This window comes from Streptomyces sp. NPDC002138 (genome assembly GCF_040296485.1).
Lineage (GTDB): Bacteria > Actinomycetota > Actinomycetes > Streptomycetales > Streptomycetaceae > Streptomyces.
In genome coordinates, this window is record NZ_JBEOXE010000012.1 from 1 (window position 1) to 57,199 (window position 57,199).

A 57,199-nucleotide genomic window follows, 5' to 3' on the forward strand; every position below is an offset into this window, starting at 1 on the left:
GGGGGGGGGGGGGCCGGGCGCGGGGGGCGGCCCCCCGGGGGGGGGGCGGGGGGGGGGGCACGGGGGGGGGCGCCCCCCGGGCGCCCCCACGACGCGCAGAGCCAGGACGATGCGGGCGATCTCCTGCGCGCCGGGGAGAGCACGCTGCCGGGACGCCGGACCGTCCCGGGCCTGCTCACCCTGGAGGCCTTCGGCGCCGCGATGCCGCAGGTCGTGGAGGACGCCTACCGGGAACACCTGCCCCACACGCGCACCGTCCCCCCACCGGGAGAGCGCCCGCGCCTGCGCGGGCCCCTGCGCACGGAGGAGCCGGAGTAGCGCCCTCTCCCCCGGCGCCGCGCCCCCGCCTCCCTGGCGTCCGGGACCGGCCGGCTGATCGTGACGTGTACTGACAGGCGCGTAGGTTTTCTCCATGACGAACGAAGACTGGCGAACGGACCGGATCGCAAGCGCGCTGCGCGGGGAGAACCCCGCGGTGCTACGGCGGTTGACGGCGGGGTTCGCGGTGATCGGGGACGTGCAGTTCCTGCCGGGCTACTCCGTGCTCCTGGTGGACGACCCCCGGGTGCAGCGGCTGTCCGAGCTGCCGAAGGCGAAGAGGCTGGCGTTCCTCTCCGACATGGACGTGCTCGGTGAAGCCGTGGAGCACGCCTGCCGACGCCTGGACCCGGCCTTCCGCCGGGTGAACCTGGAGATCCTCGGCAACACGGACGGCTTCCTGCACGCCCATGTGTGGCCGCGCTTCGACTGGGAACCGGCCGACCTGGTGCACATGCCGGTCTGGCTCTATCCCCGCGAGAGCTGGACGGACGAGCGGCATGCCCTCGCCGCCCGTCATCAGGCCGTACGGGACGGCATCAGCGGGGAACTGGACCGGCTGACCGCGGCGGCCTGAGGTACGGGCGTACGGGTCCTCCTCGGCCACCCTCGCGCGGCACGCGGACGCGGGCCGAGGCGACGCGGGGCGGGGCGGGGCGGGGCGGGCCGACGCGGGGCGGGCCGACGCGGGCCGAGGCGACGCGGGGCGGGGCGGGGCACCTCAGTCGGTCGGGCCCGCGCCCGTGATCAGGTCGATGAGCCCCGGCAACCCGCCGTCCGCCACGGCGCGGCGCTGGCGGTCCGCGGGGGTGCCCTCCCGCAGCAGCCGGTGCGCGAGGGCGCTCACCTCGCGGAAATCACCGGCCTCCTCCAGGGCGGGGGTGATGTGACGCAGCAGGGCGCACACCACGTCGCCGCTGCTGCGGGGCCGCCCGTCCGGATCCACCAGGGTCGTGCTCAGCCCGTACCGGGCCGCGTGCCAGTTCCCGGCCGCCACCATCTCGGGCGCGGACACGGGGGCGGGCCGCACGCCCTCCTTCTCCTCCGCGATCGCCGTGGCGACCAGCGCGCGGACGACACCGGCGAGCATCACCGCGTCGTCGGCCCGGAGCTGCACGTCCAGGCACCGGACCTCGACGGTGGGGTAGCGGCCGGACAGCCTCGCCTGCCAGTAGACCTGCCCCCGGTCGGCGATCACCCCGGAGGTCAGCAGGGCGTCCAGGCGGCGTTCGTAATCGGCGAGTCCCTCGAAGTACGGCGGCGGTCCGCTGACGGGCCAGCGCCCGAAGACGATCGTGCGCCAGCTCGCGAACCCGGTGTCGCGCCCTCCCCACCAGGGAGAGTTCGAGGACAGCGCCAGCAGCGTCGGCAGCCAGCCCCGGATCCGGTTCAGCACCGCGACCCCCGTCTCCGCGTCGGGGATCCCGACGTGGACGTGCATCCCGCAGATCAGCTGCTCGTCCACCAGCTGCCGGGCCTCGCCCTCCATCCTCAGGTACCGCGGATTCCGGGTCACGGGGACGGGCCGGGTCCCGTGCAGGGGCGCCGCACCGGTCGCGGCGATCCGGCAGCCGTTGGCCTCGGCGGCCGAGGCCAGCGCGTGGCGCAGCCGGAGCAGGTGGCCACCGACCTCGTCGAGGGTCCAGCACACCGGAGTGGCCACCTCGATCTGGGCCTGGAGCAGCTCGTCCTGGACCTCGTCCGCTTCCGCGAGGGGCCCGAGACCGGCCGTGCGGCGGACCTCTTCCACGAGTGGGGCGGGTACCCCCGAAGCCGGGTCGACCAGCAGATATTCTTCTTCGACTCCCAAGGTGATCACTACATGCGACTACCCGGGCACGCCATGATCACGCCCATGAGCGGCCGTCCGGCGGGCGCGGACCAGCCGCGACTCGCCCGGCCTAGCAGTGGACCGCCTACGCCGCTAGCCTCCACCCGGGTGACAACGGTGGCCCGGGGAGCCCGCGGGCGGCCGGCAGCCCCCCGCCCTGGCGCCGAGAGCGGTGCGGGGACGGCCCCGGCCTGGGGCGCAGGCGTACCGGAGGGCTCGGCGACAGGTGCGCAAAGGTGACCTCAGAGGCCTTGACGGCGCAGTTGTGAGCGTTAACACTCATGTCACGCCAGGCCGGTACAGCGCGGCCGGGCGTGCACCCCCAGCGGCCGGCGGCGGCCCGCCGCCCGGGGACCCGCCGGGGCCGCGTCAGGGCGGTCCGGGCCCCTCACCGCGCCGGATCACGGCGCACCACTGGAGGAAAAGTGCGAAGGATCTCGACAGGTGTCGTCGTGGCCGTGCTCGGCCTGGCGCTGGCGGCCTGCGGCCAGAGTTCGAACGGCGTCGGGAGCGCGGCGGACGCGGGCGACGCCAAGGGGGGCCTGGTCGGAATCGCCATGCCGACCAAGTCCTCCGAGCGCTGGATCAACGACGGCGCCAACATGGTCAAGCAGTTCCAGGCCAAGGGCTACAAGACGGACCTCCAGTACGGCGACAACGTCGTCGAGAACCAGGTCGCCCAGATCGAGAACATGATCACCAAGGGCGCCAAACTGCTGGTGATCGCCCCCATCGACGGCTCCTCGCTCAGCGATGTGCTCCAGAAGGCGGCCGACGCGAAGATCCGCGTCATCTCCTACGACCGGCTGATCCGCGGCACCACGAACGTCGACTACTACGCCACCTTCGACAACTACAAGGTCGGCGTCATGCAGGCGTCCTACATCACCGACCGGCTCGGTCTCAAGGACGGCAAGGGCCCCTTCAACATCGAGCTCTTCGCGGGTTCGCCGGACGACAACAACGCCGGCTTCTTCTACAAGGGCGCCATGAGCGTCCTGAAGCCCTACATCGACGGCAAGCAGCTCGTCGTCAAGAGCGGTCAGACCGAATTCACCCAGGTCGCCACCCTGCGCTGGGACGGCGGCGTGGCCCAGTCCCGGATGGACAACCTGCTCAGCAAGGCCTACACGTCCGCCACCGTCGACGCGGTGCTCTCGCCCTACGACGGCATCTCGATCGGCATCGTCTCGTCCCTCAAGGGCGTCGGCTACGGCGGCGCGAACAAGCCGCTGCCCGTCGTCACCGGCCAGGACGCCGAGCTCGCCTCCGTGAAGTCCATCATCGCCGGCGAACAGACGCAGACCGTATACAAGGACACCCGCGAACTCGCCAAGGTGGCCGTGCAGATGGGTGACGCCGTACTCAACGGCCACCAGCCCGAGGTCAACGACACCAAGCAGTACGACAACGGCACGAAGGTCGTGCCCGCCTACCTGCTGCAGCCGGTGAGCGTCGACAAGGGGAACTACCAGAAGCTGCTCGTCGAATCCGGGCAGTACTCCGCCGACCAGCTGAAGTAGCCGCCCCCGGGCCCATCCCCGGGGCCGAAGAACCGGTGGTGCGACGCGGTCCCCCGCCGACCGCCGCACCACCCCAGTCGAACGGACCCACCACCATGGCCGAACCCGTCCTCGAGATGCGTTCGATCAGCAAGTCCTTCCCCGGCGTCAAGGCACTGTCCGACGTCAATCTGACCGTCGCCCCCGGCGAGGTCCACGCCATCTGCGGCGAGAACGGGGCGGGCAAGTCCACCCTGATGAAGGTGCTCAGCGGCGTCCACCCGCACGGCTCGTACGACGGCGAGATCCGCTTCCAGGGCGAACCCTGCGCCTTCGGCGACATCCGGGCCAGCGAGCGCCGGGGCATCGTGATCATCCATCAGGAACTGGCCCTGATCCCCTACTTGTCCATCGCGGAGAACATCTTCCTCGGCAACGAGCACGCCTCGCGCGGATTCATCAGCTGGCACCGGACGCTCACCCACGCGCGCACCCTGCTCGAACGCGTCGGCCTGCCGGACCACCCGCAGACCCGGGTCGCGGACATCGGCGTGGGCAAGCAGCAGCTCGTCGAGATCGCCAAGGCCCTCGCCAAGGAGGTCAAGCTGCTGATCCTGGACGAGCCGACGGCCGCGCTCAACGACGAGGACAGCCGCAAGCTGCTGGACCTCATCCTCGAGCTCAAGGCCCAGGGCATCGCCTGCATCCTCATCTCCCACAAGCTCAACGAGATCGCCCGCGTCGCCGACTCCGTCACCATCCTGCGCGACGGCCGGACCATCGAGACGCTCTCGGTCGGAGCCGAGGGAGTGTCCGAGGACCGCATCATCCGCGGCATGGTCGGCCGCGACGTGGAGCACCGCTACCCCGAGCGCACCCCGGACATCGGCGAGGTCGCGCTGGCGGTCGAGGACTGGACCGTCCTGCACCCGATCGACGTACACCGCAAGGTGGTCGACGGTGCGTCGCTCACGGTCCGGCGGGGCGAGATCGTCGGCATGGCGGGCCTGATGGGCGCGGGCCGGACCGAGCTCGCGATGAGCGTCTTCGGGCGCTCCTACGGGCGCCACACCGGCGGCCGGGTCCTGCTCGACGGCGAGGAGATCCGCACGCGCACGGTCCCCGAGGCGATCGCCCACGGTCTCGCCTACGTGACCGAGGACCGCAAGCACCTCGGGCTCAACCTCGCGGAGGACATCCGCCGCAACATCTCGCTGAGCGCGCTCGGCAAGGTCTCCCGTCGGGGCTGGGTGAACCAGCACGAGGAGACCCGGGTCGCCGAGCGGTACCGCGGGACCATGAACATCAAGGCGCCTTCGGTGTTCGTGGAGACCGGCAAGCTCAGCGGCGGCAACCAGCAGAAGGTCGTCCTCAGCAAATGGATCTTCTCCGAGCCCGAGGTCCTCATCCTCGACGAACCCACCCGGGGCATCGACGTCGGTGCGAAGGCCGAGATCTACGCGGTGATCGCCGACCTCGCGGCACAGGGCAAGGCCGTCCTGGTGATCTCCTCCGAACTGCCGGAGCTGCTCGGCCTGTGCGACCGCATCTACACCATGGCCGAAGGCCGCATCACCGGTGAAACGGACCGGGCGGACGCGACCCAGGAATCCCTCATGCGCCTCATGACCGTGGGCGCGGCAACCCAGAACGAACAGGTGTGAGCATGACCTCGATCCAGAGCCCCGCCCTCCCCGCCGAGGGCGCCGCCCCCGGCGGGGGGAAGGGCGACCGGGCGCCCGAAGGCGCACGCACCCTCCTCGTACAGCTCCTGCGCGGCAACATGCGGCAGTACGGCATGCTGGCAGCCCTGGCGTTGATCATCGTGCTGTTCCAGGTCTGGACCGACGGAACGCTGCTCAAACCGCTCAACGTCACCAATCTGATCCAGCAGAACGGCTACATCCTCATCCTGGCCATCGGGATGATGATCGTCATCATCGCCGGCCACATCGACCTGTCGGTGGGCTCCCTGGCGGCCTTCGTCGGAGCCGCGGCCGCGGTGATGATGGTGCGCCACGACATCCCGTGGCCCGTGGCCGCCGCCGTCGCGCTCCTGATAGGCGCCGCGGCCGGAGCGTGGCAGGGCTTCTGGATCGCCTACGTGGGCATCCCGTCGTTCATCGTGACCCTCGCGGGCATGCTGCTCTTCCGGGGCGGGACACAGATCCTGCTCCAGGGCCAGTCGGTGGCCCCCTTCCCGCAGGGCTTCCGCCAGATCAGCAGCGGTTTCCTGCCGGAGGCGGGCCCGCAGACGAACTACCACAACCTCACCCTGCTGCTCGGCTTCGGCGTGCTCGCGCTGGCCGTCGTACAGGAGGTGCGCGGCCGCCGTCAGGCCGCCTCCTACGGGCTGCGGCTGCTGCCGATGGGCCTGTTCCTCGTCAAGCTGGCGGCGATCGCCGTCGCGGTGACGGTCTTCACCCTGCTGCTGGCCAGCTACCACGGCTTCCCGATCGTGCTGCTCATCCTGGGCGTGCTCCTGGTCGCCTTCGGTTACGTGATGCGCAACTCCGTGCTCGGCCGTCACACGTACGCCATCGGGGGGAACGAGCCCGCCGCCCGGCTGTCCGGGGTCAAGAGCAAGCGGATCGTCTTCCTCGCCTTCGTCAACATGGGCGTCCTGGCGGCACTGGCCGGGCTGGTCTTCGCGGCCCGGCTCAACGCGGGCACGCCGCAGGCGGGCATCAACTTCGAGCTGGAGGCGATCGCGGCGGCCTTCATCGGCGGCGCTTCGGCGTCCGGCGGCGTCGGCACGGTCCTCGGGGCGATCATCGGCGGTCTCGTGCTGGGCGTCCTGAACAACGGGATGTCGCTCGTCGGCATCGGCACGGACTACCAGCAGGTCATCAAGGGTCTCGTGCTGCTGGCGGCGGTCGGCTTCGACGTGTGGAACAAGCGCAAGGCCGGCTCCTGAGGGACGCGCACGACGACGGGCGCGCGACGACGGGCGCGTGCGAGGCGGCGCCACCGCCGCGCACGCGCCGCGCGCGCGGTGTTCAATGAGATCAGGAGCGCCGTCGATCCTGCCGGAGTGAGAAACCAGTGAGCGATTACGGCCCGGGAGAACCCTTCGCGGCAGCGGAATTCCCGACGGCCGTTCTGGTACTCGACGCCGTCGGCAGGATCCTGACCGGCACCCGGGCGGCGGCCGCCCTCCTGGGCGCGCCCGAGGGTGGTCCCGCAGGCGGTCCCGAGAGTGGTCCTGATGCCGACCGGCTCGGCGCGGACGCGCTCTTCGAGGACGCCGACCTGTGGGCCCGGCTCGTCGTCGGAGCGGTCGGAGGCACCCGCAGCCGGGCCCGCGCGCGGCTGCGGCGGCCGGACGGCGGCCGGCTGGAGGCCGACGTCGACATCATCACCCTGATGGAGGGCTCGTCGGCGCGGTTCCTGATGCGCCTGCGGCCCGCGGATCCGGGCTCCGGACCGGCCGAGGGCGCCGATGACGTCCGCCGGGCGCTCCCCGTGCCCCCGGCCGACCAGCGCTCCGCCGAACGGCAGGCGCTGGTCAACGCGGCCGCCGCGGGGATCGGCAGCTCCCTGGACATGGTGCACGACGCCGAGCAGCTGACGGACGTGCTCATCCCGGCGTTCGCCGACCTCGCCGCCGTCGACCTCATCGAACCCGTACTGCTCGGCGAGGAGCCGGGCGAGCTGGTCACCGGAGCGCCGATGCGGCGCGTCGCCGTGCGGGCCGCCGACGGGCGGTGGCCGGCCGAGAGCCACCCCGTGGGCGACACCATCCGGCTCGGGAACGTCGAGACCGCCCACCTGCGCGGGCGCTCGGCCGTCTTCCTCCCCGACCTGACCGTGCTGCGGACGGTGCTCGCCGGGGAGGAGGAGCGCGTACGGCTGATGCTTCCGCCGCGGGCCGCCTCCCTCATGCTGGTCCCCCTGCGGGCGCAGGGCGCGGTGCTCGGCGCCCTGGTCCTGTGGCGCACCGCCGGGCGCCGCCCTTTCGACGAGGAGGACGCGGGCCTCGCCGAGGAGATCGGCTCCCGGGCCTCGCTCAGCATGGAGAACGCCCGCCGGTACACCCGGGAGCGCCGTACCGCGGAAGCCCTGCAGCGCAGTCTCCTGCCCCGGCCGGTCATGGACGTCACCGGCGCCGAGACCGCCGGTGTCCACCTGCCCGCCGCCACGACCGCGGCCGTCGGCGGCAGTTGGTCCGATGTCATCCAACTCCCGTCGACACGGCTCGCGTTCGTCATGGGCTCGGTGGCCGGCCGCGGCCTCGACGCCACGGCCGCGATGGGGCGCCTGCGGTCGGCGGTCCAGACCCTGGCCGATCTCGACCTCAGTCCGGACGAACTGCTGGCCCACCTCGACGACCTCGTCGTGCGGTTCATCGAGGACGACGACCGCCAGGAGCCGGCCACGGGCGCGCCGAGCGCGCTGACCGGCGCGACCTGCCTCTACGCCACCTACGATCCGGTGTCCCGCACCTGCGTGCTCGCGGGCGCCGGCCACGCTCCGCCGGTGCTGGCCGCGCGGGGAGGCGCCGGGAGCGGCGCGGTGACGTACAGCCCGGGGCCCGTCCTGGGCACCGGCGGGCAGCCGTTCGAACCGGTGGAACTGCGCCTGGAACCCGGCGACGTGCTCGTCTTCCGCGGGGACGCGCTCGCCGAGGAAACCGAGCGCTCCGAGCGGCAGCTGGCGATGCTGGGGGCGCGGGCGCGGGAGGGCGCCGACAGCGGGCTGACGGTCACCGAGATCGGGCGCGGCATCCTCGGCGCCCTCGTGAGCGAGCCGCCGGAGGGTGACCTCGCGCTGCTCGTGGTGCGGGTCAGGGAGGTACCTGCGGAGGCCACCGCCGCCTGGGAGCTGGCCGCGGATCCCTCCCTCGTCGGGCGGGCCCGTACGCTCGTCGCGGAGCAGCTGACCGCGTGGGGGCTGGAGGATCTCGTGTTCACCACGGAGCTGATCGTCAGCGAGCTGGTCACGAACGCCATCCGGTACGCCGGCGGCCCGGTCGGCCTGCGGCTGATCAAGGACCGGGTGCTGATCTGCGAGGTCTCCGACCCGAGCCTGACCCAGCCGCACCTGCGCCGGGCCCAGCTCACCGACGAGGGCGGCCGCGGCCTGTTCCTCATCGCGCAGCTCACCCACCGCTGGGGCAGCCGGTACACGGTGGCCGGCAAGACCATCTGGACGGAACAGCCCCTGGACGGCGGCGGGTGACGTGGGACGGATCCAGGCGATGTGACGACCGCTCAGGGACTCATTGTTAACGCTCACAATCGGTCGTGGCAAAGGCCGGGACCTTCACAGGTCCACAGCGTTACCCCACCTTGACCCGGCGGCCGCCGTCTCACGGCGACGGCCGACGCGGCTCAGCGCGGTGCGCGGCCCGAGCTGCGGCGCAGCACGATCTCCGTGGGCACCAGGACGTGCTGGTCCGCGGACTCCGGCGATCCGGCCCGCTCCCGGCCCGCCGCACCCGTCGCGCGGTTGCTCCGGGTGACCTCGTCGACGAGCAGCTCCAGCGCCCGCCTGCCCAGCTCGCCGAAGTCCTGGCGGACCGTCGTCAGCGGGGGCGCGAAGTACGCGGCTTCGGACACGTCGTCGAACCCGACCACGCTGACGTCCCCCGGGATGGCCCGGCCCGCCTCGTGCAGCGCGCGCAGCAGCCCCAGCGCCAGCTGGTCGTTCGCACAGAACACCGCCGTGACGTCGGCGTCCGCGGCCAGCCGGATGCCGGCCTCGTAACCGGCGCGGGCGCTCCAGTCGCCGGGGTGCGCCTCGGGCACCGGGGCACCGACCGCCTCCAGGGCCTTGCGCCACCCGGCCTGCCGCGTCACGGTCTCCAGCCAGCCCGGCGGGCCGGCGATGTGGTGGACCGTGGCGTGCCCGAGGTCCAGCAGGTGCCGCGTGATGGCGCGGGCGCCCGCCTCGTTGTCGACCGAGACCGTGGGTACGGGCGAACCGCCGCCCGCGCCCACCGCGACGACGGGCACCGCCGTGGACAGCTGGGCGACCGCGCTCACCGCCGATGTCTGCGGTGCGATCACCACGATGCCTTCGACCCCCTGGTCCCGGAGCCGGTCCACGGCCTCCTGCACCGAGCGCGTGTCGAGGGACCGCAGGCTCGCCACGCTGACGAAATAGCCCGCGCTGCGCGCGGCCTGCTCGATGCCGTCCAGCATGGAGGCCGGTCCGTACAGGGCGCTGCCGAAACTGACCACGCCCAGCGTCTGCGACCGACGGGTGACCAGGGCTCGCGCCGCGACGTTGGGCCGGTAGTCCAGCTCGCGAATGGCCGCGAGCACCCGGTCCCGCGTGCCGGGGCGGACATGGGGCGCGCCGTTGAGCACCCGTGACACCGTCTGGTGCGACACCCCGGCGACGCGCGCGACATCGGCCATCACAGGCTGGCGTGGCTCGGACTGTTCCGTACTTCCCGTTCCCACTGAGAGCCCTCTCGTCGACAAAGCCCGCGGCGGCGGCGCCCACCGGTGCCACGACGGCGCCCGCACGCGGGCGCCGTCGAGGGTGAGTGTAATTGTTCACGATCACAGAGCGCCGGGCCCAGGTCCTGTCGGGCGACCCCGGGCTACGGAGAGTCGGGAGTGTACTTGTAGCCGACGCGGCGCACCGTGGAGATGCGGCCCCGGTGGACGGGGCCGAGCTTGCGGCGCAGCCGGGCCACGTGGACATCGACGGTACGGCCGTCGCCGATGTGCCCGTAGCCCCAGATGCTCGAGATGAGGGCCTCGCGCGTGTGCACCGTGTACGGGTGTGCCACGAAATGAGCCAGCAGGTCGAACTCCAGGTAGGTGAGCTCGAGTTCGCATCCGTCGACCTCGGCCAGCCGACGGGCGCGATCGACCCGGATGGCGTCCTCGGAGGGGGCGGGGTCGAGGTGGAGGTGGGGAGCCGCTTCGGGGACCTCCCGTCGCACGCCGTGCGCCGTCATCACCGCCACCGGGTCGACGTCCGCCGGCAGGAACACGAGGTATCCGACGCGACCGCCGTCGGTTCCTTGGACTGGGCCGACGGAACCGACGGCGCCGACGGGCTGCAGGTCACCGACCAGCTGGAGGCGTGGGGCGGGGGTGGCGCGGCGGGTGGTGGGTACGGGAATCGCGGTGGTCACGATGAGCCCCTTCTGCTGCTCGGAGTGAAGTACGGGTGCCGGGTGTCCGGCCACGACAAGGCGGGGCGGGGGCAGGGCGGGGCAGGGGTCCCCGTGCCGGATCCGGCCGGGAGCGCCGATGCCGCACGCGGGGCGGACCCGTACGGCTCGGAGGGCCGGGGTCAACCACCGGAAAACCGGAGCGCGTCGGGGAAATGCCCTGGCGAAGAAGCCCGAGGGACGGCCTAGAAGGGTCGGCAGGCGGCGCTGGCGACGCGACGGAAGTCAACGTGCCTGCGGCGTACGAGCAACGGCTGCGACGGGGACATGGCCACATCGTGAGGTGCGCGACGGGCACGCGTCAACACTTCCCTACCGATTGCATAGGAAATACCCCCTCAGACCAGCCGTTGGACCTGCGCAATCTCTCATTCCGAGATCGAATGGTCCATCATTCGGTCACACCCTTGCCGGGAAGGCCGCTTCGGGCGAGCATCCCTATCAATCCGATGGGAAAGGTGGGGATTCGGTGACGCGCGGTCTCACCGCGACCGGCCGACGCCCCCAACAACGTTCCGGAGTAGCCGACATGACCACCGCCACCCCCCATGGCACCGCCATCCACCCGGCCCCCGCGCCCCGCACCGGCACCCGGGCCTGCCGGTGACCTCCGTGCCGACCACACCGAGCACCAACGGCCACCGGCCCTCCGACGCACAGCGCCGCGCACTGCTGCGCACCGCCCGCGATGTGGCGGACGACTTCGCCGCGGACGCCATAGTCCGCGACCAGGCGGGCAAGCCGCCGACCGACGAGACGGCCCGGCTCCGCGAGGCCGGCCTGCCGACGTCCCTCACCCCACCCGGGCCCGGCCGCGGGACGGACTGGCGTACCGGATGCGCCGTCATCCGGGAGATCGCCGCGGCGGACAGCTCCGTCGGTGACCTGCTCGCCCGCCACTACGTCCACGCCTGGAGCGGCCGCTTCTACGCGAGTCACCATCAGGCGGCGGCCCTCGAAGAGGAGTCGGTGCGTGAGCAGTGGCTGTGGACCGGCGCGGTCCACGCGCCCGGCCCCGACGACGACTCCGACGTACCGGACCTCTCGCTGAGGCCGCGCGCCAACGGCTACGTACTGAACGGGCGCCGGTCCGTGGACACGGCGGTGGCCGCCGCCGACCAGATCGTGGTCGACGCCGTCTGCGCCACGACCGGTGACGTCCTGGTCGTACGGATCCCCTCCGGCGCGCGGGGCGTGTCCGTCGAGCCCGCCCACGACCGCCTCGGGCAGCGCGTCGCCGGCGCGGGCGAGATCGTCCTCGACCGGGTCGCGGTCACACCCGGGCAGGTGCTGGGCCGCCGCCCGCACGACGAGGAGTCGACCGCACCCTTCACCGCGCTCGCCGAGCCCGCGCTCCGGCTCGCCCTGTGCCACGTCGCCCTCGGCACCGCCGAGGGCGCCCTCACCGAAGCGCGCGACCTCAGCAGGGGCGGCCGCGCGCACCGGCTGCCCGGGGAGGACCCCGACCTCTTCCTGACCTACGGGGAACTCGCCTCCGCCGCCCAGACCGCCAACGCCGTGGTCGACCGGGCCACGGACGTGATGGCACAGGCCCTCGACACGGGGGCGCACCTCGATCCGGAGGGTGCCGCGGCCGTCGCCGCTCTGGTGGCCACGGCCGAGACGGTGACGTCCAAGGCCGCTCTGCGCATCACCGCCCGTGTGCTCGAACTCGCCGACGCCCCCGGCCTGGACCGGTTCTGGCGCAACGCCCGGGTCCTGACGGCCCACCGCCCGGCCGCACACCGGCTGCGTTCCATCGGCGAGCACTACCTCAACGGTTCCCACCGCGCGGTGGCGGCCTTTCGCTGACGCGGGGCGCCGCAGGGCGCCACGCGGCACGCGGGACGCGGGACGCGGGACGCGGGACGCGGGACGCGGGACGCGGGACGCGGGACGCTGCGCGGCCGGGGCACGCGGGCCGGGGCCATGCAAGATAATGCCCGTATGCGGATCTCAGCCAGAGCGGACTATGCGGTACGTGCCGCGCTGCAACTTGCCGCGTCACAGGACGACGGGCCGGTGAAGGCGGAAGCCATCGCCGACGCGCAGGACATCCCGCACAAGTTCCTCGAGGGCATCCTGAACGACATGCGCCGAGGCGGCCTCGTGCTCAGCCAGCGGGGCGGCAACGGCGGCTACCGGCTGGCCAAGCCCGCCGGGTCCATCAGCATCGCGGACGTGATCCGTGTCGTGGACGGACCCCTCGTCTCGGTGCGCGGGGTCCGCCCGCCGGACCTGTCCTACACGGGGCCCGCCCAGTCGCTGCTCCCCCTGTGGATCGCGCTGCGGGCCAACGTGCGCGAGATCCTCGACGGCGTGTCGCTCGCCGACGTCGCGGCGGCCGACCTGCCCGCGGCGGTGTCGGCGCTGGCCGACACTCCCGGCGCCTGGACCAATCCCTGACCTCTGAGCCCTGCCCGTCAGGCCGTCCCCACCTGCACGTTCTCACATCGCGAGATCCAGGCGTCCACCATGCGGTCGGCCTCTTGGGGCACGTGTTCACCTCTGCCAATATGCCTACCAACCAGGTGGGAAAACTAGGAATTCGGGAGAGGCGGCCATGCGCACACCGCACCACGCGGGCCGGATGCTGCCCCTGACCTCCCGTCGGCACATCGACCTGGTCCGTACCTCGAGCGCCATCTGTCCGCGCGGCTGACCACCACTCGCGGGGCACGGCGCCACACCGGGTACACCCCCTGGGCGTGAGCGCACCACCGTGCGTCACCCCACTGCGCCGGCCCCACCGCGCCGCCCCACCGGGCTCTCCCGACCACAGCCGCGCTCCCACCGCCGTCAGGCGGGAACGGATGTCGCGCGTCCGCGTGCCGCTTGTTGCGCGTCGCTCCCCTCCCCACCCCGCTCAGCGCCCCACCGCGCTCAGCACCCACCGCGCTCAGCACCCATCTCGCTCATCTCCGCACCTCGCCCCAGCTCCGTCCCCTGAGAGGACAACTCCGTGTTCGCCGCAAGACCGCTCACCACCCTGCGCGCCATCGCCGTCACAGCGTCGCTTCCCCTGCTGCTCACCGCTTGCGGTTACGGCTCCGAGGCCGCGAAGGACGAGCCCGCCGCCCAGGCGAGCGCCGCCCCGGCCGACGGCAAGAAGCTCTCCGCCTCCGAGGTCCGCATCGGCTACTTCCCCAACCTGACGCACGCCACCGCGCTCGTCGGCATCCAGGAAGGCCTGATCGCCAAGGAACTCGGCACCACCGCGCTCAAGCCCCAGACCTTCAACGCCGGCCCCTCCGAGATCGAAGCCCTCAACGGCGGCTCCCTCGACATCGGATTCATCGGCCCCTCCCCCTCGATCAACGGCTACGTCAAGTCCAAGGGCACCAACCTGCGGATCATCTCCGGCTCCGCCTCCGGCGGCGTGAAGCTCGTCGTGAACCCGGACAAGATCAAGACCCTGGACGACCTCAAGGGCAAGAAGATCGCCACCCCCCAGAAGGGGAACACCCAGGACGTCGCCTTCCTCAACTGGATCTCCGAAAAGGGCTGGAAGGTCGACCCCGAATCCGGCAAGGGCGACGTCTCCGTCGTCCGCACCGACAACAAGGTCACCCCCGACGCCTTCAAGCAGGGCTCCATCGACGGCGCCTGGGTCCCGGAGCCGACGGCCTCCAAGCTCGTCTCCGACGGCGGCTCCGTCCTCCTCGACGAAACCGCCCTGTGGCCCGACAAGAAGTTCGTCATCACGAACATCATCGTGTCGCAGAAGTTCCTCAAGGAACACGCCGACGTGGTCGAGGCCGTCCTGCGCGGCACCGTCAAGACCAACGAGTGGATCAACGCCAACCAGGACAAGGCGAAGGCCTCCGCCAACGCCGCCCTCAAGACCCTGAGCGGCAAGGAACTCGACCCCAAGGTCATCGACCCGGCGTGGCCCAGCATCCTCGTCACCGACGACCCGCTGGCGAGCACGCTGAAGACGGAGTCCGACTGGGCGGTCAAGGCCAAGCTCATCGAGCAGCCCGACCTGGCCGGCATCTACGACCTGTCGCTCCTGAACAAGGTCCTCAAGGCCGCGGGCAAGCCCGAGGTCTCCGACGCCGGCCTCGGCACCAAGTAACCGCTCGCCGGAGCCCTGGCCGCGCGTCCCGGGTCAGGGGTCAGGGCACACCACCAGCGATCACCAGCTCTGGAGCACCCGATCCAGCGCGCCGCCCGGCCCGCGGGTCCCCATACCCGCGGGCCCGCCCACCCGGGGACCGCGACGGCGTCGTCCCAGACGGCCCGGACCCCGTCGGCCAGGTCGTCGGGGACAAGGGTTCGGAATGCGCACGGCCAACTCGTCCCCGAGGCGCCACCACCCGGGCCCCGAGCCACGCCGGAGGCCCCGGCTGCCTGTCGCCGCGGGGCGCGCTCCCCTACCGTCAGAGTCCGCGGGTGTGCCGCCGACAGGTCGTCTGACGAATCGTCATGCACACCGCACAGAGGGCCACCTGCCACCCTTTCACCGGGAGATGCGCATGAGGATGCTGATCAACAGTCCGGAGACCGTCGTCGCCGACGCGCTGCGGGGGATGGCCGCCGCGCATCCCGAGCTGGACGTCGACGTGGAGCGGCGGATCGTCGTACGCCGGGACGTGCGCGGGGGCGGCCGGGTCGGCATCGTGTCCGGGGGCGGGTCCGGGCACGAACCGCTGCACGCGGGGTTCGTGGGGTACGGGATGCTGTCGGCGGCGTGTCCTGGCGAGGTGTTCACCTCCCCCGTGCCCGACCAGATGCTGCGGGCGGCGACCGCCGTGGACAGCGGGCAGGGGGTCCTGTTCGTCGTCAAGAACTACACGGGGGACGTCCTCAACTTCGAGATGGCCGCCGAGCTCGCCGACGAGGACGGCATCCGGATCGAGCGGGTGCTGGTCGACGACGACGTCGCGGTCACCGACAGTCTCCACACGGCCGGCCGCCGCGGCACCGGCGCCACCCTCTTCGTCGAGAAGATCGCCGGGGCGGCCGCCGAGGAGGGCGCGCCGCTGGACCGGGTCGCCGCGCTCGCCCGGCGGGTGAACGCGTCGTCCCGCAGCTTCGGGGTCGCCCTGGGCCCGTGCAGCACCCCGGCCAAGGGCAGCCCGACCTTCACCTTGCCGGACGGTGAGCTGGAACTGGGCATCGGCATCCACGGCGAGCCCGGGCGGGAGCGGCGCCCGATGATGACCGCGCGGGAGATCGCGGAGGTGTCGGTGGAGGCCGTCCTGCAGGAGCTGGCGGAGGTGGGCCCGGCCGACGGGCCGGTGCTCGCGCTGGTCAACGGCATGGGCGCGACGCCGCTGCTGGAGCTGTACGGGTTCCACGCCGAGGTCGCGCGGGTGCTCGCGGCGCGGGGCGTGCCGGTGGCCCGGGCCCTGGTCGGGAACTACGTCACGGCGCTCGACATGGCGGGTTGTTCGGTCACCCTGTGCCGAGCCGACGACGAGTTGCTGCGGCTGTGGGACGCTCCCGTGCAGACCACCGCGCTGCGTTGGGGCCGCTGACCCCGGGAATCGCCTCAGGCCCCGTAGGGTGAAGTCCGGGCCCAGGAGTCCGGGACGACGCGTCCAGGAGTCCAGGAGTCCGGGACGACGGGCGATCGACTGCGAGGAGATCCGGTGGGAGACGCGGTGCGGGACCGGGAACCAGTGCGGGACGCGGCGTTCTGCGGACGCTGGATGAACGCCGTGACGGCCTCGGTGGAGCGCGAGGCGGACCGGCTGACGGAGCTGGACTCCCCCATCGGCGACGCCGACCACGGCAGCAATCTGCTGCGCGGCTTCCTGGCGGTACGGGCCGCACTCGAGGCCCAGCCGCCGTCCTCCCCCGGCGCCGTGCTCCAGCTCGCGGGCCGGACCCTGATCGGCGTGGTGGGCGGGGCGTCCGGCCCCCTCTACGGAACCCTGCTGCGGCGCACCGGCAAGGAACTCGGCGACGCGGCGGAGGTCTCCGACGAGGAGCTGCGCAAGGCGCTGTACGCGGGGGTGGGCGCCGTCGCCCAACTGGGCGGAGCCGCGCCGGGCGACAAGACGATGCTGGACGCGCTGGTACCGGGGGTCGGGGCGCTGAGTACCTCGTACCGGGCGGCGGCGGTGGCGGCCGAGAGCGGGGCGCTGGCGACCGTACCGCTCCAGGCCCGCAAGGGACGGGCGAGCTATCTGGGCGAGCGGAGCATCGGGCACCAGGATCCGGGCGCCACCTCGGCGGCCCTGCTGCTCGCGGCGCTCGCGGACACGGCGGAGGCGGTGGACGCGCCATGAGCGGGGCGCTCGTAGGGATCGTGCTGGTGTCGCACAGCGCGGAGGTGGCCCGGTCGGTGTCGGAGCTGGCGTGCGGCCTGGTGGCGGGCGGTCCCGCCGTGCCGGTGGCCGCCGCGGGCGGCACGCCGGAGGGCGCGCTGGGCACGAGCGCCGAGTTGATCCTGGCCGCGGCCCGCTCGGTGGACCGGGGCGCGGGGGTGGCGCTGATCGCGGACCTCGGCAGTTCGGTGCTGACCGTCAAGGCGCTGCTGCTGGACGAGGAGCTGCCCGCGGGGTCGCGGCTGCTGGACGCGCCGTTCCTGGAGGGTGCGGTGGCGGCGGTGGTGACCGCCGCCACCGGTGCCCCGCTGGACGCCGTGGCCGCGGCGGCGGGCGAGGCCTACGACTACCGGAAGGTGTGACGGCGCCCGAACCCGAGACGCTCGAACCTGAGAAGCCCTAATCCGAGACGCCCTAACCCGAGACGCCCGAACCCGAGACGCCCGAACCCGAGAAGAAGGCCGCGGGCCCACCCCGCGACGCCCCCGGACCGGCCGTTCCGCTCAGCGGCCCCGCAGGTTCTCGATGTCGCGGCGCTCGCGCTTGGTGGGGCGGCCCGCGCCCCGGTCGCGGATGCCCACGACGGCCGCTTCGACGGGAGTCGGCGGGGGCGGGCTGTTGTCGGTCAGGCACTCGGCGGCGACCGGCGCGCCGACCCGCTTCGTCACGGCCCGCCGGACCACGACGACGCGCTCGCGCCCGGCGTGGTAGAGCCGCACCTCGTCGCCCGGGCCGACCGCCTGGGCCGGTTTGGCGCGTTCGCCGTTGACCTTCACGTGTCCCGCCCGGCAGGCGGCGGCCGCGAGCGAGCGGGTCTTGGTCAGCCGTACCGACCAGATCCAGCTGTCCACCCGCGCCGTTCCCGCTCCCGCCGTTCCCGCCGTCACCTCTTCAGCCATGCACCGACTCTATCCATCCGCGTCCCCCGGCCGGGCGGCCTCTCGACCGGGCCGGGCCGCGCGTCCGGCGGTCGGCCGACGGAGCGGCGTTTGGCGGATACGACAATCCGCATAGCACCTGCCAGGTACATCATCCCAATGGGATTGCACATGCGGCAGATCTGCCCCTACCTTGTCGCACATGCAGTCCTACACCATCGGACAGGCGGCGCGCCTGCTCGGCGTCAGCCCCGACACCGCCCGTCGTTGGGCCGATGCCGGACGGGTCGCGACCCATCGTGACGAGAGCGGCCGCCGGCTCATCGACGGCCGCGACCTCGCCGCCTTCTCCGTCGAGGTGGGCCAGGGCGCCCACGCGGAGGACGGCGAGCCGTACACCTCGGCCCGCAACGCCTTCCCGGGGATCGTCACCGCCGTCAAGCTCGGCGACGTGGCGGCCCAGGTCGAGATCCAGGCCGGTCCCCACCGCCTGGTCTCCCTGCTCACCCGCGAGGCCGTGGAAGAGCTGGGGCTGGAGGTCGGCATGCAGGCCACCGCCCGCGTGAAGTCCACCAGCGTGCACATCGACCGCGCCTAGCCGTACCGCTCGTACGCCGCTTTTCACGTCCGTCCCCGCCCGCTCCGCCCGTCCCCGGCGCGGGTCCTTGCCAGACCCGAGGAGCCGAACCAGATGTTCTCCACCCGCATCAACCGCCGCCGTGCGGCCGCCGCCGTCCTGGGCGCCGCCCTGCTCGTCCCGCTGACCGCCTGCGGCAAGGACGACGCGAAGAAGCCGGCCGCCGACGCCGCGGGCACGGGCGCGTCCGCCTCCCCGTCGGCCGCCGCGCCGAAGGCCGCCAACCTGACGGTCCTGGCCGCCTCCTCGCTGACCGACGTCTTCAAGGCGGCCGGCGCGGCGTACGAGAAGGCCAACCCCGGCACGAAGATCACCTTCTCCTTCGCCGGTTCGCAGGAGCTGGCCGCCCAGGTCAAGCAGGGCGCCCCGGCCGACGCCCTGGTCACGGCCGACACCAAGACCATGGACGGCCTGAAGGCCGAGACCAACGACCCGAAGGTCATCGCGAAGAACCGCCTGGTCATCGCCGCGGGCAAGGGCAACCCGTTCAAGATCGGTTCCCTCAAGGACCTCGCCGACACCAAGATCAAGGTGGTCCTCGCGGCCCCCGAGGTCCCGGTCGGCCGCTACAGCAAGCAGATCCTCGACGCGCAGAAGATCGAGGTGAAGCCGGTGTCGCAGGAGCCCAACGTGCGCGCCGTGCTGAGCAAGGTCGAGCTGGGTGAGGCCGACGCCGGTCTCGTCTACAAGACGGACGCCAACACCGCCAAGGACAAGGTCGAGACCGTCGACATCCCGGACGAGCAGAACGCCGTCGCGTCCTACCCCGCCGCCTCCCTCAAGGGGTCCAAGAACGCCGAGGCCGCCGCCGCGTTCGTGGCGTGGCTGAGCACCCCCGAGGCGCAGACGATCCTCCAGGGCGCCGGTTTCCAGCAGCCGTAGCCCTACCCACGGCGCGCGGCACCGCTGACGCGCCGGACACGACCGATATGAAGAGGGGCTGCCTGGTCCGGGGGGACAGGCAGCCCCTCTCCGTACGTCCCCGCACCCCGCCACGAGCGGGCACAACAGGCAGAGCAGGCAGAGCCGATGGCCAGATTCCGGACCCGCAGCGGCGGCTCCGCCCCACGTATCCGCACGGGCGGCCAGAGCGCCGGCCGCAAGCGCGCCCGCTCGCGCCCCCGCCCGCCGCTCGCCCTCGCGCTGCCCGCACTGCTCGCCGTCGCCTTCCTGCTCCTGCCCCTCCTCGGCATCCTCGCGCGCACCGAGTGGAGCAATCTGGGCTCGCACCTCACCACACCGGGCGTGGTCGAGGCCCTCAAGCTCTCCCTCTTCGTCTCGTTCTGGGCGCTCGGGCTCTCCCTGCTGCTCGGAGTGCCGCTGGCCTGGCTGCTGGCCCGGGTGCGCTTCCCCGGGAAGCCCGTGGTCCGCTCGCTCGTACTGCTGCCGATGGTGCTGCCGCCGACCGTGGGCGGTGTCGCCCTGCTGCTCGGCTTCGGGCGGCGCGGGCTGCTCGGGCCCTGGCTGGAAGGCACCTTCGGCATCACCCTGCCCTTCCACACGTCGGGCGCGGTGATCGCCGCCACCTTCGTCGCGATGCCGTTCCTGGTCATCAGCCTGGAGGGGGCGCTCGGCGGTCTCAAGCAGAGTTACGAGGAGACCGCGGCCTCCCTCGGAGCCTCGCCGGTCCGGGTGTTCTTCACGGTCACCCTGCCCATGGTGGCCCCCGGGCTGATCGCCGGAGCCGCGCTGACCTGGGCCCGGGCGCTCGGCGAGTTCGGTGCGACCATCACCTTCGCCGGGAACCTGCCCGGCACCACCCAGACCCTGCCGCTCCAGGTGTACCTGCTCCTCCAGGACCGCCCCGAGGCGGCCACCTCGCTGTCGCTGCTGCTGCTCGCGATCGCCATGGCCGTACTGATCGGGCTGCGCGGACGGTGGACCGGAACCCCGCTCTCCGCCGACCGCGCGGAGACCCCCGGCGCTCCCGCGGCCGCGCCCGCCGACCCGGCGTCGTACCCCGCGGACGTTCCCGCCCCCACCCGCACCGCGAAGGCCGCCGAACGCTGGCCCCTGCACGCCGCGGTGACCGGCTTCAACGAGCTGACCCTGGACGCCGGCCCCGGCACCACCATCGCCGTCGTCGGCGAGAACGGCGCGGGCAAGACCACCCTGCTGCGGGCCCTGCTCGGCCTGACCCCGCGCGCCCACGCCGAACTGAGGCTCGGCGACGTGGACGTCACCGCCCTCCCCCCGCACAAGCGGCAGGTCGCCTGGGTCCCCCAGGACGGCGCCCTTTTCCCGCACCTCAACGCCCTCGCCAACACCGCCTACGGGCTCCGCGCCCGCGGGGTCCCACGCGCCGAGGCCCGCGCCGAGGCACAGGCCTGGCTGGACCGGCTCGGCGTCGGCCACCTCGCCCGCCGCAAGCCCGCCCAGCTCTCCGGCGGCCAGGCGCAGCGCGTGGCCCTGGCCCGCGCCCTCGCCGCGCGCCCCCGCCTGCTCCTCCTCGACGAACCGCTCGCCGCCCTCGACCAGACCACCCGGGCGCGCGTCCGTCACACCCTGCGCACCCACCTCGCCGGTTTCGGCGGCGTCTGCCTCATCGTCACGCACGACCCCGTCGAGGCCGTCTCCCTGGCCGACCGGGTCCTCGTGCTCTCCGACGGGCGTGCCCTCCAGGACGCCCCGCCCACCGAGGTCACCCGGCATCCGCGCTCGCCGTGGGTGGCCCGCATGCTCGGCCGCAACGCCTGGCCCGGCACGGCGACCGGAGAGGGACTCGTGCTGGAGGGCGGCGGGCGGCTGGTGGTCGCGGATCCCCTGCCCGAGGGAGGCGCGGCGCTCGCGATCATCGCCCCCGAGGCCGTCTCGGTCCACCGCGATCGGCCCGGGGGCAGCCCCCGCAACGTATGGCCGGGCACCGTCCGCGAGATCACGGCCGTCGGCAGCAGGCTCCGGATCCTGGTCGCCTCGCCCGGGGCCCCGGACCTGGTCGCCGAGATCACCCCGGACGCCGCCGCCGAACTGGGCCTGACCGACGGCGCCGAAGTGTGGACCAGCGTCAAGGCGACCGAGGTCACCCTCGTCGCGCTGTGACCTGCGCCGCCGGTACGGGACCGGGCGCGGACCGCGGCTGTACGGAGAGCCACTCGCGCTCCCGGCCCGCCGCGCCGTCGGCTCCCACCAGCACCCAGCCCGCGTGCCCGGCCGTCACCATCAGCACGCCCTCGGCCCGGCCCACCGTGGCCGCGGGGCCGCCGAGGGTCACCACCGCCGCGCCCTTGCCGGTCGCGCGCCGGAACTCCGCGAGCAGCCGGTCCCGGAGGGCCGCCTCCTTGCGGTCCAGCGGCGACGGTCCACCCCCGTCGTCCTGTACGACGACCAGCGCGCCGGTGTCGGCCTCCCGGCCCGCGGCGGCGATCCCCTCGCGCAGCGCCCGCAGCCGCTCCAGCCCGCCCCCCTCGAGGGTCCGGTGGGCACCGTCGAGGCGCAGGAAACGTACGCCCCGGTGCACGGACGACGAGGGCGCGTCCCCGGAGGCCACGACCACATCGGGTCCTTCGGCCCGGATCTCCTCCCGGGCCCGCGCCACGTCCGCCTCCGGCTGGCCCCCGGGCAGCAGCGCGAACCGCCAGGGGCGGGCCCGGACATCGGCGGGCGTGGCCGCGAGCGCCGGGTCCCGGACCACCGGGGCCGGCGGCACGACGCCGACCGTCGGGCCCTCCTCGGTCAGGGTGTCCAGCACCAGCGCGCCCGGGCGCGGTCCGGCGCTCGCCGAGAGGCGGTCGAGGGTCAGCGGGCGCTCGGCCGAGGCCGGTACGGGCAGGGTGATCCGGCGCCAGCCGGTCCAGTCGACGGCGGGGCCACGCAGCACCAGCTCGGCGCCGTCCCCCTCGCGCAGCCGGGCCGCGACCCGGCCCCCGGAGCCGTCGCCCTCGACCCACAGGGAGAGGGAGCGCGCCAGGTCCGGCAGCGGCACGGGGCGCGGCGCGTCCGCGACGGCAACCGCGCCGGGCCGCCGACCGGGCCCGTGCTGCGACTTGGGCTTGGGCTTCGGCACGGGCACGGGCACGGGCTTGGAGACGGGCGGGAGCTCGGGCCGCGGCGCGGACACGGGCTCGGGCTTGGGGCTCGCCTTCGCTCCGGGCTCCGCCTCACCGGGCTCCGGTTCCGCTCCGGGTGCGGCCGTGAGGTCGAGGCGGAGCCCGGTCCCGGTGTGTCCAGGGGCCACGCTCGCGCGCGGTCCGGTCCAGCGTTCCGCGTCGCTCAGGTCGGCCACCTCTTCCTCCACCAGGCCCACCCCCACGGCGAGTTCGGTGGTCACCGCGGGGGTACCCGGCGGCGTGACCGTGGCCCGGAGCCGTCCGGTGGCCCGTGGCACCAGGGCGGTCAGCGTGAAGCCGCCGCGCCCGTCCTCGCCGACCCGCCAGCGCGTACGGTCGTACTCCCACCGCACGTCACGCCCTTCGACCGGGGCGGTCCTGCCCTGTGCGTCCACACCGGTGAGCCCGAAGCGGGCCGTCTCGGTCGGCCCCGCGAGGCCGAGGCCGCGCGTGCTGGGCCGGAGGCCGGTGAGCGGGCCGAGCACGTCCAGGCGGAGCTCTCCCCCGGCCTCCGCGTGCCGGGCGCGCACCGCCGCGCCGCCGGTGCGCAGGGCGTGGAAGACCCCGCCGGAGTCGACCCGGCCGGCGCCGCCCCGGTCCACCGACCAGCCGGGCCCGGCCGTCCCCGGGTCGGCCCGCACCGGGCCGAGGGTGGCGTCGTAGCCGGTGGCGGTGAGGGTGCGGGTCAGGCCGGGAAAGACCCGGGTGGCGCCGCCGAGGGCCTCGACGCGGTAGCCCGCGAGCCGGCCCGTGCCGGTGGGGACGGTGAGCACCAGCCCGTTGGCGACCTTGCGGAGGCTGCCGTCGGACGGGGAGTTCTCGAGGTCGAGGGCGGTGGTCCCGCTGCGTCCGGCGAGCAGGGTGGTGGAGCCGCCGCCGTCGAGGTTGAGTGCGTCGTGGACCCCGAGCCCGTGCATGAGCTGCCCGAGCCGGGTGAGCGTGAGGCCCTGGCTGTCGCGCTGGCGGCCGTCGACGGTGACGACCCGCAGGCCGTGGCCGTCCCGGGAGAGGCCCACCGCGGTGCGCGGGGCGGCGGTGTCGTTCGGCTCGCCCGCGTGGTGCTGCGGTACCCCCGCCACGACCAGGGCCCCGCGCCCGCCCAGGGCGGCCGTCAGGGGGGCCTGTCCGCCGTCGCCGCGCGCGACCCCGGCCGACAGGGACACCGGGTCCCCGGGGCGCAGGGCCGCGACCCGCGCCGCCGCCCCGCCCCGGCCGACCAGCACCGTGACGCCGGGGGCGGGCGCCGTGCCGCGCGCGGGGGAACGTACCGCCGTCACCCGCCCGTCCCGTACGTCGGCCTCGGCGGCCGGGCCGGGGCCCGCGGCCGGGAGCGGACCCCAGGCCCAGTCGGCGGTGTAGGCGAAGTACCCCTGGGCGGGCGGCCGGGCGGTGTTGTACCCGGCGAGCGGGTGGGGAGCCGTGGGCGGGTCGCCGGGCAGGGTGACGCCGCCGGTGAGGCCGAGGCGCAGGATCCGCCCCGTGCCGTCGGCGCCGAAGCCGATGGCGGCTCCCGCGCCCGGGGCCGGAGCGTGCAGCAGGCGGCCACCGCGGATACCGGGCCCGAGCGGGGCTCCCGTACCGCGGATGTCGAAGAAGTCGCCGTTGACGGCGGCGGCCACCCGGCGGCCCGGGCCCGCGGGGTGGCGGGCGGCGGAATCGGCGACGGTGGCCGGGCCGTCGCCGCCGAGGTACTCGGCCCGGACGCCCGGGGCGCCGAGGTCCACGGCGAGTTCGTCGACGCGCAGCCAGCGGTCGCGCTCGAGGCGGTCGTAGGACTCGAGGCGGATCCCGGGGGCGAGGGGGCGGCTGGTCCGGGCGGTCTCGGTGCCGGTGCCGACCTCGGAGCCGGTGTTGGCCTCGGAGCCGGTGTCGGCGATCGCGGCGGGGCCGGGGCCCGCCAGTACGGCCGTGGAGAGGAGGAGCGTCAGCAGCGGGCGGAGTGTGGTGGGCACCTGGGCAGGATGCGCCGGTGCACCCCGACGCGAACCGATAAAACGGCCGTTAATACTCCGGTTCAGCCATTCGCCACGGCCGCTTCAAACCCTTGGACACAGATCGATCATCTGACGTATGTTCGCGCAGTTCCCGCCCTCGGCGGGTTTCTTTATGCGCACCATATGTACCCGTGGGGGGCCCTTCGTCATGTCCGTCCATCCATCCGCGCCGACCGGGCCCTCCGCGGCCGCCGACGGCATCGACACCGAAGCCGTTACCGGCGACACCGGGCCCGCGCCGCGCCCGCCCGCGGGCGTGGCGAGCGCGCTCGTCGTACTGCTCGCGGCGGCCACGCTGGTGAGTCTGGTCGGGTGCTACGCCGACTACCGGGTCTACGCGTCGCTGACCTCCTTCATCGACGACGGACTCAGCTCGCGGACGCTGGAGGACTTCGCGGCCGCCGACCGGCTCGGCGGTCTCGCGGTCAGCCTGCAGGCGCTCGCGCTGCTGCCGAGCGTCGTCCTCTTCCTCGTCTGGTTCCACCAGGTCCGGGTCACCGCCGCGGTGTTCGCACCCGAGGGCTTCAGCCGGGGGACGCGATGGGCGGTGGGCTGCTGGTTCATCCCGATCGGTCAGCTGTGGCTGCCGTTCAAGACGGCCACGGAGATCTGGGGAGCCAGCGCGCAGGCGGCGCCCGACGGTTCGTGGCGGCGCGTCTCCTACGGGCCCGTGGTGGCCTGGTGGGCCACCTGGATCGGCTCCAAGCTGCTGGCGTTCACCGCGCACCGGCTCGCCGCCTCCGGCTCCGCGACCGCGCTGCGCACCGCGGCCACGGTCTCGCTCACCGCGGACCTGCTGTTCCTGGCCTCGGGCGCGCTGGCCATCCGCTTCGTCCGCACGCTGACCGCGATGCAGCACACCAGGGCCACCGAGGGCCCGAACGCCCTCGTCTGACGCTCACCCGGAAGACCGCGGCGCCTCGGCCGGGGCGGCGGGCGGCACGGTCGCGGCGGGCGGCGCGCCGGGCATGGTGACGCGCACCGAGGCGGGAGCCGCGGCGGCGCCGACGGCGGCGGCGGACAGGGCGAATTCGCACCATACGCATTTGCCGGCTCCCATCGGCTCGACCCCCCACGCGTCGGCCAGCCGGTCCACCAGCATCAGCCCGCGCCCCGACACCGCCCAGTCGTCCGCCTCGCGGCGCCGCGGCAGCGCGCTGGACGCGTCCTCGACCTCGATCCTGATCCGGCCCTCGGCGGTGAGCCGCACGTTCACATGGCCACCCCCGTCGGTGTGGACGAGGGCGTTGGTCATCAGCTCGTCGGCGGCCAGCTCGATCTCGTCCGCCAGGTCCCGGGCACCCCAGGCCGCCACCGCCGCCCGGATCAGGTGCCGGGCCAGCGTCGGGCCGTCCGTGTCCCCGGGCACGAGCCGCTGCCGGAGGGGGCCGCCGCCGCGCGGGGCGGGCGTGCCCCGGCGGCGCAGCAGGAGCAGGGCCATGTCGTCGCCCGTACCGGAGTCGCCGACCAGGTCGCACAGCACGTCGGCCAGCTCCTCCACATCGACCGGCCCGTCGCGCGCGGCCTCCATGAACTCCCGCATCCCGGTGTCCGCGTCGGCTCCGGGACGCTCGATCAGCCCGTCCGTGCAGAGCATCAGGGTGTCTCCCGGGTGCAGCTCCAGGGTGGTGACGGGGTAGTCGGAGCCGGTCCCGGACCGGTCGCGCGGTGGCAGCCCCAGCGGCAGGCCGCCGGCCGCGGACACGCGGTGGCAGCTGCCGTCGCCGCGCCGCACGACCGGGTCCAGGTGCCCGGCCCGCACGATGTGCAGCATCCCGCTGTTCAGGTCGATCTCCGCGTACGTACAGGTCGCGAAGCGCTCCGTCTCCAGCTCGCGCAGGAACGCGGCGGCCCGCGCCATCGCCGTGCCCGGGGTGTGCCCTTCGGCGATGTAGGCGCGCAGCACGATCCGCAACTGGCCCATGACGGCCGCCGCGTCCGTGTCGTGGCCCTCGACGTCGCCGATCATCACGCCGACGCGGCCCTCGCCGAGCGGGATCACGTCGTACCAGTCCCCGCCGATGTCCCGCCCCATCCGGGCCGAGCGGTAGCGTACGGCGATCCGCGCGCCCGGTACCTCCGGGATGCTGCGCGGCAGCATGGCCCGCTGGAGCCCCTCGGCGAGGTCGTGCTCCTGCTCGAAGAGGATGGCCCGCTGGAGGCTCTGCGCGATGCCGCTGCCGAGGGCCACGAGCAGGTTGCTCTCCTCGGCGGTGAAGTCCCCCTCCCGCGCGTACAGCAGCCCGATCGCGCCGATCGGGCGGCCCTGGGCGATCAGCGGGAGGTAGACCCCGCTGCGCACGGAGAGCGGGGCGATGTACCGCCACAGCAGCGGGTAGCGGCGCTCGAATTCGTCGCGCGAGGTGACGTAGACCGGTTGCAGAGTGCGTACGGCCTCGCTCATCGGGAAGTCCGCGTCGAGCCGGGTGTATTCGATCTCGGGGACGTACGTGCCCAGCTGTCCCTCCGCCACGAGGTGGACCCGGCCGCCGTCGACCACGCCGAGCATGATGCTGACGGCACCGAGGTGCCCGAGCGCGGCGGGGTCCTTGAGGATGTCGGTGACGTCGTTGACGGTCCGGGCGTGGGCCAGGATGGCGGTGGTCCGCTCCACCACGCCCGTCATCCGGCGCCGCCCCTCGTCCCGCTCGCTGCGGGCGCCCGGCTCGCCGGGATCGAGGTCGGCGTCCCGGACGATCCCGATGATCCGGTACGGGCGGCCGGTCGGGTCGCGCAGGATGTGGCCCTGGATGTGGGTCCAGCTGGCGGTGCCGTCCCGGCGGCGGATCCGGAAGTAGGCGCCGTAGTGGCTGCGCCCGTCCTTGAGCGCCTGGGCGACGCGGGCGTCGAGCCGGGCCTCCTCACCGGGCGTGATCCGCGCGCGGAGTCCGCCGGGGGTGCCGGTGAACTCCTCCGGACGCAGTTCGAAGACCCCGAGAGCGGTCGGGTCCAGATGCATCTGCCCGCTGTCGAGGTCCCAGTCGAAGGTGCCCATCCGGTTGAGCGCGAGGCTCAGGTCCGGGCGGGCAGGCCAGTCGACCGCGGGGGATTCTCCCCTTTCGGCCATGCCACCAGGGTCTCACCCATCGGCCCGGAGCGCGGTGGAAACCGGCCCGCCCCGCCCGGCCGGTCACCCTGCGTGACGCGGCCGGGGCGGGGGCGGGGCCGGGGCGGGGGCGGGGCGGGGCGGAACCGAAGGACCCGGCTCAGCAGCTTGCGCTCACCGCGTCGATGCGGCCACCGAAGTCGTTGCGGTAGTCGCGCCGCCAGTCACCGCTGCGCACCTGGCGGGTCGCCTTCGGTGACCAGTCGATGAAACAGGCGTCCACATTCGCCACGAAGGAACCGACGTGATCGTGCAGATGGGCCGGCATGTCCCGGTACCCGCTGCGGGGCGACCACTCCCAGCTCTGCCCGCCGTAGTCCGCACCGGTGTAGAAGCAGACCGAGCCGCTGGGACACGGAGCGGCCGCGGCGGCCGCGGGGGTCGCGGAGAGCAGGGGCAGGGCGGCGAGGGCGAGCGCGGCGCAGGCGCGCGTCAGGCTGGTGATCATGCCTGGTTTCTAGCGGAAGCCACCGCTCCGCGAGGAGGGCCGACCCGCCGAACTCACCCTCCCGAGTGGCCCGATTCACCGAAGAAACGACACGGCACCGACACGGCACCGAGAGGGCACCGGGGGTGGCCTCAGGATGTCACCGACGCGGCGCCGGTCAGCGCGGCCGACCCTCCTCCGGTCCTGTCCTCAGCGGGCCGCTGACCCCTCCGGATTCGGGGTGGGCGGCGGGTTGTGACAGGTCACGTCCTTCGCGGGCAACCGACCCGTCGACAGGTACGCGTCGACCGGTATGTTGGCGCAGGCCGTGGGGTTGGAGAGGTACACGCCGTGCCCCTCGCCACCCAGCGCCAGCACCATCCGCGACCCCTTGAGCGCCTGGTGCAGGCCCTGGCCGGTGGCGAGCGGGGTCTGCGGATCCCACTCGTTCTGCACGGTCATGACGTCGGCCCGGGTCTTCATCGGCGTCACGGCCTCCAGCGGGCGCTGCCAGAAGGCGCACGGCTTGATGTTCGACGCGAAGTCTCCGTACAGCGGATGCGCGACCTTGTCCCGCGCCGCGTCCTTCGCGTACTGCCCGGGGTCCCGCGGCCAGGCGTCCGTGTCCCCGCACACCACGGCCCAGTACACGGCGGTGCCGTTGCTGGAGGGGGCGTCGACCTCGCCCGATGACGACCCCGCCGCGTCGGCGCCCGGCCCGGCGGCCCGGGCGGGCCCGGGCGGCGACGCCGCGTCCGGCCCCTTCACGTCGGACCCCTTCGCCTCCGGCGCGGTGGCGCCGGTCTGCTGGGGCGGCTTGTCGGCCGAGGCCTTGATGGACTTGACGACGACCGAGGCACCCTCGGGCGAGAAGAAGAGCGACGGATCGGCCCTGAGATCGTCGCCCGTCAGCTTCTCCCCCTGGTGGCTGATCGGGTCCCGGTCTGCGCGTGCCACCAGCGCCCAGAAGGTCGCGGATACGGCCTCGGGCGTGGCGCCGAGCCCATAGGTGTCCGAGCGCTCCGCCGCCCACCGCGTCCACCGCTCGAAGGCGGGCTCGGCCCCGGTTCCCCATGCCTGGATCATGCCGCGCCAGACGCGTCCCGGGTCGATGCCGCTGTCCAGGACGAAGCGGTCGGTGCGCTGGGGAAACATCTGGGAGTACACCGCGCCGAGGTAGGTCCCGTACGAGTAGCCCAGATAGGAGATCTTCTTCTCCCCCAGGGCGGCGCGGATGACGTCCAGGTCGCGCGCCATGTTGCGGGTGGTGATGTACGGGATCACATCCCCCGACTTCTCACGGCACTTGTCGGCGATCCCCCGCGCCCAGGCCACGTCCGAGGCGAAGGTCTCGGGCCGGTAGGCCCCGCCGGCGCCCTTCTCGGCCTTGTTCAGCTCACCACAGCCGATCGGGCTGCTCTGACCGACACCGCGCGGGTCGAAGCCGACGAGGTCGTAGCGGTCCCGGACGTCCTTGGCCATCTCGGCATGCGTCCGTACCGGCCGGAAGAGCCCGGGGACCCCGGGACCGCCGGGGTTGAGGAGCAGCACACCGCGCCGTTTGGCGGGGGCCTCGCTCTTGATCCGCGATATGGCGAGGTCGAGGGTGCGCCCCTCGGGACGCTGGTAGTCGAGCGGCACCTTGAGCGTGGCGCACTCGTACGTCGCCGGTCTGTCCGGGCTGCAGCGGTGCCAGTCCGGCGTCTGGCGCAGGTATGCCGGGGTCTCGGCGGCGGATGCCGGGGGCGCCGCCAGCCCGGGCAGGGCGGCGGCGACGAGTCCGGCGGTCGCGAGGAGCGGTGCGAGGCGTTTCATGTGCGGGGGGCCATTCCCTTCATCGGGTCACATCGTGTGCGCCTCCACTGTGTTGGACGGGGTGGGTCGACCGAATCCCTCGCAGGAGCCGACCTTTTGTCCCCCTTGCGTACCACGCGAAATCCAGCCGGTTGGCCGAGAAACAACCCCGTGATCCACGCGCACCCCGGGGCCTCCGGGCCGGGCCCGCGCATCCCCGCGTAGTCCCCTCCCTCTTGGGGAGGACGGGCGGCGGGACGGGCGGCGGGACGGCCTAACGGCAACGGCGGGCGCGATAAGCCCAGATGAGAGCGGTCAGGAGAGGACCCCACAGGACGAACAGCCCGCTCACCGTCTCGGCCAGCAGCCTCCACCAGCCGTTCGCGGCGCGGGGTGCGTGTGCTCCCGCGATCCCGAAGAAGGTCACCACCCAGTCCACCAGCAGGCAGTTCGCGCCCAGGGCCACGAGCGAGGCGGGCACCAGCACGTCGAAGGGGCGCAGTCGCCGGCCACCGAGGAACGGGACCCAGCCGGGCAGCACCTCACCCCAGCCGCGGACCAGCCCGAAACACAGGAACGCGGCCAGCTCGGACAGGCAGCTCAGCCCGAAGACGTACGGAATGCCGATCCAGAGCGGCGGCATCGGGGGCGCGTCGATGTCCCAGCCCATGGTGTACCCGAAGGCGAAGGGCAGCCGCCACAGGCACACGGGAAGCATCAGGAGGGGTATGGCGTGGGCGACGCGCTCGGCCCAGAGCGGCACGGGGCGTTCCGTGGGACGGCTGTGGCGAGTGGCGCGGATGCGGCGCGGAGTGGTCACGACCACAGCCTCGTGGGGCCGGGGCCGCGGAACGTCGCCCCCAAGACGGGACCGGCCTCCCCCGGGCGGGGGAGGCCGGTCTCACACTCCTCTTGGCTTGCTCGGCGGGTCGGCTACCCGGTGCTTCCACCGGTGTCGCCGCCGCCCGGCGTCGGGAGGTCCCCAGCCGGTGCGGACGGTTGCGGCCGTTCCGGCGGGGCGGAAGGTTCGGGCACCAGGGAGGGTGCCTCAGGCGCAGCGGAGGTCACCGTCACGGTCGGCTTCACCGTGACGGTCGGCTTCTCCGTGACCGTCGGCTTCACCGTCACGGTCGGCTTCACTGTCACCGTCGGCTGCACGGTGACCGTGGCACTGGGGGACGGCGCGCGGCTGGGAGACACCAGCGCCGAGGGACTCCGCTTCTCGGACGGTGAGACCGATGCCGACGGGGACGGGGACTGTGACGGAGACGGAGACTTGGCCTTGGACGAAGACGGGGACGCGGACGGAGACGGGGACTTGGCCTTGGACGAAGACGGGGACGGGGACGGGGACGCGGACTTGGAGTCGGACGGTGACACCAACGGCGACACCGAGTTCGACGGTGACTGTGACTGTGACGGCGAGCCCGACGGTGACGACGACCCGGAGCCGGACGGCGAAACCAGCGGGGACAGTGAGGGCGACGTCGACGGGGACACCGACGGGGACCCGGAGGGAGACGTCGACGGCGACGTCGAAGGAGACGTCGAAGGAGACGTCGACGGCGACCGGGAGCCCGACGGCGAGGTCGACGGAGACCCCGACGGCGACGTGGACGGCGGCACCGAGTGCGAGTGCGACGGGGACACCGGCGGCGTCGGGAACACCGGCGTCGGGAACACCGGCTTCGGGAACACCGGCGGCGGCACGGGCTTGTCGTGCCTGGGCTTGTCACCGGGGTGCCGCTCGTACCAGTGCCGGTTCTGGTGGTCGTAGATCACGAACTTGTTGACGATCGTCACCGACGGCGCGATGACGACGACGTTCGCCGGGTGGTACGCGGGCCACGGCTCGCCGTACCGCTTCGGGTCCGCCTTCAGCGCCACCGGCGCCCCGAGCGGGTTCCCGCAGGCGCAGCGCACCCGCGGCACGCCGCGGTCGTCCACGAGGACGGCCGTCCCCGCCTGGAGGACCGCCTGGTAGCTGGTCGCGCTGCCGTTCCGGTAGCCGTGGTTGGTGACCCGGGTGTCCACGCGCAGCTGCACGGGCGTGAGCGAGCGCAGATAGCCGGGAACGGCCGCGGGCTGGAGGCCGAGGGACGAGGCGAAGGCGCCGTTCTTGGCCGGGTCGGCCGAGAGCACCTTGATCTGCTTCTCCACGTCGCAGCTGGCGGTGTCCTTGGTGCCGCCGTACAGCCCGGGGGCGGCGCCGCTGACGGCCCGGGTCGCCGTGGTCCCCTTCGGGGGAGGCGTCGGCCCGGTCGTGGGGCCCGTCGGGACGGCCGTCCGCGTATCCGTCCGTGTGTCCGTCGGGGCCACCGTCTGCGGCTGCTCGGACGGGACCTCCTCGACCGCGGGCTCCGCCGCCGTCGACTCGGTGAACGGGTCGGGCCCGGCCGCCGAGGTGGTCTGCAGGAAGACCTCGCCGCCGTTGCCCGTGGTGCCGGTCGGCCGGGTGAGGACGACCGTCAGCGCGACGGCGGCCGCCAGCGCGACGAGCGCGGTCGCGACCCGCGGCACGGACCGCCACCAGGGCTTCTGGGGCGGAGGTGGCGGTGGCGGAGGTGGAGTCAGGGACGGAGGTGGTGGTGGAGGCAGCGACGGGGGCCCGGACGGCGGCCCCTGCTGCCCACCCGAGAGGGGACCGGAGGGAGGACCTGAGGGCGTCCCGGAGGGGGGCCCCGACGGGGGTCCGGTGGGGCGCTCGGACGGCGACTGGCCGGAAGGTAGCGTGGTCACGGGCTCTTCTTCCCAGACGGAGGAGTTCCGGTACCCATGTGGATGTTCCGCATTTCCGCGGAAATCTCCGGATTTCGTGTACTCCTGCCGACCATTGTGTGCGCCGTTCAGGTGGTGCCCGCAAGCCGGGAGTGCCTACCGTTGCGTGTGAGCCGTTCATCTCGGGGCTCCGAGCGGGTGTGGCTGGACGCGCTGGTCGCCGTCCTGGCCGGGTTCGTCGTGATGACCGTGGTCGCGGCGGCCGGGCTGGTCTGCGCGGGCGCCGACGACCTGCCCGGCGGGGCCTTCCCGCACGTGGTGGCCGCCGTGGTCGTGATGGCGGCGGGCGGGTCGGTGGACGTGACGGGCGGGGCCGGTTTCCTCGCGGGAGCCAACGCCGGACTCTCCGTCATGCCGCTGTCCGTCAGCCTGGCCGGAGCGCTGACCGCGGCCTTCTGCTTCCTGCGCCCACTGCGCCATCATGCGGTGGCCAGGCCCCGCGAACTCCTCCTCCGCGCCGCCCCCTTGGTCTTCCTCTGGCTGCTGGCGCTCACCGCGTTCGCCCTCTACGCCCGGCACACCTTCGGCATCTCCACCGGGGATTCACCCGTCGGGGACCTCGCCGAACTCCTGGACTCCTCGCCGACGGTGGGCTTCGAGACCGCCCTGCCCGCCACCCTGTCCTTCGGACTCCTGTGGATCCTGGGCCTGTTGCTCGTCTCGTTGCTCGTGTCGCGGCGCGCGCCCCTGCCGGCCCGGCTGGTGCGCTTCCACGAGGCGGTGCGCCCGGCCGCGTTCGCGGTCGTCGCGCTGCTCCTCTCGTACGCCGCGCTCGGCGTCGTCGTCGGCCTGGTGGTCGCCGCGACGCGGGGCCACGCGCAGGAGACCCTGGCCGTGATCCTCCTCGGGCTGCCGAACCTCGCCTGGCTCGCGCTCACCCTGGGCCTCGGCGGGGCCTGGCAGGGGCGGGTGGAAGGTCCCTTCGGGCTGCCGATGCCCCGGATCCTCGACGATGTGCTCCGCACCCCCGACCTGTCCACCGTGGACGTCGGCTCGCTGGCCCGGCAGGACTCCCGGGCCTGGTGGCTGGTGGCGGTGGCCGCCCTGCTGCTGCTCGGCGCGGGCTTCCTGATGGCCGTACGCTCCCCCGCGCGGGTGCGCCCCTGGCAGCACGCCCTGCACCTGGGCGTCGCCCTGGCCCTGGCCACCCTCGTGGTGTGCCTGCTGGCCGGGGTCGAGGCCCGGTTCGGCCTGTCCCTGCTCGGCATCGGTGACGTGGACGGCCTGGGCGGGAAGGTGCGACTGCTCCCGCAGCTGTGGCGTACGGTCCCCCTCGCCCTGCTGTGGGGCGCGGTCGCCGGGTTCCTCGGCGCCCTCCTGGCCACCCCGGTCCACCGGCGCGGCCGGGTCGACGAGGGTCCGCCGTCACCGGGCGCGTAACGACGTGTTGCGCGTCCCGGACTCGAGTCCGGGACGGCTTCACCCCACCCGCCACCGCCGGAAGACCGGCAGGGCCCAACTGGGCGGCGGCGGAGGCGGTGTGTCGGGGGAAGGCGGCTCGGGAGGGGGCCGCGGCGCGAGGGGCCGGCCGCCCCGGCCGGTGCCCGCGTCCCGCAGGGCGGAGGTGAAGGCCAGGCAGCTCGGCCAGCGGTCCTCGGGCGACTTCGCCAGGGCCCGCGCGAGTACGTCGTCCACGGCGGGCGGGAGCTGCGGGCGCACGGAGGACGGCGGGGGCGGGGGATCGTACTGGTGGGCCCAGAGCAGGGCCATGTCGTCGTCGCGCAGGAAGGGCGGGCCACCCGCCAGCATCTCGTAGACCACGCACCCGAGGCTGTAGACGTCGCAGCGGCCGTCCACCGGCTTGCCGGAGATCTGCTCGGGGGCGACGTAGTCGAGGGTGCCGACGAACTGGCCGACGCTGGTGAATCCCGTCAGGGAGAGGGACTTCTTCGTCAGGCCGAAGTCCGTGAGGTAGACGTGCTCGGGGTGCTCGCTGTCCGTGCCCGCCGCGACCAGGATGTTGCCGGGTTTCACGTCGCGGTGGACCAGGTCGTGTTCGTGGGCGGCGTCCAGCGCCGAGGCGACCTGGCCCGCGATGCGCGCGACGGTCCCCACGGGGAGCGGACCGGTGCGGTCCAGGAGGGCCCGCAGGTCCTGCCCGGCGACGTAGCGCATGGCGATGTACAGCAGACCCTCGGTCTCGCCCGCTTCGAAGACGGGCACGATGTGCGGGTGGTCGATGGCGGCCGCGACCTTCGACTCGTGGGCGAAGCGGAGGCGGAAGGTGTCGTTGCGGGCGAGTTCGGGCGCGAGCAGCTTGAGCGCGACCGTACGGTCCAGGCGCAGGTCGTGGGCGCGGTAGACCACCGCCATGCCACCGCGGCCGATCTCGCTCTCGACCTCGTAGCCCGCGATCCGTCTGCCCCTCAGGTCGCTGGGGCGCCCCCTCACCGGCACTGCGGGAGGTGCGGGGTCCGGGTCGGAGCCTGGCCCCGGTGCGCCACCAGCGCTCATCGCGCCTCCGGGTCGGGGAGGTCCACGAGCCGGGTCGGCGCGTGGGACGCGGCCCCGCCGTCCGGCGCCGCGGGCTCCGCCGCCGGCGCACCGGGCGCGTGCTCCCCGGCCGGCGGATCCGTGGCCGCGTGCGCGCCCGGGCCCGCGGAGACGGCGAAGGTCGCCATCCGGGTCCCGTCGCCGTACATCCAGCGTCCGGCGGCCGCGTCGTACACCCAGACGGCCTCGCCGTCGACGACCACCCCGGCGCGCAGACCCCGGGTGGCGCGCCGGAACGCCTCGGTGTCCGTGCGCCCGGCGGCGAGGTCGTCCACGGCCTGCCGGTAGCGCTCCAGGTCCTCGTCCGAGCGGCGCAGCAGCGGCCGCGGGTCCTCCGCGCGGGTCAGCGGCTGCCCGGCGGTGGGCGGCGCCTGCGGGACGGCCACCAGGAGCCGCCCGTCCACCCAGGCGGACCAGCCGTTGGCGCAGAGGACCTCGCCCCACTCGCCGCGCCGGGACAGCAGCCGTACGGGGAGGAACGGGTCCAGCGGCGTGGCGACCAGCGAGACGTCCGGAGCCTCCCAGCCGGGCAGCCCCTCCGGCGGGACGACGTGCGTGGGCCGGAAATCCGCGACCCCGTCCGGGGTTCCCGTCGGCATCGCCATCGGACGACCTCCCCCTACTTCCGCATGATCGCGGGCTCGTGTCGGCGCAGCAGCCGGGAGACCAGCACCCCGAACAGCACGGACAGGGCGACCAGCATCCCGAGGTTGAACAGCCAGGTCCCGGGGGAATGGGCGAAGAGCGGGTCCGCGGTGAGCTTGCCGGGCACGAGCGCGCCGAGGTCGATGGTGCCCGCCATGGCTCCGAGCGCCCAGCGCGCGGGCACGAACCAGGCCAGCTGCTCGATCACCGGTACTCCGTCGAGGTGCAGGAGCGCGCCGCAGAAGACCACTTGGGCGATCGCGAGGAGGACCAGCAGCGGCATGGTGACCTCCTCCTTCTTGACCAGGGCGGAGACCAGCAGGCCGAGCATCATCGCGGTGAAGGCCAACAGGGCCACGGCGATGGTGATTTCGATCAGGGGTGGCAGGAACACGCCCTTGCCATCCGGTGCGTGGTGCTTCACGCCGAAGAGCCCGACGAGGGTGAGGACCACGGCCTGGGCGATGGTGATGGCGCCCAGGACGGTCACCTTGGACATCAGATAGGCGGAACGGGAGAGGCCCACGGCGCGTTCGCGCTGGTAGATGACGCGTTCCTTGACGAGTTCGCGCACGGCGTTGGCGGCGCCGGTCAGCACGCCGCCCACGTTCAGGATGAGCAGGGCGCTGACGGCGCTCTCGGCGGTCAGTTCGCTGCCCGCCAGGGCCCGGGCCATCGCTCCCATGACGAAGGGCAGGGCGACCATGATGATGAGGAACGTGCGGTCGGCCGTCAGCGCGGCGGCGTAGCGCCGGACCAGGGTCCTGAACTGCGCTCCCCAGCTCTGCGGTGTGGGCGGCGGGACCCGCAGCCCCGCCGCGGAGGCGGAGGGAACGCCGTCGGTGCGGGCGCGGACGGGCGTGGCCGCGCTGGTGGCGAAGCGGCGCTGGTACGAGGAGGCTCGGTACTCCCCCGCCCAGTCGCGGCCCTGTTCGTTCTCGAAGGCCTCGAAGGCCTCGGGCCATTGGGCATATCCGAAGTAGCCGAGGGTCTCGTCGGGCGGCCCGTAGTACGCGATACGGCCACCGGGGGCGAGGACGAGCAGCCGGTCGCAGACGTCCAGGCTGAGCACGCTGTGGGTGACGACGATGACGGTGCGGCCGTCGTCGGCGAGGCCGCGCAGCATGTGCATCACGGAGCGGTCCATCCCCGGGTCGAGACCGGAGGTGGGCTCGTCGAGGAAGAGCAGGGAGGGCTTGGTGAGGAGTTCCAGGGCGACCGAGACGCGTTTGCGCTGGCCGCCGGAGAGGCTGTGGATCGGCTGGTCGGCGCGCTGGTCGAGGCCGAGTTCGCGGATCACCTCGGCGACCCGGGCCTCGCGTTCCCCCGCGGCGGTGTCCTGCGGGAAGCGGAGTTCGGCGGCGTAGCCGAGGGCGCGGCGGACGGTGAGCTGGGTGTGCAGGATGTCGTCCTGCGGGACCAGGCCGATGCGGCTGCGGAGTTCGGCGTAGTCGCGGTAGAGGTCCCGGCCGTCGTAGAGGACGGTGCCGTGATCGGCGGGGCGCAGGCCGGTGAGGGCGCCGAGCAGGGTGGACTTGCCCGCGCCGCTGGGGCCGACGACGGCGAGCAGGCACTTGGTGCCGACCGGGAAGGAGACGTGGTCCAGGAGGACCTTGCGGCCGCGGTCGACGGCGACGGTGAGGTCCTGGACGTCGAGGGAGACCTCGCCGGTGTCGACGTACTCCTGGAGGTGTCCAGCGACGAGGCAGAAGGAGCGGTGTCCGATGCCGATGATGTCGCCTTCGGTGAGGCGGGCGCGGTCGACGGGGTAGCCGTTGAGGTAGGTGCCGTTGTGGCTGCCGAGGTCGGTGATCTCGAAGCCGCCGTCCGCGAGCGAGCGCAGTTCGGCGTGGTGCCGCGAGACGACGAGGTCGTCGAGGACGAGGTCGTTCTCGGGCGCGCGGCCGATGGCCAGGGCGGTGCCGGGCGCACCGGCGGCCGGCGCCGGGAGCGGGCGTACCGAGGTGGGCTGCCGGAAGGTGCCGGTGAAGGCCGGGTTCATGACGGAGGACGGACGCGGGGTCCGGGCGGGGTGCGGGGGCGGGGGCGACACCGGCGGTGGTGCGTGGAAGGGCCGCGGGGCCGGGGCGGGCGGTGCGGCGAAGACGGCGCGCGGGCCGTCGGCGGAGCTGCCGAAACGCAGTTCGCTGCCGGGGCCGACCTCCCAGGCGTGGACGCGGTGGCCCTCGGCCCAGGTGCCGTTCGTACTGCCCTCGTCCTCGACCGTCCAGTGGTCGCCGTCGGGGCGGAGCACCGCGTGGTGCCAGGAGACGCGGGCGTCGTCGAGGCAGATCTCGCAGAGGGGGTCCCGGCCGACGTGGTAGGTCCGGCCGGGCGTCATCACGGTGGAACCCCCGTCCGTCTCCAGGAGCAGTTCGGGGGCGGTCGGCACACCGTGGCGCTGGACCATGAGGCGATTTTCCCACGGCACGGCCCTTCGGGCCCGTTCTCCGGCGTCCGCGCATCGCCGCAGGTCAGAGCGGGCTTATAGGGAATGACAACGGTCCCCGTTGCAGCCTTTGCCGATCCTCGCCGGGTGCGCTTCACTTCACGCGTCGGATCCGAACAGACCGAACAGACGGGGGACCAGCGATGAGTGCGCACGACCACGCTCACGACCACGGGCCGGACGCCGCGGCGGACGGGGCCGACGGGCACGAGGCCCACGACGCCCACGGCGGCCACGGCGGGCACTCGCACGGGGTCGTGGAGAACGCCGACCGCCGCTGGCTGGCGATCGCGCTCGGCCTGATCGGCGCGTTCATGGCGGTCGAGGTCGTCATCGGCGTCGTGGCCCGCTCGCTGGCTCTGATCTCCGACGCCGCCCACATGCTGACCGACGCCGTGTCGATCGTCCTGGCGCTGATAGCCATGCGGCTGGCCGCGCGGCCCGCGCGCGGCGGGTTCACGTACGGGCTCAAGCGCGCGGAGATCCTTTCGGCCCAGGCCAACGGGCTCACCCTGCTGCTGCTGGCGCTCTGGCTGGCGTACGAGGCGGTGCGGCGGCTGATCGATCCGCCCGCGGTGCAGGGCGGCCTGGTCCTGGTGACCGCGCTGGCGGGCATCGTCGTCAATGTCGTCTGCGCGTGGTGCATCTCCAAGGCGAACCGGTCCTCGCTGGCGGTCGAGGGCGCCTACCAGCACATCCTCAACGACCTGTTCGCCTTCATCGGGACCGCCGTGGCCGGCCTGATCGTGCTCACCACGGGCTTCGTCCAGGCGGACGCGATCGCCACGCTGATCGTCGTGGTGCTGATGGTCAAGGCGGGGTACGGGCTGGTCCGCGAGTCCGGCCGGATCTTCCTGGAGGCCGCTCCCGCGCACATGGACCCGGACGCGGTCGGCGACCGGCTGGTCGCGCACGGCCCGGTGACCGAGGTGCACGACCTGCACATCTGGATCATCACCTCGGGGCAGGCCGCGCTCTCGGCGCACGTCCTGGTGGAACCCGCGGGTGACTGCCACGCCGTACGCCGTGACCTGGAGGCGATGCTGCGATCGCAGTACGGGATCACCCACACCACCCTCCAGGTGGACCACGTGCAGGACACCCTGCTGTCGGTCGGCCGGGCGGGCGAACAGCCGGGGCCCGCGGACGCGCACTGCGCGGACGCCCACGGCCCGGTGCACCGCGAGGGCCCGCACGGGCACTGACCCGGGCACCGACCGGACCGCTGACCGAGGCACTGACCGGGCCCGCGCGGGGCATACATGGGTCCATGACGCAGAAGCGCAGCGCGGGCCTCTTCCTCTTCCGCCGGACCTCCGCGGACGGCGGTGACGACGACGCCGGCATCGAGGTGCTGCTCGGGCACATGGGCGGCCCGTTCTGGGAGCGGCGCGACGCCGGGGCCTGGGCGATCCCCAAGGGCGAGTACCTGGAGGACGAGACGCCCCGGGACGCGGCCCGCCGGGAGTTCACGGAGGAGATCGGGCTGCCGCCGCCCGAGGGCGCGTACCTCCCGCTGGGCGAGGTCCGTCAGGCCAACGGGAAGCTCGTGACGATCTGGGCCGTCGAGGCGGACCTCGACCCCGCGTTGATGCGGCCCGGCACCTTCACGATGGAGTGGCCGCCGGGGTCGGGGCGGGTGGAGGAGTTCCCAGAGCTGGACCGGGTGGCCTGGTTCGCTCCCGCACCGGCCCGGAGGAGCATGGTGGTGTCCCAAGTCCCTTTCCTGGAACGGCTATTGATGCTATTGAACGATTGACTCGACCTTGACTTGCCACCGGGCCCGAGTGCGTGGACATTACACTTCATGACGAGCGTCGTGCTGGTGGGAACCCTGGACACCAAGGGTGTCGAGTACGGCTGGTTGCGCGAGCGGCTGTCGCGCGCCGGCGTCGAGGTGGTCCTGGTCGACACAGGAATCATGGGCGATCCCCGCGTGCCCGCCCAAGTACCGCGAGAAGCGGTGGCCCGGGCAGCGGGGACGGAACTGACGGAACTGCGCGCGGCCGCCGACCGGGGCGCGGCCGTGACCACGATGGCCCGGGGGGCCGAGGTGACCCTCTTACGCCTGCACGCCGAAGGACGGCTCGACGGCGTGCTGGCGATAGGCGGCAGCGGGGGCACCTCCATCGCCACCCGGGCGATGCGGGCCCTGCCCCTCGGGGTGCCGAAACTGATGGTGTCCTCGATGGCGTCCGGTGACGTGGCACCGTACGTCGGATCGTCGGACATCACGATGATGTACAGCGTGGTGGACATCGCGGGGATCAACAGCGTCTCCGCACCCGTCCTGGCCAACGCCGTCGAAGCCATCGCGGGCATGGCCAAGGCCTTCGCGCGGGCCTCCCGCGAGTCGCGCCCCGCCCGGCTCGGGGCGGGCGGGCGGCCGCTGATCGCGGCGAGCATGGCCGGGGTGACCACGCCCGGCGTGGACGCGGCCCGCGAGCGGCTGACCGACCTCGGCTACGAGGTGCTCGTCTTCCACACCAGCGGCGCGGGCGGCCGGACGCTGGAGACCCTGGCCGGTCAGGGGCTCTTCGCGGGGGTGCTGGACCTCACCCTCAGCGAACTCGCGGACGACCTGTGCGGCGGCATCCTGACCGCCGGTCCCGACCGGCTCAGCGCCGCCGGGCGGGCCGGGATTCCGCAGGTGGTGAGCCTGGGCGCGCTGGACATGGTCAAGTTCGGCCCGCTGGAGAGCCTGCCGGAGCACGCCCGCTACCGGCGGGTCCGGGTGCACAATCCCTCGATCACGGTGATCCGTACGACCCAGGCGGAGTGCGCCGAACTGGGCCGCCGGGTCGCGGCGAAACTCCGGGCGGCGACCGGGCCCACCGCCGTGTGCCTGCCCCTGCGCGGCCTGTCCACCCTGGGCGCTCCGGGGGGTCCGTACCACGATCCGGGCGCGGACCGGGCGCTGTTCGCGGCGCTGCGCGAGGGGCTGCGGGGCAGCGCCGCCCGGCTCTACGACTACGACACGCACATCAACGATCCGGCGTTCGGCCGCGCGGCTGCCGAACGGCTGCACGACATGATCGGGGTGCGGCAGGCCGCGGCCTGAACCTCCGCCGTGCGCACCGGGCGCGGGCGCACCACCGGCCGGAAACCACTGTATGAGACAGCTGTACGGCCGGGAACCGGCCACGGCACAATCCGTGTCCCAGGAGATGGCCCGGCACCGTCCGGGCCATCGAACGACATCACAGGACACGGCGACGCCATGGCAGGGGGCGAACGATGAACACGTGGGCGGTCCCCGGTTACACGGAGAGCAGGGAACTCGGCGCGGGCGGCAGCGGCCGCGTGGTGCTCGCCGTGCACGACGCGACGGGCACGGCGGTCGCGGTCAAATACCTCGCCGACCGGCTGCGCCACGACCCGGCGTTCGTCCGGGAGTTCCGGGCGGAGGCCCGGCTGCTGGGCGGGCTCCATTCGCCGTACGTGGTGGGGCTGTACGAGTACGTGGAGGCCCCCGGCGGCGCCGCCATCGTCATGGAGCTGGTGGACGGGATCTCCCTGCGCGCGGTGCTCAAGCGCTCGGGCGCCACCGATCCCGAAGCGGCCCTGGTGGTGCTCAAGGGGTCCCTGCTGGGACTGGCCGAGGCGCACCGCGCCGGGGTCGTGCACCGGGACTACAAGCCGGAGAACGTCCTGGTCGCCCAGGACGGTTCGTCCAAACTCGTGGACTTCGGGATCGCGGCGGGGCGCGGCACGCAGCCCGGGGTGGCGGGCACGCCCGCCTACATGGCCCCGGAGCAGTGGCAGGGTGAGCCCGCCTCCCCCGCGGCCGACGTGTACGCGGCGACGGCGACCTTCTTCGAGTGCCTGACCGGGCGCAAGCCCTTCGCCGGGGAGAACTTCGCCGAGCTGGCCGTCCAGCACATCGAGGCGCCCGTCCCCGAGTCCGAGGCCCCCGAGCCGGTACGTCCCCTGATCCGCCGGGGTCTGGCCAAGCGGCCGGAGCAGCGCCCGGAGAACGCGGACGCCTTCGTCGTGGAGCTGGAGGGCGTGGCGCGCGCGGCCTACGGTCCCGAGTGGGAGGAGCGCGGGCAGCGCAAGCTGGCCGCGCTGGCCGCGCTGTTGCCGCTGCTGTTCCCCTCGGCGGGCGCCCCGGCCGCCGGGACCACGGCGCTGGCGACGACCGTGCTGCCGCCGCCTCCGCCGCCCGTGTCCTGGCGGCCGGGCCGGCGCGGCTGGATAGCGGCCGGGACCGCCCTGGTGCTGGGCGCCGTGCTGGTGTTCACGGCCGAGGCGATCGGGGCCTCCCCGGATTCCACTTCGGCGGTGAGCGCCTTCGCGACGACCAGCGCGGGCCCGCCCGGGTCCGCGGCGCCGTCGTCCGGCCCCTCCCCGTCGGGCTCCGCCTCGACCTCGCCGTCCCCTTCGGCGTCCGTGTCGCCCTCGGCTTCCGTCTCGCCGAGCACGAGCACGAGCCCGAGTCCGAGCCCGAGCGCGTCGGCGTCCCCCACACCGACCCCCACGCCCACGCCCACACCGACCAAGACCCCGGCCCCGAAGCCGACCGTGGTCGTCGGCTCCGTGTCGGTCTCCCTGCGCGCCGGGACGAGCGTGGGGCAGGCGACCGTGTCCCTCGACGCCAAGGGCGAGCCGGTGACCGTGGTGCTGGAGTGGTTCCTGGGCAACTACGCGGGCGACCTGCGGGTGGCGGACGGTTCGAACTCGCTCACCGCCCGGTCCGGCACGCTGCCCCCGCAGTCGCACACCTTCACCCGCGGCGCCGGCTGCTACCTGAGCGTGCGCGTCACCACCGTTCCGGCCGCGGGGAACACGTCCGACACCGCCACGCAGCTCATCCCGAGGTGCCAGGAGGTCCCGCGATGAGCGATCCCCGCAACCCCGCACCGGCCCCCGAGGGGGACGACTACAGCGCGACCGTGCTCGGCAGCCATTGGATCAGCGGGCCGCCCGAGCGCGCCGACGGCCTCGCGGCGACCCACCGGTTCGACGGTCCGCAGGCCGTGCCCGACCGGGTCGAGGGCTCCGTGCTGCGCTTCGGCCCCGGGGTGACGGCCGCGCTGGCCGCGCCCTTCCCCGTGACCACGGCGGCGCCCGTGGCCCCGGTTCGCCGCCGCCGGGGCGCGGGGCTGCGCCGCTACGCGCTCGCGCTGGTGGTGCTGGCGGCCGTGCTGGCGTACCTGGCCTGGCAGCGGTACGGGCCCGACCTGGTGGTGCGGGACGTGGCCGTGAGCACCGACGCGCAGGGGCCGGCCTGCGACTCGGCCGCCGACGTGGTGGCCGTCGTACGGACCGACGGGCGGCCGGGGACGATCACCTACCGGTGGCTGCGCAGTGACGGCAGCCCCTCGGAGCGGCTGACGGAGCGGGTGCCCCGCGGTCAGCGGGAGGCGCGGCTGCACCTGCTGTGGACCTTCCACGGCACGGGCAGCTTCCCGGCACGGGCCGAGGTGCGGATCGAGGAACCCGGGCGGCACACGGCGGCGGTGGAGTTCAGCTACCGCTGTCCCCGGTAGGCCTCTTCCGGATCGTGCCCGACCCCCGCCCCCTCCCCCGTTCGGCCCATCCGGGTGTGGCCGTCCGGCCGAAGCCCGTACCAGGGGGCGGCTGGTTGACTCGTCAGTGTTGACGGAGGCGCTCAGGACGCCTCACGGCACCCCTGCGCGTCACGTTCCAGCCGGCGAACACCCCAACCGGAACGTGGCCGTCCCGCACGGATGCCGAGTCCGCGCGGGGAGGCCCGCAGCCGCTTTGGGGAGTGGCTGCGGGCCGCTTCGCGCTCAGAGCCGCGGGCCGCTTCGCTCTCAGAACCGGGCGTGCGCCGTGATGTCCTCCTCGAACCGTCCGGTCAGCGCCGGGGTCACGGTCGGCCGGCACTGGGCCACGGCCGCCAGGTAGTCCTCCGTGCTCGCGCCCGGCCGGCCGGCGAGCGTGCCGCGGCCCTCCGTCCCCTCCAGGTCCCGCTCGAAGGACACCTGCGCCGCGATCCGCGCCGCATGCTCGATGTCGGCGGGCGTGAACAGCTCGCTCGCGGCCACCAGAGCCGATATGTCGACATCCGTGCGCCCCGCCGTGTAGCGGGCCCAGATCGCGGCGCGCGCCCCGGCGTCCGGCGTTCCGATGGGGATCAGGTAGTCGAAGCGGCCGGGCCGCAGGAAGGCCGGGTCCAGCGAGCGGATCGAGTTGGTCGCGCAGACCAGCAGCCGCTCCCCGCCCTCCCGGAAGCCGGGGATCAGCTTCAGCAGCTCGTTGGTGACGCCGTGGATCCCGCCGGGCTGCGCGGGTTCGGTGCGCACCGGCGCGATCTCCTCGACCTCGTCGATGAAGACCAGGACGCGCTCCAGCTCGGCGATGCGGGTGAAGGCGCCCCGCAGGGCCGTGGCCAGATTGCCCTCGTCGGCGAGCCGGGAGGGCAGGAGTTCCACGAAGGGCCAGCCGAGGCGGGAGGCGATCGCGCGGGCGAAGGTGGTCTTGCCGGTGCCGGGCGGCCCGAAGAGCGTGATGGCGCGCGGCGGCCGCACCCCGTGCTGGGCGGCCCGTTCCGGTTCGGCGAGCGGCAGCACCACGCGCCGCTCGATCAGGTCCTTCTCCGTCTCCATGCCCGCGACCGCGTCCCACAGGTCGGCGGGCAGGAAGCGGCCGCCGAGCTCGTCGAGGAGCCCGGCCGCCGGTCCGTGCAGCGGCTCGGTCTTCTCGAAGTAGGCGACGGCGGGCTGGCGCGTGTACCCGGCGTTGAGGAGTCCCTCCCCCAGCAGGTCCTCCTCGGGCAGGACGTAGGCGATCCGGCCCACCCGCGCCGCGATCAGCCGCCGCTCCAGCTCCACCAGCAGGGCGCTGGCCAGGCCGCGGCCCCGCCAGCCCGCGGAGATCGCGATCCGCATCACCCAGGCCCGCTCCCCCGCGACGCACGCCAGGGCCGCGCCGATCGGGACGCCCTGGTGGACGGCGACCACGGCGGGCTGGCGCCCGGTGAGGGCGCTGATGCACTCGGCGAGGGAGAAGACGGACTCCTGGCCCAGCTCGGCGGTGGTGTCGATCAGGTGGACGACCGCGGCGAGATCGCTCTCGCGGTAGTCGTGGATGAGCCAGTTCACCGGGTGCCGCCCCTCGTACGTGCTGCTTCTGCGTACCGCTCCTGCGTACTCCTTGCGGCGAGGCTAGGGGCGGGGCCGCGGGGGCTTCACGTACCGCGGTGCACAACAAGCGGTCGGGACCCCTCCGCCACGTCCATAGACTGGATGTTTGCTCCCCACGGCCGACCGAGGACCCAGCACTCTCATGACTTCCGTCGTATCCGGCATATCCCCTCCCCCGCGCACCTCCCCGGACGGGCGTCGTCACATCGGCTGGCTGATACCCGTCGTGTGGACCCTCGGGCTCGGCCTGTGGGGGCTCTCCCGGCAGGACAGCGTCTGGCGCGACGAGGCGGCGACCTGGCAGGTCGCCCGGCGCTCGACCGGTGAGATCTGGCACATGCTCGGCAACGTCGACGCCGTGCACGGGCTGTACTACCTGCTGATGCACGGCCTCTTCGAGGTCTTCGGGGCCGGGACGGCGACCCTGCGGCTGCCCTCGGTGCTGGCCGTGGCGGCCGCGGCGGGCTGTGTCGCGGCCCTCGCTCGGCGGCTGACCCCGGGGCGGGCCGGATTCTGGGCGGGGCTCGGCGCCGGGATGGCCCTCGGGCTGCTGCCCGCCGTGCAGTTCCAGCTCCAGGAGGGCCGCCCGTACGCCCTGGTCGCGGCCGGGGCGGGACTCTCGACCCTGCTGCTGGTGCGGCGGCTGGAGGACGCGCCGGGCGGCCGGCCCGGACGGCGCGGGTGGCCGGGCTGGTCGGCGTACGCGCTGGCCGTGCTGGTGTGCGCCCTGCTGAACTGGCTCTCGCTGCTGATCCTGCCCGCCCACGCGGCCACGCTGTGGTGGGTGCGGGCCCGGCGCGGGGTCCTCGGACGGTGGGCCCTGGCCTCGGGGGGAGCGGTGCTCGGGGCACTGCCGCTGATCCTGTTCAGCCGGACCCAGTCCGGTCAGGTCTCCTGGATACCGCCGCTGACCTGGTCCATGCTGACCGGCCCGGCGATCCTGCTGGCCCTCGGCGGCGCCTGCGCCCTGCTGGAGCGGCCGCGCGCGGGGCGGCCGTCGGTGACCGCCGTCGGGCTGCCGCTGCTCGTGGTGCCCTTCGTGGCGCTGGCCGGGCTGTCGCTGGTGCAGCCCCTGTTCCTCGACCGGTACGTGCTGTTCTCCATGCTGGGGCTGGCGCTGCTGATCGGCGCCGCCCTGGGCGCGGGCGTACGGGCCACCGCGCGCCGGTCACCGCGGGCGGCCACGCTGGTCGTGCCGGTGGCGATCACCGCGGCGCTGCTCGCGATGCTGCCCATGGAACTGGGCCGGCGCTCCCCCGCCAGCCGGGTGGACGACGTGCTCGCCGTGGCGGACCAGGTGGCCCGGCTGAAGGGCGCCGGGGACGCGGTGCTCTACGTACCGGCCGCGCGCCGGGACACGGCCCTCGTCTCGCCCGGGGACTTCGCGGGCCTGGCCGACATCGCCCTCGCCCGGTCCCCGGCGGCGTCCGGGACCCTCAAGGGCGTCGAGGACGAGGACCCGGCCCGGCTGCGGGCCGCTATGCTCGCGCAGCGGCGGATCCTGCTGGTCACGGACGCGGCGAAGGTCGCCAAGCCCTCGGGCGCGGAGCGGGACCGGGTGAAGGCCGCGGTGCTCCGGGAGCACTTCGTGGCGGTGGCCGACCGGCAGGTGCGGGGGCGCCGGGTGACCGTGTACGAGCGGACGCCGGACACCCGCTGACGGCTCCGCGGCGGCACCCGGACGCGAATTCACAGGGGATTCTTATGGAATCCGAGGCTCCGGCCAAAGGTTTCCGTTGGACCCTCTGATGCATGATCCAGCGCATGTTTCCCCGACAGGCCCTCCGCGCACGCCGCGCGGCCCGTGTCGTGCTGGCGATCGCCGCGACGTCCGCGCTGCTCACCGTGGGCATCCCGGACGCCTCGGCCGCGCCCCCGCTGGGGGTCACGGTCCTGGCTCCGGCGCAGGGTTCGGCGCAGCGGGTGGGCGCCCTCTTCGCGGGCGGACTGGACGGCGGCCACTACTGCACCGCCTCGGTGGTCCGCAGCGACGGCCGCGACGTGATCGCGACCGCCGCGCACTGCCTGGGCGAGGTGCAGAACACCGTGTTCGTACCGGGTTACAAGGACGGCACGGCGCCGTACGGCGTGTGGCGGCTCACCGGTCAGTACGTCGATCCGAGCTGGCAGAACGGGCAGGACCCGGACGCCGACATCTCGTTCGCGACGGTCGCCCCGCTGGACGGCCGGCAGATCGAGGACGTCGTCGGCGGCTTCCCGGTGATCGCCGAGCAGCCCGACGACGTGACGGTGACGATCGTCGGCTATCCGGCGAGCGAGGAGACCGCGCTGCTCTGCTCGAACGACACCACGATGCAGAGCGGCACCCAGCGCCGCATCGGCTGCCCGGACCTGGCGGGCGGCACCAGCGGCAGCCCGTGGCTGGCGGACGGCGCGCTGGCGGGCGTCCTCGGCGGGTACCAGGGCGGCGGCGAGGTCCCGGAGATCTCCTACAGCGCGGTCATGGGCGACGCCGCACAGGAGCTGTACCGCGAGGCCGCGGGCCGCTCGGCCGACCCGGGAGTGCACCACTGGACCCGGGACACGTGGTGGTCCTGACCGGCCCCGGCCCCCTCAGCCGCTCTGCGGCGGGAACGTCAGGTCGTCGTCGGGGACCTCGAACCAGGCCGGTTCGTCGTCCGACAGGGCACGGTGGATGCGGTCGAGGGCGAAGGGTTCCAGCGGCGGAAGGGCGTCGACGTGGAACCAGGCGACCTCCAACGATTCCGCGTCGTTCACGCGGGCCTCACCGCCGGTCGCGCGGCAGCGGAAGGTGATGTCGGTGAACTGGCATTCGTCCCCGTTGGGGTAGACGACCGGTGACAGCTGCTGGACCAGGACGACCCGCTCCGGGACACACCGCACCGCCGTCTCCTCGTACACCTCGCGCACCGCGGTCTGCGCGGGCTGCTCGCCCGGCTCGCAGATGCCGCCGATGACGGACCAGTTGCCCGTGTCGGTGCGCCGCCCGAGCAGCACCCGGCCGAGATCGTCGATGACGATGGCGGTCACACCGGGCAGCAGGAGCAGTTGGTGCCCGGCGTGCGCGCGGATCCTGCGGATGAACTCGGGGGTGCTCATTCCCCGACCCTACGACGCCGTGCGGCGGGCGCGGATCCGGCGCAGCAGGACCCAGCCGAAACCACCCGCCGCGAGCGCGAGCAGGACGTACTCCGGCAGCGGCCCGAAGCGGGTCGCCGGGGTCTGCGAGGAACGCAGCGGGACCGTGGCGACCAGCGCGTCCGGGGTGAACATCTTCGTCTGCTGGACCACCTTGCCGTCGGGCCGGATCACCGCGCTGACCCCACTGGTGACGGGCACGAGGACGGTCCTGCTGTGCTCGACGGCGCGGACCCGGTCCATGGCGAGCTGCTGGTAGGTCATCTCGCTGCGGCCGAAGGTGGCGTTGTTGCTGGGTACGGCGATCACCTGGGCGCCGGCCTGCACGGTGGAGCGCACGGCGTCGTCGAAGGCCGCCTCGAAGCAGGTGACCATGCCGACGCCGGTGCCCGCCATGTCGAAGACCCCCGGCTCCTTGCCGGGGCCGAAGTCGCGCCGGACCCGGTCGACGTCGGAGCTGAAGAGCCGTACGAAGGAGCGCATCGGCATGCGTTCGCCGAAAGGCTGGATCTTGCGCTTGTCGTAGGTGGAGGTGGGTCCCTTGACCGGGTCCCAGAGGATCATGGTGTTGCGCAGCGGACCGGTCTCGGGGGCCAGCACCGAGCCGATGGCCACGGGCACCCCGATCGCCTTGACGGCCCGGTCGATCACCGCGTAGGCGTCGGCCTCGGCGAAGGGATCGAGGTCGGAGGAGTTCTCCGGCCAGACCACGAAGTCGGGCTTCGGCACGCGGCCCGCCCGGACGTCGTCGGCGAGCTGGAGCGTGCGCTTGGCGTGGTTGTCGAGGACCGCGCGGCGCTGGGAGTTGAAGTCGAGCCCTATGGTCGGGACGTTGCCCTGGACGACGGCGGCCACGGCGGTGCCGTCCTCGGCGGCGTCGGAGACCAGCGGCCGGGCCGCGAGGGCCGCGGCGAGCGGTACGGCCACGCTCAGCGCGGCGACGGACGCGGTGACGGCGGTCGCCCGCGTCACGCCCCGCGCGGGGGCCTCCCGGCGCCGGGAGCGGCGGGCGACGCGCAGGGCTTCGTACAGCCCGAATCCGCACAGGGCCACGGCGAAGCCGACCAGCGGGGTGCCGCCGAGCGCGACGAGCGGCAGGAAGAACCCGTCGGCCTGCCCGAAGGCGATCTTGCCCCAGGGGAACCCGCCGAACGGGATCCGGGCCCGGACCGCCTCGCCCGCGACCCAGACGGCCGCGGCCCACAGGGGCCAGGCAGGCAGTCTGCGGACCAGGGTGATCCCCAGCCCGGTGAGCCCGACGAACACCGCCTCCAGCACGGCGAGGGCCAGCCACGGCACCGGCCCGACCTCCTCGCCGGTCCAGTGGAGCAGCGGCAGCATGAAGCCGAGCCCGGCCAGCAGCCCGAACCCGAACCCGGCGCGCGCCCGGCGCACCTGGAGGCACCAGGCGAGCAGCGCGAAGGCGAAGGGGGCCAGCCACCACAGCGGCCGGGGCGGGAAGCTCAGGTACAGCAGCACCCCGGCGAGCACCGACCCGCCGGCGCGCAGCAGCCACGCGACGCGGTGCGCCCGGAGGGACAGGGGGGCCGGATCGACGGCGGAGGACGGGGCCGGCGGGTCGACGGGGGGTTCGTTACCGACCGCTCGGGTGGCGCTGCTGCTCATCTGGCGGAGTGTACGTCGCCCGCCTGAGCGCCGGGCCGGGGAGGCCGCACGGGCGGGTCGCGGTGCGGTGGCCCCGGGGTGCCGGCTCCCGGGGCGCACACCGGCTCGCGTGTCAGCCGGTCAGGGCGCGCAGGTGCGTACGGATGACGCGTACGGCGTTCTCCGCGTCGTCGACCGTGACGGTGAAGAGCTTGCCGTCGCCCAGGCGCAGCTCCAGGCCTTCTCCGCGCCGGACGACGACGGCCGTGCCCTTGTCGGGCCGCCAGCGGTAGCCCCAGCCGCCCCATTGCTGCGGGGTGATCTTCGGGACGAACTCGGCGGCGGTCACGTCGGACAGCCGGATCCGGCGGCGCGGCAGCCCTATGTGGCCGCAGCGCACTTCCATGTTCTCGGAGTCGACGGTGACGGCGACGTGGACGAAGGCGAGGGTCCCGTAGAGGATCAGCAGCCCGGCCGCGAGGCATCCGACGACCGACATCACCAGCGGGATGATGCCGGCGGTCCAGGCGGAGTCGACGGCGAGTTCGATGCCGAGCGCCAGGCAGGCCGCGCCGGCGGCGGCGATGAGCCACTGCACGCGGTTGGAGGCCCGGCCGGTCCAGAGCGGGCCCGGAGGGTGGTCCGTCATGTGTAGCAGCGTACTCACGTTCCGCACGCGCGCCACCGCCTCTCGCCCCTTTGGCGGACCGGCCCGGTGGCCCGCATCGGCCGACCGCGCCCGCCGCGCCTGCCGCGCCCGCCGGGCGCCGTGTCCCGCGCCTGTGCCCTGCGCCCCTGCCCGCCAGGACCTCGAGCAAACTCGAGGTCACCCCGGCAGCAGCCGCATCAGCGCGTCCCGCAGGACCGGGGGCGGGAGGTCACGAAGCGGTGCAGGGTCCGGGACGCGAACGCGACGCGCTGGGCGGTGCGGGCCCCTGGCCGGGGTCGGGCGTCATGGCGTGCGCGGCGTCGCCGACGAGGGCGACCCGGCCGCCGTGGCCGAAGGAGGGGAGGGCGGGGTGGAGGTGGCGCATCTCGTAGCGGATCCAGGTGTCCGGGTCGGTCCCGGCGAGGACGCGCGGGATCGGGTCGTGCCGGCCGGAGAAGGCCGCAGGCAACGCGCTCACAGCCCGGGCCCCGGCGGCCGACCGCGGGACCGAGGCCTCGGGGACGGTCGCGTACCCGTTGGTGCGGCCCGGCTCGACGGGAGTCATGCCGAGGAACCGGCCGTCGCCCCGGGTTTCGCCGTGGCGGTCCGTCTCGAACGCGGCGGTGCCGACCCAGGCCACCGTACCGATCCGGCGCGGGGTCGCGGCGGCGCCGAAGTGGGCTCGGCGCACCGCGCTGTTGATGCCGCCCGGGGCGGTGGGGTGGATGCCGAAGGCGGTTCCGCAGGAGGGGAGTTCGGGGCGGCGTTCGAGGACGGTGGCGGACCAGCCCGCCCGGCGCAGGCCGAGTGCGGTGGCCAGCCCGGCGACGCCCGCGCCGACGACCACCGCCGTGCGGGCCCTCGCGCCGCCTTCCCGCGCCACCGGACTCGTCGGGTTCCCTGCCGTGGGGTGCCTTCTGGCGTCGACGCGAAAGAACTACCCCACCTGTGGTACCACGTGTGTGGTTAAGGTGCCGGGGTGAATCAGGACCGGAGAGATCTGCTGCGGGACGCGGCCATCGACGTGCTGGCGGAGGCGGGCGGGCGCGGGCTGACGCACCGGGGCGTCGACGGCGTCGCGGGCGTGCCCCTCGGCACGGCCAAGAACTACTTCCCGACCCGGGACGCGCTGCTGCGCGCCGTGGCCGAGCGGTGCCTGGAGCGCTATCGGGAGCTGGCGGACGCGCTGGCCGGCGCCGGGCCCGGGCCCGGCGACCGGGCCGGGGTGGCCGCACTGCTCGCCGGGCTGCTGCGGGACGTGGCGGGCCCGGGGCGCCCCCGGGTCCTGGCGTACCTGGAGCTGCAGACCGAGGCCGCCCGGCGGCCCTGGCTGGCCGGGCTGCTGGACCCGATCGCCGCCGCCGACTTCGCGGCCCACGCCCACCTGCTGCGCGCGGCGGGGCAGGCGGCCACGCCGGAGCGGGCCCGCGCGCTGACCCTCGCCCTGCACGGAGCGGTCCCGCACCTGCTGGCCGGCGCCCCGCGGACGCTGGCCGCGGCCGGGCTGGACGACCTGGACCGCTTCGCCCGGGGCGTGCTGGACGCCGTATGCCCGGCCGGGCACGACGAGGAGCGGGCCTCGTGAGCCCGGTCCACGACGAGCGCGCCGGCAGCACCGACCGGGGCGGCCGCACCGCCAGCACCGACCGGACCGACCGGACCGACCGGGCCGTGGGCGCCGTACTCGGCTCGGCCGTCGGGGACGCGCTCGGCGCCCCCTTCGAATTCGGCCCCGAAGGCGCGTTCTCCGCGCGCTTCCCGACGCCGGGCGGGGGCGGCGAGATGTGCGGGGGCGGCGGCTGGGAACCGGGCGAGGCGACCGACGACACCCAGATGGCCGTCCTGGTCGGGGAATCGCTGCTGGAGCACGGCGGACTCCAACTGCCCGATGTCTTCGCCCGGTTCCAGCGGTGGGCGGCGGCCGAACCGAAGGACATCGGACTGCAGACGGAGGACGTGCTGACGAACGGCGAGACCTGGGAGCTCGCCGCGGCGCTGCACTTCCAGGTCAACGCCCGGGCCGCGGGCAATGGTTCCCTGATGCGCGCCTCGACGTCGGCGGTGTACTTCGCCGCGGCCGGGCGGGCCGCCACGATGGACGCCGCCCGGCGGATCGCGGCGCTCACGCACGGCGACGCGGCGGCCTGGGAGGGTACGGCGGTGCTGCACGAGCTGGTACGGATCGCCCTGGACGGCGCCGACCCGCTCGCGCACCTCCCCGAGGTGCTCGGCGAGGTCGGGGCCGGCCACCGGGAGCGCTACGCCCGGGTGCTCGCGCCGGACTGGCATCCCGCCCTCGCCACCGAGTTCAACGGCGCGGTCTGGCCCTGCCTGGGCACGGCGGTGTGGGCGCTGCGGACGACCGCCGGGTTCGAGGAGGCGCTGCGGGCGGCGGTAGACGTCGGCGGCGACACGGACACGGTGGCCGCGGTGACGGGGACCCTGGCCGGCGCGCGGTACGGAGCCGGGGCGATCCCCGAGCGGTGGACCGGCCCCCTGCACGTCCCGCTGCCCGGCTTCGGCGGCCGCGTGCTGGACGCCGCCGCGCTGCGGGAGCTGGCCGGGGCGCTCGTCACGGCGGCCGGGCCCGGCTGAGTACGGCGCCGTGCGCGTGTCGCCGGGTGGTCAGCGCCCGGCGGGTGCATCCTCGGCCTGCGCGGCCAGCAGGCGTCCCTCCGCGTAGCCGAGGGCGGCGGCCGGGAGCCGTCCGGGGCGGCCGCTGTGCAGCACGGTCAGGGTGCCGGTGCGCGGCAGGCCCGGCTCCGGGTCGGCGCCGATGCGGCGCAGCGCCTGGGCGGCGACGGGCTCCGCCGAGCCGTGGAAGACGGGCAGCACGCCGCCGGTCCGGGCGGCGAGCGCGGACCGGATGACGGCCTCGACGAGTTCGTAGTGCGTGCAGCCGAGCACCAGGTCGGTGACGTCCGGCGGGGTCAGCGCGGCGGCCGCGGCGACGGTCCGCACGATGGCTTCCTCGTCCCCGTACTCGACGGCGTCGGCGAGCCCCGGGCAGGGCACCTCGGTGACCCGGACGCCCGCGGCGAAGTCGCGGATCAGCCCGCGCTGGTAGGGGCTGCCGGTGGTGGCCGGGGTGGCCCAGATCGCGACGCGGCCGCCGCGGGCCGCGGCGGGCTTGATCGCGGGGACCGTACCGACAACGGGGACGCCGGGCTCCAGCTCGGCCCGCAGGGCGGGCAGGGAGTGCACGGAGGCGGTGTTGCAGGCGACGATCAGCGCCCGCGGCCGCAGGGCGGCGGCGGCGCGCGCCACCTCCAGCGCCCGGCCGGTGAGGTCGGCGGGGGTACGGGGGCCCCAGGGCATGCCGTCGGGGTCGGAGGAGAGGACCAGGTCGGCGTCCGGCCGCAGCCGTCGCATCGCGGCGGCCGCCGCGAGGAGGCCGATGCCGGAGTCCATGAGCGCGATCTTCACTTGGTCACCTTAATCGACCCCCGCCCCGGCCCCGCCCGCCACGCCCCTTTTCCGGCCGCCGGAGCGGGCGGGCACCGGGCCCCGGAAGCGAGGGAGGCGGGCCCCCGAACCCGGTGGGCGTGGGTGCGCGACACGCGCGGCGGCATTCGGCACACTGCGGAGATGGGCCCCCTCAGCATCGCCGCCTGCGCCTCGCTCGCCGTCTGGCTCTGGCTCACTCTCGGCCAGGGCATGTTCTGGCGGACCGACGTCCGCCTGCCGCCGCGCACCCGGCCCGACCGGTGGCCCTCCGTCGCCATCGTCGTACCCGCCCGGGACGAGGCCGCGGTGCTGCCGCTGAGCCTGCCCTCGCTGCTCGCGCAGGACTATCCCGGCGAGGCCGAGGTGTTCCTCGTCGACGACGGCAGCACCGACGGCACGGGCGCGCTCGCGCTGGCCCTCGCCCGCGAGTGCCCCGGGCTGCCCCTCACGGTCTGCTCGCCCGGCGAGCCCGAGGCCGGCTGGACGGGGAAGCTGTGGGCGGTGCGCCACGGGATCGGCGCGGCCCGTACCGCGCACCCCGACGCGCCGGAGTACCTGCTGCTCACCGACGCCGACATCGCGCACGAGCCGGACAGCCTGCGCGAGCTGGTCTCGGCCGCGGTCTCGGCCGACCTCGACCTCGTCTCGCAGATGGCGCGGCTGCGGGTCGTCAGCTTCTGGGAGCGGCTCGTCGTACCGGCCTTCGTCTACTTCTTCGCCCAGCTCTACCCCTTCCGCTGGATCAACCGCCCGGCGGGGCGGACCGCCGCCGCGGCGGGCGGGTGCGTGCTGCTGCGCACGGAGGCGGCCGTGCGGGCGGGTGTACCGGATTCGATCCGGCAGGCGGTGATCGACGACGTGTCCCTCGCGCGGGCGGTGCGGCGCACCGGTGGCCGGATCTGGCTGGGGCTGGCGGAGCGGGTGGACAGCGTGCGCCCGTACACGGGGCTCGGGGAGCTGTGGCGGATGATCTCGCGCAGCGCCTACGCGCAGCTGCGGCACCAGCCGTTGCTGCTGGCCGGGACGGTGGCGGGGCTGGCCCTCGTCTACCTCGCGCCCCCGGTGACCTTCTGCGCGGGTCTGCTGGGCGGGCGGCCGGTGGCGGCGTGGGCGGGCGGCCTGGCCTGGCTGCTGATGGCCGGTACGTACGTCCCGATGCTGCGCTACTACCGGCAGTCCGCCGTGCTCGCCCCGCTGTTGCCGGTGACCGCGCTGCTCTATCTCCTGATGACGGTCGACTCGGCCGTCCAGCACTACCGCGGGCGCGGCGCGGCGTGGAAGGGGCGCACCTATGCCCGTCCCAGCGACGCCTGAAACGGGCCCCGGCCGTGGCGTGAAGGCGCGTCATCCGAGGTCACAGCGATGTGACGCACTTTCACCCGACTCTCCGTCAGGAGGGCACGAGTAGGGGGAAGCCAGGGCGTATGCGACGAATCGTGCACCTGAACGTCAAGTGAAAGCTGTGGCGCTGACCTGCGAAGATGCAGGTCAGCGCGGTGTTGACGGGCCCTCGCTATGGACCCGGTGAAGTCGTGGGCTTAACTTATGTGCCATGACCTCCCCCCGCTCCACTTATGGCGGCGGTTACTACTCCGCGCCCTCCTTCCCGGACACCCCCATCTACGACTCGCTCGTCGCCGAACGCGGCACCCCTCAGATCGCGCCCATCCGGGTGCCGGCCGCCTATGACTCCATGGGTGGCGGCTACCAGGGGCACCAGTCCCCCCAGGGCCACAACAACGGCTACTCGGGCGGCTATCTGCCCGCGCTGCCGGCCGCCCTGCCCACGCTGCCCGCGGCCCCCTCGCAGCAGCAGCCCGCCTACGGCTACCCGTACCAGCAGCAGGGTGCTCCGCAGCCGATGCCGCTGCAGCACGCGCCCGCCCCGTACATCCCGCAGCAGCAGCCGGTCGCCGCCCGTACGGGGTACCAGCCGCAGCAGCCCCGGCCGGTCGCCACGGCCGCCGGGTACGAGGCCATGCGCCCGGCCGCCCCGCGGCCGATGCAGGCCCAGGCTCCGGTTCCGTCCGGCATGCCGTCCGGGTACGAGGACCAGTACGGCCGCCCGTACCAGGGACGCGGCTACTGACGGCGCCCGCCGCACATACCCACTGGTAAGCCGCGGGGGGCGGCTGGGATGATGCCCCCATGGTGAACACGCGCGTTCAGGCCCTCCACGTCCATCCCGTCAAATCGGTAGCGGGGACCTCTCCCGATGAGGTGGGCGTGGAGCCCTGGGGTGTTTCCGGGGACCGGCGCTGGGCCGTGATCGACAACGAGGGCCATGTCATCACCCAACGCCAGCAGCCGCGCCTGGCGTTGGCCACCGCGCGCCCGCTGGCGGGCGGCGCGATCGAGCTGTCCGCTCCCGGGCGGGCGGCGGCCGTACTGACACCGCCCGCGCCGGGGCCGCTGGAGCCGGTCGTGCTCTTCGGACAGAAGATCGACACGGTGGTCGCGGACGCGGCCGGGGGTGCCTGGTTCACCGAGTACCTCGGCCTCCCGGCCCGGCTCGTGTACCTCGACGATCCGGCCGTACGGCGCCCCGTCGACCCGGACTACGCGCTGCCCGGCGAGACGGTCAGCCTGGCCGACGCGTATCCGCTGATGGTCGCCACCGTCGCCTCGCTGGACGCGCTCAACGAGCTGATAGCGCGGGGGGACCACCCGGAGGAGGGCCCCCTGCCGATGAACCGTTTCCGGCCCAACGTGGTGGTGTCCGGGGCCGAGGCGTGGGCCGAGGACACGTGGCTGCGGATCGAGATCGGCGACGCGGTCTTCCGCGGGGTCCGCGAATGCGGGAGGTGCGTGATCACCACCACCGACCAGCGGACGGCCGAGCGCGGCAAGGAGCCGTTGAAGACCCTGGCCAGGCACCGGCGGATCGGGAAGTCGCTGGCCTTCGGGCGGATGCTGGTCCCGGTGCGGCCGGGGACGATGCGCGTCGGCGACGAG

General features: G+C 73.9%; 47 protein-coding genes and 2 pseudogenes (1 of these 49 cut by a window edge). 29 read left to right on the forward strand and 20 right to left on the reverse strand.

Features of this window, described 5'->3' with window-relative positions; genetic code table 11:
- Positions 1-412: 412 nt before the first annotated feature.
- Positions 413-895 carry an HIT family protein gene (locus ABT084_RS10355; protein ID WP_351040538.1) on the forward strand — a complete coding sequence of 161 codons (483 nt, stop codon included), beginning with the start codon at positions 413-415 and terminating at the stop codon, positions 893-895.
- Between the two features lie 144 nt (positions 896-1,039).
- Here ABT084_RS10355 and ABT084_RS10360 read toward each other — a convergent pair whose 3' ends face one another.
- A complete protein-coding gene (locus tag ABT084_RS10360) occupies positions 1,040-2,137 on the reverse strand; it encodes a carboxylate-amine ligase (protein ID WP_351040541.1) in 1,098 nt (365 codons plus the stop codon).
- Between the two features lie 437 nt (positions 2,138-2,574).
- On the opposite strand from ABT084_RS10360, the gene chvE reads away from it, so the two are divergent.
- The 4 genes from chvE to ABT084_RS10380 all read left to right on the forward strand — a co-directional run bounded on the left by chvE (position 2,575) and on the right by ABT084_RS10380 (position 8,832).
- Positions 2,575-3,672, forward strand: a complete 1,098-nt coding sequence (chvE, locus tag ABT084_RS10365; RefSeq protein WP_351040544.1) for a multiple monosaccharide ABC transporter substrate-binding protein — start codon at positions 2,575-2,577, stop codon at positions 3,670-3,672.
- 95 nt (positions 3,673-3,767) lie between these two features.
- Positions 3,768-5,315: a multiple monosaccharide ABC transporter ATP-binding protein gene (mmsA, locus tag ABT084_RS10370; protein WP_351040547.1), complete on the forward strand. Its 1,548-nt coding sequence runs from the start codon at positions 3,768-3,770 to the stop codon at positions 5,313-5,315.
- Positions 5,316-5,317: 2 nt separating this feature from the next.
- Positions 5,318-6,568, forward strand: a complete 1,251-nt coding sequence (gene mmsB / locus ABT084_RS10375) for a multiple monosaccharide ABC transporter permease (protein WP_351040549.1) — start codon at positions 5,318-5,320, stop codon at positions 6,566-6,568.
- Positions 6,569-6,696: 128 nt separating this feature from the next.
- A complete protein-coding gene (locus ABT084_RS10380) occupies positions 6,697-8,832 on the forward strand; it encodes an ATP-binding SpoIIE family protein phosphatase (protein ID WP_351040552.1) in 2,136 nt (711 codons plus the stop codon).
- 152 nt (positions 8,833-8,984) lie between these two features.
- Here the strand turns inward: ABT084_RS10380 and ABT084_RS10385 are convergent, their stop codons facing one another.
- From ABT084_RS10385 to ABT084_RS10395, 3 genes are all read right to left on the reverse strand, one after another.
- Positions 8,985-10,016, reverse strand: a complete 1,032-nt coding sequence (locus ABT084_RS10385) for a LacI family DNA-binding transcriptional regulator (protein ID WP_351040555.1) — start codon at positions 10,014-10,016, stop codon at positions 8,985-8,987.
- 188 nt (positions 10,017-10,204) lie between these two features.
- Positions 10,205-10,747 carry a winged helix-turn-helix domain-containing protein gene (locus ABT084_RS10390; protein ID WP_502968888.1) on the reverse strand — a complete coding sequence of 181 codons (543 nt, stop codon included), beginning with the start codon at positions 10,745-10,747 and terminating at the stop codon, positions 10,205-10,207.
- Between the two features lie 224 nt (positions 10,748-10,971).
- The gene (locus tag ABT084_RS10395) at positions 10,972-11,055 is read right to left on the reverse strand and encodes a putative leader peptide (RefSeq protein WP_351040867.1); all 84 of its coding nucleotides are present in this window, start codon (positions 11,053-11,055) and stop codon (positions 10,972-10,974) included.
- Between the two features lie 343 nt (positions 11,056-11,398).
- Between ABT084_RS10395 and ABT084_RS10400 the strand changes: the two genes are divergently transcribed.
- From ABT084_RS10400 to ABT084_RS10430, 7 genes are all read left to right on the forward strand, one after another.
- Entirely contained in the window at positions 11,399-12,598 is a 1,200-nt protein-coding gene (locus ABT084_RS10400; protein WP_351040557.1) for an acyl-CoA dehydrogenase family protein, read from the forward strand.
- 135 nt (positions 12,599-12,733) lie between these two features.
- A complete protein-coding gene (locus ABT084_RS10405; RefSeq protein ID WP_351040560.1) occupies positions 12,734-13,192 on the forward strand; it encodes an RrF2 family transcriptional regulator in 459 nt (152 codons plus the stop codon).
- Positions 13,193-13,349: 157 nt separating this feature from the next.
- Positions 13,350-13,448, forward strand: coding sequence for a putative leader peptide (locus tag ABT084_RS10410; RefSeq protein ID WP_351040563.1), 99 nt, complete (start codon positions 13,350-13,352; stop codon positions 13,446-13,448).
- Between the two features lie 300 nt (positions 13,449-13,748).
- The gene (locus ABT084_RS10415; RefSeq protein ID WP_351040566.1) at positions 13,749-14,864 is read left to right on the forward strand and encodes an aliphatic sulfonate ABC transporter substrate-binding protein; all 1,116 of its coding nucleotides are present in this window, start codon (positions 13,749-13,751) and stop codon (positions 14,862-14,864) included.
- 400 nt (positions 14,865-15,264) lie between these two features.
- Positions 15,265-16,269: a dihydroxyacetone kinase subunit DhaK gene (gene dhaK, locus ABT084_RS10420; RefSeq protein WP_351040569.1), complete on the forward strand. Its 1,005-nt coding sequence runs from the start codon at positions 15,265-15,267 to the stop codon at positions 16,267-16,269.
- A gap of 174 nt (positions 16,270-16,443) precedes the next feature.
- Entirely contained in the window at positions 16,444-17,025 is a 582-nt protein-coding gene (gene dhaL / locus ABT084_RS10425) for a dihydroxyacetone kinase subunit DhaL (RefSeq protein ID WP_351040870.1), read from the forward strand.
- On the forward strand, positions 17,022-17,426 hold the full coding sequence (locus ABT084_RS10430) for a PTS-dependent dihydroxyacetone kinase phosphotransferase subunit DhaM (protein WP_351040572.1): 405 nt from the start codon (positions 17,022-17,024) through the stop codon (positions 17,424-17,426). Before dhaL ends, ABT084_RS10430 begins: the two co-directional genes overlap by 4 nt.
- A gap of 141 nt (positions 17,427-17,567) precedes the next feature.
- Here ABT084_RS10430 and ABT084_RS10435 read toward each other — a convergent pair whose 3' ends face one another.
- Positions 17,568-17,963, reverse strand: a complete 396-nt coding sequence (locus tag ABT084_RS10435; protein ID WP_351040574.1) for an RNA-binding S4 domain-containing protein — start codon at positions 17,961-17,963, stop codon at positions 17,568-17,570.
- Positions 17,964-18,144: 181 nt separating this feature from the next.
- On the opposite strand from ABT084_RS10435, the gene ABT084_RS10440 reads away from it, so the two are divergent.
- The 3 genes from ABT084_RS10440 to ABT084_RS10450 all read left to right on the forward strand — a co-directional run bounded on the left by ABT084_RS10440 (position 18,145) and on the right by ABT084_RS10450 (position 21,618).
- On the forward strand, positions 18,145-18,540 hold the full coding sequence (locus ABT084_RS10440) for a TOBE domain-containing protein (protein ID WP_351040577.1): 396 nt from the start codon (positions 18,145-18,147) through the stop codon (positions 18,538-18,540).
- Between the two features lie 93 nt (positions 18,541-18,633).
- Entirely contained in the window at positions 18,634-19,461 is an 828-nt protein-coding gene (modA, locus tag ABT084_RS10445; protein ID WP_351040580.1) for a molybdate ABC transporter substrate-binding protein, read from the forward strand.
- A 147-nt stretch (positions 19,462-19,608) separates the two neighbouring features.
- On the forward strand, positions 19,609-21,618 hold the full coding sequence (locus ABT084_RS10450; protein WP_351040583.1) for an ABC transporter permease: 2,010 nt from the start codon (positions 19,609-19,611) through the stop codon (positions 21,616-21,618).
- Here the strand turns inward: ABT084_RS10450 and ABT084_RS10455 are convergent.
- On the reverse strand, positions 21,599-24,577 hold the full coding sequence (locus tag ABT084_RS10455; protein WP_351040585.1) for a phosphodiester glycosidase family protein: 2,979 nt from the start codon (positions 24,575-24,577) through the stop codon (positions 21,599-21,601). The two genes, ABT084_RS10450 and ABT084_RS10455, sit on opposite strands and share 20 nt — an antisense overlap.
- A gap of 190 nt (positions 24,578-24,767) precedes the next feature.
- Between ABT084_RS10455 and ABT084_RS10460 the strand changes: the two genes are divergently transcribed.
- On the forward strand, positions 24,768-25,514 hold the full coding sequence (locus ABT084_RS10460; protein ID WP_351040588.1) for a DUF4328 domain-containing protein: 747 nt from the start codon (positions 24,768-24,770) through the stop codon (positions 25,512-25,514).
- A 3-nt stretch (positions 25,515-25,517) separates the two neighbouring features.
- Here ABT084_RS10460 and ABT084_RS10465 read toward each other — a convergent pair whose 3' ends face one another.
- From ABT084_RS10465 to ABT084_RS10490, 5 genes and pseudogenes are all read right to left on the reverse strand, one after another.
- Entirely contained in the window at positions 25,518-27,686 is a 2,169-nt protein-coding gene (locus ABT084_RS10465; protein WP_351040591.1) for a SpoIIE family protein phosphatase, read from the reverse strand.
- A gap of 139 nt (positions 27,687-27,825) precedes the next feature.
- Positions 27,826-28,173, reverse strand: a complete 348-nt coding sequence (locus ABT084_RS10470; protein WP_351040593.1) for a peptidase inhibitor family I36 protein — start codon at positions 28,171-28,173, stop codon at positions 27,826-27,828.
- Positions 28,174-28,362: 189 nt separating this feature from the next.
- A complete protein-coding gene (locus tag ABT084_RS10475; RefSeq protein WP_351040596.1) occupies positions 28,363-29,967 on the reverse strand; it encodes an alpha/beta hydrolase in 1,605 nt (534 codons plus the stop codon).
- A gap of 253 nt (positions 29,968-30,220) precedes the next feature.
- Complete coding sequence (locus ABT084_RS10480) at positions 30,221-30,766, reverse strand: hypothetical protein (protein WP_351040599.1); 546 nt, start codon at positions 30,764-30,766, stop codon at positions 30,221-30,223.
- Between the two features lie 581 nt (positions 30,767-31,347).
- Positions 31,348-32,685 (reverse strand): annotated as a pseudogene (locus ABT084_RS10490) (DUF6777 domain-containing protein); the annotation flags it as partial.
- Positions 32,686-32,832: 147 nt separating this feature from the next.
- On the opposite strand from ABT084_RS10490, the gene ABT084_RS10495 reads away from it, so the two are divergent.
- The gene (locus ABT084_RS10495; RefSeq protein ID WP_351040602.1) at positions 32,833-34,104 is read left to right on the forward strand and encodes a streptophobe family protein; all 1,272 of its coding nucleotides are present in this window, start codon (positions 32,833-32,835) and stop codon (positions 34,102-34,104) included.
- 39 nt (positions 34,105-34,143) lie between these two features.
- Here the strand turns inward: ABT084_RS10495 and ABT084_RS10500 are convergent, their stop codons facing one another.
- The 3 genes from ABT084_RS10500 to ABT084_RS10510 are packed head-to-tail and all read right to left on the reverse strand — an operon-like array spanning position 34,144 to position 38,272.
- On the reverse strand, positions 34,144-35,178 hold the full coding sequence (locus ABT084_RS10500; RefSeq protein ID WP_502968889.1) for a serine/threonine-protein kinase: 1,035 nt from the start codon (positions 35,176-35,178) through the stop codon (positions 34,144-34,146).
- A complete protein-coding gene (locus tag ABT084_RS10505; protein ID WP_351040608.1) occupies positions 35,175-35,822 on the reverse strand; it encodes an SH3 domain-containing protein in 648 nt (215 codons plus the stop codon). Before ABT084_RS10505 ends, ABT084_RS10500 begins: the two co-directional genes overlap by 4 nt.
- A gap of 14 nt (positions 35,823-35,836) precedes the next feature.
- The gene (locus ABT084_RS10510) at positions 35,837-38,272 is read right to left on the reverse strand and encodes an ABC transporter ATP-binding protein/permease (RefSeq protein ID WP_351040611.1); all 2,436 of its coding nucleotides are present in this window, start codon (positions 38,270-38,272) and stop codon (positions 35,837-35,839) included.
- A 182-nt stretch (positions 38,273-38,454) separates the two neighbouring features.
- Between ABT084_RS10510 and ABT084_RS10515 the strand changes: the two genes are divergently transcribed.
- The 5 genes from ABT084_RS10515 (at position 38,455) to ABT084_RS10535 (ending at position 43,803) form a co-directional block, all read left to right on the forward strand.
- Complete coding sequence (locus ABT084_RS10515) at positions 38,455-39,516, forward strand: cation diffusion facilitator family transporter (protein ID WP_351040613.1); 1,062 nt, start codon at positions 38,455-38,457, stop codon at positions 39,514-39,516.
- A gap of 65 nt (positions 39,517-39,581) precedes the next feature.
- On the forward strand, positions 39,582-40,070 hold the full coding sequence (locus tag ABT084_RS10520; protein ID WP_351040616.1) for an NUDIX hydrolase: 489 nt from the start codon (positions 39,582-39,584) through the stop codon (positions 40,068-40,070).
- Positions 40,071-40,118: 48 nt separating this feature from the next.
- Complete coding sequence (locus ABT084_RS10525; RefSeq protein WP_351040619.1) at positions 40,119-41,372, forward strand: Tm-1-like ATP-binding domain-containing protein; 1,254 nt, start codon at positions 40,119-40,121, stop codon at positions 41,370-41,372.
- A gap of 176 nt (positions 41,373-41,548) precedes the next feature.
- On the forward strand, positions 41,549-43,153 hold the full coding sequence (locus ABT084_RS10530) for a serine/threonine-protein kinase (protein ID WP_351040622.1): 1,605 nt from the start codon (positions 41,549-41,551) through the stop codon (positions 43,151-43,153).
- Positions 43,150-43,803, forward strand: coding sequence for a hypothetical protein (locus ABT084_RS10535; RefSeq protein ID WP_351040624.1), 654 nt, complete (start codon positions 43,150-43,152; stop codon positions 43,801-43,803). Before ABT084_RS10530 ends, ABT084_RS10535 begins: the two co-directional genes overlap by 4 nt.
- A gap of 288 nt (positions 43,804-44,091) precedes the next feature.
- On the opposite strand, the gene ABT084_RS10540 is transcribed toward ABT084_RS10535, so the two are convergent.
- Positions 44,092-45,381: an ATP-binding protein gene (locus ABT084_RS10540; RefSeq protein WP_351040627.1), complete on the reverse strand. Its 1,290-nt coding sequence runs from the start codon at positions 45,379-45,381 to the stop codon at positions 44,092-44,094.
- A gap of 184 nt (positions 45,382-45,565) precedes the next feature.
- Between ABT084_RS10540 and ABT084_RS10545 the strand changes: the two genes are divergently transcribed.
- A complete protein-coding gene (locus ABT084_RS10545; RefSeq protein ID WP_351040630.1) occupies positions 45,566-47,083 on the forward strand; it encodes a glycosyltransferase family 39 protein in 1,518 nt (505 codons plus the stop codon).
- Positions 47,084-47,187: 104 nt separating this feature from the next.
- Complete coding sequence (locus ABT084_RS10550) at positions 47,188-47,982, forward strand: trypsin-like serine peptidase (protein ID WP_351040631.1); 795 nt, start codon at positions 47,188-47,190, stop codon at positions 47,980-47,982.
- Positions 47,983-47,997: 15 nt separating this feature from the next.
- On the opposite strand, the gene ABT084_RS10555 is transcribed toward ABT084_RS10550, so the two are convergent.
- From ABT084_RS10555 to ABT084_RS10570, 4 genes and pseudogenes are all read right to left on the reverse strand, one after another.
- Complete coding sequence (locus ABT084_RS10555) at positions 47,998-48,504, reverse strand: NUDIX hydrolase (protein ID WP_351040634.1); 507 nt, start codon at positions 48,502-48,504, stop codon at positions 47,998-48,000.
- A 9-nt stretch (positions 48,505-48,513) separates the two neighbouring features.
- A complete protein-coding gene (gene lnt / locus ABT084_RS10560) occupies positions 48,514-50,169 on the reverse strand; it encodes an apolipoprotein N-acyltransferase (RefSeq protein ID WP_351040637.1) in 1,656 nt (551 codons plus the stop codon).
- 112 nt (positions 50,170-50,281) lie between these two features.
- On the reverse strand, positions 50,282-50,797 hold the full coding sequence (locus ABT084_RS10565) for a hypothetical protein (protein WP_351040640.1): 516 nt from the start codon (positions 50,795-50,797) through the stop codon (positions 50,282-50,284).
- Positions 50,798-50,974: 177 nt separating this feature from the next.
- Positions 50,975-51,644 (reverse strand): annotated as a pseudogene (locus tag ABT084_RS10570) (FAD-dependent oxidoreductase).
- A gap of 132 nt (positions 51,645-51,776) precedes the next feature.
- Between ABT084_RS10570 and ABT084_RS10575 the strand changes: the two are divergent.
- Together ABT084_RS10575 and ABT084_RS10580 are read left to right on the forward strand one after the other, a co-directional pair.
- Positions 51,777-52,382, forward strand: coding sequence for a TetR/AcrR family transcriptional regulator (locus ABT084_RS10575; RefSeq protein ID WP_351040643.1), 606 nt, complete (start codon positions 51,777-51,779; stop codon positions 52,380-52,382).
- Positions 52,383-52,468: 86 nt separating this feature from the next.
- Complete coding sequence (locus ABT084_RS10580) at positions 52,469-53,392, forward strand: ADP-ribosylglycohydrolase family protein (protein ID WP_351040873.1); 924 nt, start codon at positions 52,469-52,471, stop codon at positions 53,390-53,392.
- A gap of 30 nt (positions 53,393-53,422) precedes the next feature.
- On the opposite strand, the gene ABT084_RS10585 is transcribed toward ABT084_RS10580, so the two are convergent.
- Positions 53,423-54,223: a glutamate racemase gene (locus ABT084_RS10585; RefSeq protein WP_351040646.1), complete on the reverse strand. Its 801-nt coding sequence runs from the start codon at positions 54,221-54,223 to the stop codon at positions 53,423-53,425.
- A 162-nt stretch (positions 54,224-54,385) separates the two neighbouring features.
- Between ABT084_RS10585 and ABT084_RS10590 the strand changes: the two genes are divergently transcribed.
- The 3 genes from ABT084_RS10590 to ABT084_RS10600 all read left to right on the forward strand — a co-directional run.
- Entirely contained in the window at positions 54,386-55,558 is a 1,173-nt protein-coding gene (locus ABT084_RS10590; RefSeq protein WP_351040649.1) for a glycosyltransferase, read from the forward strand.
- Positions 55,559-55,796: 238 nt separating this feature from the next.
- The gene (locus ABT084_RS10595; protein ID WP_351040652.1) at positions 55,797-56,333 is read left to right on the forward strand and encodes a DUF6643 family protein; all 537 of its coding nucleotides are present in this window, start codon (positions 55,797-55,799) and stop codon (positions 56,331-56,333) included.
- A gap of 59 nt (positions 56,334-56,392) precedes the next feature.
- Positions 56,393-57,199, forward strand: partial view of an MOSC domain-containing protein gene (locus tag ABT084_RS10600; RefSeq protein WP_351040655.1) — the 5' portion only. Its footprint extends 18 nt past the window's final position; only the first 807 of its 825 coding nucleotides appear in the window; the start codon lies at positions 56,393-56,395; the stop codon falls past the right edge of the window.

Bases quoted from the DNA above. Each gene is read 5' to 3' on its own strand.
- ABT084_RS10355 (WP_351040538.1), top strand. From the start codon at position 413: ATGACGAACGAAGACTGGCGAACGGACCGGATCGCAAGCGCGCTGCGC.
- mmsA (WP_351040547.1), top strand. From the start codon at position 3,768: ATGGCCGAACCCGTCCTCGAGATGCGTTCGATCAGCAAGTCCTTCCCC.
- mmsB (WP_351040549.1), top strand. From the start codon at position 5,318: ATGACCTCGATCCAGAGCCCCGCCCTCCCCGCCGAGGGCGCCGCCCCC.
- ABT084_RS10385 (WP_351040555.1), bottom strand. From the start codon at position 10,016: ATGGCCGATGTCGCGCGCGTCGCCGGGGTGTCGCACCAGACGGTGTCA.
- ABT084_RS10395 (WP_351040867.1), bottom strand. From the start codon at position 11,055: ATGTCCCCGTCGCAGCCGTTGCTCGTACGCCGCAGGCACGTTGACTTC.
- ABT084_RS10405 (WP_351040560.1), top strand. From the start codon at position 12,734: ATGCGGATCTCAGCCAGAGCGGACTATGCGGTACGTGCCGCGCTGCAA.
- ABT084_RS10410 (WP_351040563.1), top strand. From the start codon at position 13,350: ATGCGCACACCGCACCACGCGGGCCGGATGCTGCCCCTGACCTCCCGT.
- dhaK (WP_351040569.1), top strand. From the start codon at position 15,265: ATGAGGATGCTGATCAACAGTCCGGAGACCGTCGTCGCCGACGCGCTG.
- dhaL (WP_351040870.1), top strand. From the start codon at position 16,444: ATGAACGCCGTGACGGCCTCGGTGGAGCGCGAGGCGGACCGGCTGACG.
- ABT084_RS10430 (WP_351040572.1), top strand. From the start codon at position 17,022: ATGAGCGGGGCGCTCGTAGGGATCGTGCTGGTGTCGCACAGCGCGGAG.
- ABT084_RS10435 (WP_351040574.1), bottom strand. From the start codon at position 17,963: ATGGCTGAAGAGGTGACGGCGGGAACGGCGGGAGCGGGAACGGCGCGG.
- ABT084_RS10440 (WP_351040577.1), top strand. From the start codon at position 18,145: ATGCAGTCCTACACCATCGGACAGGCGGCGCGCCTGCTCGGCGTCAGC.
- modA (WP_351040580.1), top strand. From the start codon at position 18,634: ATGTTCTCCACCCGCATCAACCGCCGCCGTGCGGCCGCCGCCGTCCTG.
- ABT084_RS10450 (WP_351040583.1), top strand. From the start codon at position 19,609: ATGGCCAGATTCCGGACCCGCAGCGGCGGCTCCGCCCCACGTATCCGC.
- ABT084_RS10460 (WP_351040588.1), top strand. From the start codon at position 24,768: ATGTCCGTCCATCCATCCGCGCCGACCGGGCCCTCCGCGGCCGCCGAC.
- ABT084_RS10465 (WP_351040591.1), bottom strand. From the start codon at position 27,686: ATGGCCGAAAGGGGAGAATCCCCCGCGGTCGACTGGCCTGCCCGCCCG.
- ABT084_RS10470 (WP_351040593.1), bottom strand. From the start codon at position 28,173: ATGATCACCAGCCTGACGCGCGCCTGCGCCGCGCTCGCCCTCGCCGCC.
- ABT084_RS10475 (WP_351040596.1), bottom strand. From the start codon at position 29,967: ATGAAACGCCTCGCACCGCTCCTCGCGACCGCCGGACTCGTCGCCGCC.
- ABT084_RS10500 (WP_502968889.1), bottom strand. From the start codon at position 35,178: ATGAGCGCTGGTGGCGCACCGGGGCCAGGCTCCGACCCGGACCCCGCA.
- ABT084_RS10505 (WP_351040608.1), bottom strand. From the start codon at position 35,822: ATGGCGATGCCGACGGGAACCCCGGACGGGGTCGCGGATTTCCGGCCC.
- ABT084_RS10510 (WP_351040611.1), bottom strand. From the start codon at position 38,272: ATGGTCCAGCGCCACGGTGTGCCGACCGCCCCCGAACTGCTCCTGGAG.
- ABT084_RS10515 (WP_351040613.1), top strand. From the start codon at position 38,455: ATGAGTGCGCACGACCACGCTCACGACCACGGGCCGGACGCCGCGGCG.
- ABT084_RS10520 (WP_351040616.1), top strand. From the start codon at position 39,582: ATGACGCAGAAGCGCAGCGCGGGCCTCTTCCTCTTCCGCCGGACCTCC.
- ABT084_RS10525 (WP_351040619.1), top strand. From the start codon at position 40,119: ATGACGAGCGTCGTGCTGGTGGGAACCCTGGACACCAAGGGTGTCGAG.
- ABT084_RS10530 (WP_351040622.1), top strand. From the start codon at position 41,549: ATGAACACGTGGGCGGTCCCCGGTTACACGGAGAGCAGGGAACTCGGC.
- ABT084_RS10535 (WP_351040624.1), top strand. From the start codon at position 43,150: ATGAGCGATCCCCGCAACCCCGCACCGGCCCCCGAGGGGGACGACTAC.
- ABT084_RS10545 (WP_351040630.1), top strand. From the start codon at position 45,566: ATGACTTCCGTCGTATCCGGCATATCCCCTCCCCCGCGCACCTCCCCG.
- ABT084_RS10550 (WP_351040631.1), top strand. From the start codon at position 47,188: ATGTTTCCCCGACAGGCCCTCCGCGCACGCCGCGCGGCCCGTGTCGTG.
- ABT084_RS10555 (WP_351040634.1), bottom strand. From the start codon at position 48,504: ATGAGCACCCCCGAGTTCATCCGCAGGATCCGCGCGCACGCCGGGCAC.
- lnt (WP_351040637.1), bottom strand. From the start codon at position 50,169: ATGAGCAGCAGCGCCACCCGAGCGGTCGGTAACGAACCCCCCGTCGAC.
- ABT084_RS10565 (WP_351040640.1), bottom strand. From the start codon at position 50,797: ATGACGGACCACCCTCCGGGCCCGCTCTGGACCGGCCGGGCCTCCAAC.
- ABT084_RS10590 (WP_351040649.1), top strand. From the start codon at position 54,386: ATGGGCCCCCTCAGCATCGCCGCCTGCGCCTCGCTCGCCGTCTGGCTC.
- ABT084_RS10595 (WP_351040652.1), top strand. From the start codon at position 55,797: ATGACCTCCCCCCGCTCCACTTATGGCGGCGGTTACTACTCCGCGCCC.